Origin of the sequence: Dactylosporangium maewongense, from assembly GCF_039531485.1 — a bacterium.
GTDB classification, from domain to species: domain Bacteria; phylum Actinomycetota; class Actinomycetes; order Mycobacteriales; family Micromonosporaceae; genus Dactylosporangium; species Dactylosporangium maewongense.
Map to the genome: position 1 here is coordinate 171,004 of NZ_BAAAQD010000021.1, position 52,593 is coordinate 223,596.

Sequence of the window (52,593 nt, forward strand, 5' to 3'; positions counted from 1 at the left end):
CCCGACGACATGGAGCCCGCCACGGACGGGCCGGAGCGGGCGAAGAAGGACCCGCGGGACTTCGCGCTGTGGAAGGGCACCAAGCCCGAGGAGCCGGCCGAGGCCAACTGGCCGTCGCCGTGGGGGACCGGCCGGCCGGGCTGGCACATCGAGTGCTCGGCCATGTGCTGGCGGTACCTCGGCATCGAGTTCGACATCCACGGCGGCGGGCTGGACCTGAAGTTCCCCCACCACGAGAACGAGGTCGCCCAGTCGCACGCCGCCGGGCACCCGTTCGCCCGGTACTGGGTGCATCACGCGCTGCTGAACCTCGGCGGGTCGAAGATGGCCAAGTCGCTCGGCAACGTGATCAACCTCGAAGCGCTGGTCGAGGCCGGCCTGCGCCCGGTCGAGGTGCGGTACTACCTGCTGGCGCCGCACTACCGGTCGGTGATCGACTACTCGCAGGAGGCGCTCGAGGAGGCCGCCGCCGCGTTCCGCCGGGTCGAGAACTTCGTGACCCGCGCGGTGGAGCTGGTCGGCCCCGGCGAACTGTCGGAACTGCCCGACGCGTTCGTCGAGGCGATGGACGACGACCTGAACACGTCGCGCGCGCTCGCCGTCCTTCACGATGTCGTACGGGACGCGAACACCGCTCTGGCGGCCGGCGACCCGGCGGCCGTGTCGGCGGCCCTCGCCACGGTGCGGGGCATGCTGGACGTGCTCGGGCTCGACCCGCTGGACGCCCAGTGGAGCGACACGCAGGCCGGGGACCTGACGCGGGTGGTCGACGCGCTGGTGGCGCTCGCACTGGAGCAGCGCACCGCGGCCCGCGGCCGCAAGGACTGGGCCGCCGCCGACGCGGTGCGGGACCAGTTGAAGCACGCCGGTATCGCGGTGGAGGACACCCCGGCCGGTCCACGATGGACGTTGGAGAGCTGAGAACAATGCCAGGCAATTCTGAACGCCGCGGCAAGCGGGTCGTCTCGAAGAAGGGCGCCGTCAAGGGCTCCGGTGGGAAGAACCGGCAGTCCCTGACGGGCCGCGGTCGCACCCTGCCCGCGGACGAGCGCCCCTGGCACAAGGGGTACAGCGGCGACGAGGAGCTTCCCCAGAAGACCGCCCGCAAGCAGGCCAACGAGCTGCGCGCGGCGGCCGCCCAGGGCCGGGCCCCGAAGATCGGCCAGCCCGGCACGAAGCGCACCGCCGGCAAGGGGCCGTTCGGTGCCTCGAAGCCGACCTCGGCAGGGGCACGGTCCACGCCGCGCGTCTCGCCCGGGCGGAAGTCGTCGCAGCCGAAGGACGGGCCGGAGCTGCTCGTCGGCCGCAACCCGGTCGTCGAGGCCCTGCGCACCCACGTGCCGGCCACCGCGCTGTACGTCGCCCTCGGCATCGACATGGACGAGCGCGTCAAGGAGGCGGTCCGCACCGCCGCCGAGCGCGGTATCGCGATCCTCGAGGTCACCCGCGCCGAGCTCGACCGGATGACCGGTGGCGTGCTGCACCAGGGCCTCGGCCTGCAGGTGCCGCCGTTCGCGTACGAGCCGTTCGACGACCTGCTCGCCGCCGCCAAGGAGCACACGGCGCCGCTGCTGATCGCCCTCGACGGCATCACCGACCCCCGCAACCTCGGCGCGATCATCCGCTCCGCCGCGGCGTTCGGCGCCCAGGGCGTGTTCCTCACCGAGCGCCGGTCGGCGGCGATCACGGCCACCGCGTGGCGCACCAGCGCCGGCGCCGCCGCCAGGGTCAAGGTCTCCCAGGTGACGAACCTGACCAGGTCCCTGAAGGCCTGTCAGGACGAGGGCTTCATGGTCGCCGGCCTCGACGCCGACGGCGCCACCTCCCTGTACGACCTGGAGGCCGCCGTCGGCCCGCTGGTCGTGGTGGTCGGCTCGGAGGGCCGCGGCCTGTCCCGCCTCGTGGGCCAGACCTGCGACCTGAAGGTCTCCATTCCCATGATCTCCGACATCGAGTCGCTGAACGCGTCGGTAGCCGCCGCGGTCACCCTCGCCGAGGTCAACCGCCGCCGCACCCAGTAGCGCCACTTACGCTGGACGAGGAAGGTCAGGAGGTGCGGCTGAGATGAGTGTGGCGACGGCGGATCACGTAGGGCCGTGGACCGAAGACGACTATTTCGCGCTGGGCGAGACCACCAACCGGATCGAGCTGTTCGACGGGAGCTTGCTTGTGAGCCCGGCACCGAGCAAGCGGCACCAGCAGCTGTCCCTGCTGCTGGCGTATGAGCTGCACCGCGCGGCGAAGCCGCGCGGTCTGCTGGTCTTCGAAGCCGTCAACGTCCGCCTGCACGCTGGGCGGATCGTCATTCCGGACCTCGTCGTCGCCGACACCGACAACGAGGGCGCCGTCATCGAGGCCGGCGAGGTGGCGCTCGTCGGTGAGATCGTCTCCCCGGGCAACGCCGGCAACGACCGGGTGCTGAAGATGCAGCTGTACGCCGCCGCCCGCATTGGCTGGTATCTGCTGGTCGAGCCGGAATCGTCGCACTCGGTCAGCCTGCGCCTGCTGCGCTTGGACGGCGGGCACTACGTCGAGCACGCGGTCGCCAAGCACGGCGAAACCCTGATCGCCGAGGAGCCGTTCGGATTCCAGCTCGACACCGTCGAGCTGGGCTCCTGACGATCTACAAGCGTCACGGGTGCAGGAGCCGCTCGGCGAACTCCTGCACCCGGTCGCGCGTGATGCCGTCGCGCTGCTCGACGGCGAGGGGGTGGTCGGTCGCCTCGAGCTCGACCCGCGGGCGGCTGCCGACCGGCTGGGTGTGCACGTGGGTCTTCAGGCTCAGCGTCGTCGGCTCGTACACGGGGATCTCGGTGGACAGCCAGCCGAAGTACGGCGGCTCCTGCTCCCGACCCGGCGTCGTCCACAGCTCCAGCGACCGCTCGAAGTTGGCCCTGCTGAGCGACACCCAGACGCCCCAGTCGAAGTCGGTGTCGGCGTCGAGCACGGGGATGACGATGCGGGCCCGGACGAAGAAGTGCTCGGCCTGGATGATGCACAGCTCGTCCTCGAGCGTGCTGCTCTCGTCGCCGGCGTAGTCGTCGCTCCACACCTGCGGGGCGACCGCCCCGTAGGAGAACGGCATCCCGCCGTGGCGTTGGCCGCAGCCCCGGCACACGAACCCCTGCTCACTCATCGAGCGACCCTACAGCGCCGGGCGCTAATGTTCGCGCCATGGCCGACATGCAGGCGGCGTTGGCGGATGTACTGGCGAGCATCGATGACATCACCGTCAGGCTCCGGCCGGGTGCCGTCCAGGAACTCGCGGCCAGCGGGGACCGCAGCCTCGTCCCGCGGGTGCAGGCGGCGCTGGAGCGTTGTCTGGACGACGAGGACCACGAAGGGGTCGAGCTTCTCGCCGGGATCCTGGCCGGAATCCGCGGCACGCGGGCGTTTCCGCTGCTGCTGCGGGCGGTCGCGCGGCCGGTAAAGCACGAGTGGGAGGGGCTCCAGGCGACCCTCGCGGGGCTCATGGCGGCCGACCCGGCGGGGTGCCGGCCGGCGGTGCTGGCGTTCGCCGCCGAGCGGCACCGCGACCTGCGGTGTGCGGGACTGTGGGCCCTCGGCCATGTGGTCACGCCCGCAGACGTCGAGCTCCTCGAAGCGGCCCTTCGCGACGCCGACCGGCGGGTGCGGGGGACGGCCCTCGGCGCGCTGTCCGAGCTGCACGGCGACGAGCGCGTGGTGCCGGCGATGGTCGGCATGCTGCGGGACCCGGAGCTGGGCCTGCGCAGCGGCGCGCTGATGAGCCTCGGGTACTACGGCGACCTCGCGGCGCTGGACAGCATGGTCGCGCTCCGGACGGACCCGTCGGTGCTGGTCCGCGAGGTGCTGAGCGTTGCCGTCGCGCAGCTGCTCGCCCCCACCTGGCGACCGTCTACGAAGGCCGCCACCGCCGCTCAGGCGGAGACGGCGCGGGCGGCCCTGCGCGAGCTGCTCGGCGACGAGAACCGCAGCGTGCGCGGCTGTGCGGAGCGGGCGCTGGCCCGCTTATGAAAGCGACGCCCGCACGTGGCGGCGCGCGTCGTGGATCCGGGACTTGATGGTGCCGACCGGAATGTCGAGGTGGGCGGCGATCTCCTCGTACGACAGCTGACACAGATCACGGAGCACCAGCGGGCCGACCAGCTCGGACCGGTGCGCCTCCAGCTGCTCGAGGGCGTCCAGCAGATCCAGCCGGGACCCGGCGATGACGCTCGTCGTGCGGGGGTCGGCGGTGTCGAGGGGCAGCTGCGGGGTCGACTGCTCGCTCGCCCGGCGCTTCAGGCTGCGGTACGTCTGCCGGGCGCAGTTCGCGGTCACCACGTACAGCCACGTGGAGAAGCGGGAACGGGCGTCGAACGTGGTGATTTTCATCGCCACCTGGAGCAGCGCGTCCTGGCACGCCTCCTCGGCGTCCTGGCGGCAGGGCAGGATGCGCTGGCACTGGCGCATGACCTGCGGGGCGACGCCGGCCAGCAGCGCGTCACGCGCGGCCGTGTCGCCGGTCGCGGCGCGCGCCGCGAGCTGTTCGATGTCGGTCAACGAAGCCCTCCATGGCCGATAATTGCGGCGTGCCAGTGCCTGACAATATCGGTCGATACCGCGTGCTGCGGCGCATCGGGTCCGGGGCGTTCGCCACCGTGTGGCTCGGGGCCGACGACGCGCTCGACGCATCCGTGGCGATCAAAGTGCTGGCGGACAACTGGACGTACCACTCGGACCTGCGGGCGCGGTTCGAGGAGGAGGGGCGGATCATGCGGCGGGCCGACTCGCCGCTGCTGGTCCGGGTCCTCGACGTCGGCGAGCTACCGGACGGCCGCCCGTATCTCGTGATGCCGTTCGCCGCCGGCGGCACCCTCGCCGACCGGCTCGCCGGCGGGCCGCTGCCGGTCGAGGAGGCGCTGCTGGTCGCGGCCGACATCGCCGACGCCGTGGCGGAGCTGCACGCGGCCGGGGTGCTGCACCGTGACCTGAAGCCGTCCAATGTGCTGTTCCAGCCCGCGCCCGGCCGGGACCGGGTCCTGGTCGCGGACCTCGGCCTGGCCAAGGCCCTTGCGACCGCATCCGGTTTCACGATCGCCGCCGGTACGCCGGGCTACGCGGCACCCGAGCAGGCGCGGCTCGGCGGCGGGCTGGACGTGCGGGCCGACGTCTACGGGGTCGGCGCGACGCTGTTCCACATGCTCACCGGCCGACCGCCCACCGCGGGCGAGAGGATCGCCGGAAAGAGTCCGGTCAACGACATCGTGCGCCGGGCGCTGCACCCCGATCCGCGCAAGCGTTTCGCGTCGGCGGCCGAGCTCTCCGCTGAGCTGCGGTCGGCCGTCGACTCGATCGGGCGGACCACCCGGCGGCACAAGGTGTGGCGGTCGGTGACGCTGGTTGCCGCCGTGGCAGCTGTACTGGCGGGCAGCGCGGGCTCCGCTGCCGCGGGCGGGCCGCCGCCGGGCTGGGTGCGGGTCCACGACGCCGACGGCGTGCTGTCGATCGCGGTGCCGCCGGCCTGGGCGGGCCAGCTGCGCGACGCGGGCTGGGACCCGGCGGTGCTCGGGCTGCGCGGCGGCCGCGCCCCGGGTCTCGTGGTGACGACCGACGTCGTCGCCTGGGCGGACCCGGCGAGCGCGCTGCCAGGCGTCTTCGCGGGCGCCTTCACCACCAGCGGCCCGGCACCCACGCTGCCCGAGCACGCCGCCCCCTGCGTCCGGCAGCCGGACCGCACCGTGGCCGTCGCCGGCGGACAGGCGCAGGTCCGGCGCTGGACGTCCTGCGCCGGACCTGTCTCCTACAGCGAGGTGCTGCTCTCCGCCCGTGGCTACGGGGTGTACGTGCAGGTCAGGCAGGTGGGCGCCGCGGACCGTACCGACGAGGTCCTGGCCGGCCTGCGGCTGTCCGCCTACTCGTAGCAGTTCTGGTTGCCCAGCTGGAGGGTCAGCTCGTCGACCTTGTCGTTGTACACCGTGATCCGGTAGGAGGCCTTGTCGTTGCCGGGCACCTTCACGTATCCGCGGCCGTTGCCGTTGGCGCCGTCGACGATCGTCCAGTTGGGGTAGATGCGGCGCATCTCGTCGCCGGACATGCCGATGTGGACGCCTTCCTTCGTCCGCAGCGTGCTCCAGGCGTCGATGGCGGTCAGCCCCAGCGTCGGCGAGAACATGACCCAGCCGCCCTTCGGGGCGCCCCGCACCTCTGTCGTGGTGCAGCCGGTGCCGGTCTCGAACGGGGCCACCACCCCGGTCGCGAGCGCCTGCTCCCTGGTCATGCCGAGCCGGAGCGCGCCGTACCCCTGCGGGCCGAGCACCAGCGTCGTGGTGGTGGCGCTGGTCTTCGTGGCGGCCGGCGTCGACGAAGGGGCCTGAGTGGTGGGCGAGGCGGCGGGCGACGTGGTGGGCGAAGCGCTGAGCGTCGGGGCGCCGGCCGGGGCGGCGTCGCCGCTGCGGTGCTCGGGCGACGGGGCGCAGGCGGTCAGCAGCAGCGCGGCGACGACGGCGGTGGCGGCGGTGAAGGTCTTGGTGCGCATGGGGAACTCCTTGGCTGGTTGTTGTGGTGTCGCAAGGTTCGATGCGCCCTCTGGCGGGTTTGTTCGCCGCATGCGGTGTCATGGATCCGTCACGGATCGACGCCGGGCGATCGGGGCGATGGCCGGACATGCGAAAAGTCCGGCGCGGGATCTCCTGCGCCGGACCTGTCTTCGTGCAGTGTATGGGTGCGGTGCCGCGAGCAGCGGCTGTGCGGTTACTCGTAGCAGTTCTGGTTCGCCAGCTGCAGGGTCACGTCCGCGACCTTGTTGTCGGCCGTCGCGATCCGGAAGACGGCCTTGTCGTTGCTGGGCACCTTGGCGAAGTGCCGGCCCTGGGTGAGGGTGCCGTCGACGATGGTCCAGTTCGAGTACAGGCCGCGCGCCTCGGTGACGGACATGCCGGCCCGCAGCCCTTCGGCCGTCAACAGCGTGGGCCACGCCTGGATCGCGGCGATGCCCCGGTCCGGGGACAGGAAGACCCTGCCCTGGCCCGCCGGTCGGCCCTTGATGAACGCCTGGGCGCAACCGGAGTCGTCGAACGCGGTCAGCAGCCCGGTGGCGACGGCCTGCTCCCGGGTCATGCCGAGCCGGAGCGCGCCGTACCCCTGCGGGCCGAGCACCAGCGTCGTGCTGGTGGCGCTGGTCTTCGTGGCGGCCGGCGCGGCCTCCGAGGTGGTGGCCGACGTCGGCGCGGCGGGGGCGGACGAGGTGGGGGTGGTAGCACCGGCCGGGGCGGCGGCGCCGTCCTTGCGCTCGGGCGACGTGCTGCAGGCGGTCAGCAGGAGGGCGGCGGCGACGATCGCGGTGATGGCCTTGGTACGCATGATGGGCTCCCTGAACGGTTGTTGTTTCGGTGTCGCAGGGTTCGATGCGCCCCTCGGGGAGTTTGTTCGCCGGATCGAAGTCAGGAATCCGTCACCGCCACTGATCTTGCGCGAGAGCGGGCCGGACTGCTAGCCGTACGCTGGATTCGTGATCCGCGTGGCCGTCGCCGCCGAGCATGCCGAGAGTCGTGCCCTGTTCGCGGCGCTGCCCGGCATCGACGTGGTCGCTTCGGTGGCGACCGGCCGGGAGGCGGCCGAGGCCGTGGCCGCCGCCCGCCCGGATGTGCTCGTCATGGATCTGCGCCTGCCTGGCCTCGACGCCGTGGTTGCCGGCACCGCCGTGCTGGTGCTGAGCATGTCCGACGGTGCGGCGCAGGTCTTCGACGCGATGCTGGCCGGCGCCCGCGGGTACCTCGTCAAGGGCGTCACGCAGGACGAGATCTGCCACGGGATCGCAGCGGTCGCGGCCGGCCGGGCCTTCTTCGGGCCCGGCGTCGCCCGCCGGATGCTGGACCACTTCGCCGCGACTGATCTGAGCGCGAAGGGGTTGAGCGCGAAGGAGCGGCAGGTGCTGGAGCTCGTCGCCGCCGGCCTGCCCGCCGCGACCGTCGCCACCCGCCTCGGCCTGGCCGCGGGCACCGTCGCCGGCTACATGTCGGCGATCGTCACGAAGCTGCACGGAAGTAGTGGCTGGCCGCCAGGTCCTCGAGCAGGCCGGGGTGGGTCGGCTGCCAGCCCAGCAACTCCCGGGTGACGGTGCTGGACGCGGGGATGTCGGCGGCGAAGAACCGGCCGATCCAGCCGAGCTCCTCGGCGGCGGCGGGTGCGACCGGCAGTCCGAGGCCGTCGCCGATCGCCGTGGCGATGTCGCGGGCCGGCACGCCCTCCTCGTCGACCGCGTGCACGATGGCGCCGGCGGGTGCGGTGAGCGCCAGTCGTACCAGGGCGGCGGCGTCGAAACGGTGCACCGCCGGCCAACGGTTGGTGCCGTCGCCGACGTACGACGAGACGCCCCGCTCGCGCGCGACGCGCACCAGCTCGGCGACGAACCCGTGGTCGCCGGCGCCGTGGACGGTCGGGGCGAAGCGGAGCGAGACGCTGCGGACGCCCTTTGCGGCGAACTCGAACGCGAGCTGCTCGGCGCCGCCGCGTGGGGCGTCGGGGCCGCTGGAGGGGTTCTGGTCGTGCTCGGTGGCGACCCGGCCGGGCGTGATGAGCGCGACGCCGGACGCGAAGAGGAACGGCTGACCGTCGGTCAGGGTCTCGCAGAGGGCGGTGATGGCGGCCCGCTCGGTCCGCCCGGCGCCGACGTAGTCGGTGAAGTCGTGCTTGAACGCGAGGTGCACGACGGCGTCGGCGTTCGCGGCGCCGGCCCGGAGGCTGTCGAGGTCGTCGAGGCTGCCGTTGAGCACCTCGGCGCCCGCTTCCTTGAGGGTGGCCGCCTTGGCCGGGTCCCGGGCGAGGCCTACGACGTCGTGACCTGCGGCGATGAGCTCCGGGACGACGGCCGAGCCGATCCAGCCGGTGGCTCCGGTGACGAAGATGCGCATGATGGTGCCTTCCTGTGGACGATGTCAGTCGCTGACATCACCGACCATAGCGCGTGATGTCAGGAGCTGTCATCACTAGACTCGTGAGCTATGGCACGCTGGGAGCCGGACGCGCGGGGACGCCTCATGTTGGCGGCGCTCGCGCTGTACACCGAACGCGGCTACGAACAGACCACCGTCGCCGACATCGCCCAGCGCGCCGGCGTGACGGAGCGCACGTTCTTCCGCCACTTCGCCGACAAGCGCGAGGTCCTCTTCGACGGCTCCGGGATGTTGCAGGACACCGTGGTCGCCGCGATCGCTGACGCGCGGTTGGGTGCCCCGCCGCTCGACGTCGTCGGCGCCGCCATGGAACGCGCGGCTGTGTCGATGCAGGACCGCCGCGACTTCGCCCGCCAGCGCGCCGCCATCATCGCCGCCACTCCCAGCCTGCACGAGCGTGAGCTGCTGAAGCTCGCCACCCTCGGTACCGCGGCGGCCACCGCACTGCAAGAACGCGGCGTGCCCCCGGTTGCCGCCGCCCTCGCCGCCGAGCTCGGTGTGGCGGTGTTCAAGGTGGCGTTCGAGCAGTGGATCACCTGCCAGTTGGATTTCCCGGCGTGCATCCGCGCCACCCTCGACGAGCTCAGCGCACTGCACAGCCCATCGCCCGCGCCGCGACCGTGACGAACGCCCGCGCCTCCTCGAAGCCGTCCGGCCGGCACGCGATGTCGAGCTGGTGCGTGGACCCGTCCTGGTACGTGACCAGCCAGTCCCGCCCGACCGCCTTGAAGCGCACCGCCCAGTCGCTGTAGACGTGGCGGTACTCCGTCGGCGCGAGCAGCTCACGCAGGATCCGCAGCCGCTCCTCGAACGGCAGGCCGGCCTCGCCGAACCGCACGGTGACGGTCCGGCGGGCCACCCACGACTCGAACCACGGCACCGGCGGCGCCTCCAGGAGCGGCTCGAACTCGCGCTCGCCGCTGAAGTACGCGTGGAGCAGGCCGGTGAGGTCGAGGTCGTAGCGGTAGGCCTCGCCGTCCTCGCTCACCAGCGCCATGGTCCAGCCGTTCGCGGTGTCCCAGCACAACTGGTGCCCGGCGGGGTGCGAACCCCACTCCAGCAGGCCGCCCGGCTCCGGGTACAGCAGGTGCGGGTAGTACTCCGGGAACCGCTCCCGGGACGGCCCGAACGCCGGTAGCAGCTCCCGAGCCCGCGCGATGAGGTTCGCCGGCGTCAGCAGCCCGATCTCGTGGAATTCCCCGTGGCCGTACCGCCCGACGAGCGCCTTGTAGTCCGCGGGAAGCGGCAGCCCCAGCTCCGCCTCGACCGCCGCCCAGTCCGCGTCCGCGTCGACCGGCTCGGCCGGCGGCAGCACCAGCCGCACCAGGTCCTCGATGGTCGCCACGATGTGAGGCTAAACGAACGATTTGGCGGCGCACCTAGGATGGGCCGGTGAATGAGCCTCAGCAGGGCTTCGCGATCGGCGTCGACCTCGGCACGTCCAACACGGTGGCCGTGGTGCGCTGGCCCGACGGCCGCACGCGGCCGCTGCTGGTCGACGGCGCGCCGATCATGCCGTCCGGGGTGTACGTCGACGAGCACGGCAGGCTGCACGTCGGCCGTGACGCGGCCCGGCTCGCGGGGCTCGACCCGTCGCGCTTCGAGCCCAACCCGAAGCGCCGCATCGACGAGCCGACCGTCCTGCTCGGCGACCGCGAGATCCCGACCGTCGACCTGCTCGCCGCCATCCTCGCCGCGGTCGCCCGCGCGGCCGTGGAGGCGGTCGGGTTCCTGCCCACGGCGGTCCTGACCTACCCGGCGGCGTGGGGTGCCCGCCGCCGCGACACCCTCGCCACCGCCGCCCGGCGCGCGGGCTGGCCGCCGGTCATGCTGGTCCCGGAGCCGGTGGCCGCCGCCCGCTATTTCGCCGATGTACTGCGCCGCCCGGTTCCTGTTGGCTCCGCCCTCGCCGTGTTCGACTTCGGCGGCGGCACGCTCGACATCGCCGTCGTCCGCAACGACAACGGCCGCTTCACGGTCATCGGCTCCGGCGGCGTCGAGGACCTCGGCGGCCTCGACATCGACGCGGCGCTGGTCGAGCACCTCGGGCAGGTCATCGCCGGGTTCGCGCCCGCGACCTGGGACGCGCTGCGCAACCCGATGACGACGACGCAGCGCCGGGACCGCCGGCTCTTCTGGGACGACATCCGCGGCGCGAAGGAGATGCTGTCCCGCTCCACCGTCGCGCCGATCACCGTGCCCGGCGCGGACCAGGCGATCCACCTCACGCGCGAGGAGCTGGACCGGGTCGTCGGGCCGCTGATCCACCGCGCTGTCTGGGAGACCGGATCGGTGATCGCGTCCGCGGGCCTGCGGGGCGACCAGCTCGCCGGGCTGTTCCTGGTCGGGGGGTCGTCCCGGCTGCCGCTGGCGGCGAGGCAGTTGCATGCTCAGTTGGGGATTGCGCCGACTGTACTGGAGCAGCCGGAGCTTCCCGTCGCCGAAGGGGCGCTGGCCGAGGTGGCGCCGCCGCCCGCGCAGGTGGGGTTCGGCGGCGCCGAGGTGACCTCCGCGACCGGCTACGGCGCCAGCCCGACCGGCTTCATGGCTGGTTCTCCTGCCGGTTCTCCTGCCGGTTCTCCTGCCGGTTCTCCGGCTGCTCCTTCGACTGGTGCATTTGGTGGCGCGCCGGCCGCTCCGGTGTCGCCGGGGTTCGGGGCGCCGACGTCCGGCGGGCCCGCGCCGACCGGCAGGCCCGCGCCGGCCGGCTTTCCGATGTCGGCGGCGCAGGTCATCCCGCCCGGTCAGTACGGTGCGACCGCTCCGCCGACCGAGGCCATCTCCATTCCTTCTGGTGATCCTCCGCGCCGTTCCCGCCGGGGCCTGCTCGTCGCCGGTATCGCCACGGTTGTCGTGCTCGCCCTCGTGGCCGCCGGCGGCTGGTTCTGGTTCTTCCGCGACGGCAACACCGCCGTCGACTTCGCCACCCTGAAGGCCGAGAAGTCGTTCGAGATGGACGACCCCTCGAAGATCGACGCCACCCTGTCGGTCACGCTCAACGAGCGCGCCGTCATCGGCTGGCAGGTCGACAAGCAGTTCTTCGTCCAGGCCATCGACCTCGACGGCATGAAGGCCGCCTGGTCGAAGGTCACCCTCGACGGCAACTACAGCAAGTGGAGCCTCGCGGCGTACCAGGGCGGCATCGTCGTCACCGCCACCGGCTCGGACCCCGGCAAGATGTTCCTGCTGGACTGGAAGAGCGGCAAGAAGCTCTGGGACGCCCCGTTCAACTCCTACGACGTGCTCTATGGTCTCGGCCCGGTGCTGGCGATCCACCGGTACGAGGGGAAGAAGATCGAGACGGTCACCTGGGCCGGCAAGGACAGCTGGAGCCGGCCCGACCACGCCAAGGGCTCCGCCATCTACAGCCAGACCAGGAACACGGACCTCCGCGGCCCGAGCAACTTCGCCGGCGCGCCCGCCGTCCGCGACATGAAGGCCCGCGACGACCTCGTCAGCGTCGACGGCGACGACACGATCCGCCTCATCAAGGCCTCCGACGGCTCTGACATCCGCAGCTGGAACAACATCGGCGAGTACGGCGCCAAGTACCTCGCCCACGAGGACAAGCTGTTCGTCGCGGGCGGCAGCACCAAGTACAAGGTCAGCGTCTACGACCTGACCACATCTGGTCAGCCGGCGCAGATCTACAGCTTCTCCAACGACAAGGTCCAGGTCGTCGACATGGCCCCGTGCGCCGATGACCGGCTGTGCCTCATCGACGGCCCGTCCGGTGGCAAGGAGAACAAGGTCCGCGCCATCTCCGTCGCCGAGAAGAAGCAGGTCTGGGAGGCTTCGGCGCCCGGCTCGACGGTCCTCGTCCCCGCCGGCCGCCAGGTGTTCGCCACCGACGGGGACAAGCCCGCCAGCGTGCTGCTCTCCTACGACGGCAAGCAGCTGCTGCGCAACGAGGACAAGACGTCCTACGGCGTCCGCGTCACCGGCGGCAGCCTGATGTTCTTCACCGGCACCCTGAGCGCTTCCTCCGCCTACGACATCTCGCTCGTCGGCGTCACGTCGTCCTCCGGCGAGCGGATCGCCCTGGGCCCGCTGTCGTCGAAAGCGATCGGCCTGAGCTGCTCGTGGAACGCGTCGGTGATCCTGTGCGCCTCGGAGGGCAAGTTCCAGGTCTGGCGGTTCGCCGCTTCCTGACCCTTCAAGGGAAAGGGCCGACTCTCCTTTGGAGAACCGGCCCTTTTGCTTGCTATGTGCTAGTTCAGATGCGCAGGCCCGTCGCGGCGTTGAACGCGTGGTGCGTGTTGACGTGCGGGCGGACGTACACGATCTCCGTCAGGCGCGGCGTGCGGCGCGGGTCGGCCCGGACGACGAAGCGCTCGTCCTGGCCGTCGAGCGCGACGGTGCCGTGCACGTACGCGTCCGAGCCCAGCTCCTCGACCAGGTCGACGGTGATCGGGATGCCACCGTCGTTCGGCCCGACCAGGTCCGTGTCCTCGGGGCGGAACCCGACCGTGACGCGGTTGCCGCCACCGTCGGCCTGCGCCGCGGAGATCTGCTGCGGGGTCAGCGGCAGCGTGACGTCGCCGAAGCGGCCGCCCTTCTCCGTCAGCGGCACCGTCTTGATGTTCATCGCCGGCGAGCCCATGAAGCCCGCGACGAAGACGTTGGCCGGACGGTCGTACAGCGCACGCGGGCTGTCGACCTGCTGCAGCACGCCATCCAGCAGCACGGCGACCCGGTGACCCATGGTCATGGCCTCGACCTGGTCGTGCGTGACGTACACGGTGGTGATGCCGAGCTTCGCCTGCAGCGTGGCGATCTGCGAACGCGTCTGCACACGCAGCTTCGCGTCGAGGTTCGACAGCGGCTCATCCATGAGGAAGACCTGCGGCTCACGCACGATCGCGCGACCCATGGCGACACGCTGCCGCTGACCACCGGACAGCGCCTTCGGCTTACGGCCGAGGTAGTCCTCCAGCTGCAGCATCGCCGCGGCTTCCTTCACCCGCCGGTCGATCTCGTGCTTCGGCGTCTTGCGCAGCTTCAGCGCGAACGCCATGTTCTCGTACACCGTCATGTGCGGGTACAGCGCGTAGTTCTGGAACACCATCGCGATGTCACGAGCCTTGGGCGGCAGGTGCGTGACGTTGCGGTCGTTGATCAGGATGTCCCCGGCGTCGACATCTTCGAGGCCGGCGAGCATGCGGAGCGAGGTCGACTTCCCGCAGCCCGACGGGCCGACGAGGACGAGGAACTCCCCGTCACCGATCTCGAGGTTCAGCTGGTCAACAGCGGGACGCGGCGTCCCCGGGTAGATCCGGGACGCTTTCGCGTACGTGACCGTAGCCATGACAGAGTGCCACCTTCCACCGGCAGGAACGTGCCGGACGATCCGAGTAGAAGCCCCAGGCAGCGTCACTGCACACCCAGAGTTCCCGTAACACTAGGCGCCGTTCACCGCTCTGCCAAGGTCGCCAGCCCCTTTTGCCCACTTTGATGCCAACCCGCCCGACCCGTATGTCGGAGGCAAGCCCCCCGCCCGGCCCGGTAGGATCAGCCCACCAGCCGACGTGGCGCAATTGGTAGCGCACCCGACTTGTAATCGGAAGGTTGCGGGTTCAAGTCCCGCCGTCGGCTCTTGCAAGACATGCTCTGACCTGGCGTTTCTGTTTCCGCTCGATCCATGGCATCGATCAGGCGCCCGAATCGGAGACCAAACGGAGACCACCGGGACCACCGTGACCGCCCGCCGCAGCCTTCCGCGGAACGATCGCGGCCGTCGCTTCCGCCGCTTCGCGAGCCACCTCGGCGAAAACGTGACCGTAGGTGTCATCCGTGATCTTGCGTGACGAGTGGCCGAGCATCTCGGAGATGACCTTGGTGTCGATGCCCGCTGCCTTCGCCAGCGTCGCCGCCCCATGTCGTAGGTCGTGCAGTCGGATCGGCGGCAGGCCAGCCACGGCCACGAGGTCACCGAAGAGATCCGTCAGCCACGGCGGGTTCAGCTCCGACCCATCCTCCCGCGTGAACACCCGCCCCGAGTCGACCCACGCGGCACCCCACTTGAGGCGGTCCTCGCGCTGCTGCTTCCGGTGCGCCTTCAGCACCAGGCACGTCGCCTTGTCGAGCGCCACGTCGCGGTCGCCGGCATCAGACTTCGGGCGACCCACACCGACCTTGCCCGCGGCGGAGAACAACTGCTCGGCGATCGTCGCGACACCGTCGTCGAGGTCGAGGTCGACCCAGCGCAGGCCGCAGGCTTCACCACGGCGTAGACCGACGAACGTGACGAGGTGGAAGAGGGCATAGAGGCGGTGCTCGGTGATGCTGTCGAGGAACGCGCCAGTGTGCGCCGCAGTCCAGACCATGACCGGGCTCGGTCGCTCCCGTTCCTCGAGCGCCGCGATCTCGTCGGCGAGCTGGACGACTGCGGCCCGGTCGCGGTTAGCGATGGCCTCCGCGCGCTCGGCCTCCTTGGCGGCAATCAGGGCTCGGATCTCCCGCCAGCGAGCGACCCTCTCCCGGGTCCAGATCAGACCCTTGGGCCGCTTGCCCGACGCAAGCTTCACGAACTTCGCCACGTTCGCGGTGATGAGCTGTTCGTTCATAGCGTCGGTCAGTGCCGACCGGAGCGTGGCCCGGATGCGCTGCTTCGTCGCCGGCCCGACGGGCTTCCGGTAGCGCAGTGCCCGGCGTTCCTCTGCGGTGCCGTTCGCGCGGACCTCGGCTAGCCGGTCGTTAAAGTCGTCAATGTCGTCGAACATCGCCGACACGTGCTGGACGCGAAGCTTGTCCATCTCGATCGGACCGAGCGCCGGCTTCAGGTAGATCCGGATGTTGCTCTCGTATCCGGCCCACGTGGTCGGCCGGATGTCCTTCTTGCCAGCGAGCCATCCGTCCAGGAACTCGGCGACCGTGACGCGGCTCGCGATCGGCTGCCCGGTGCGGACGCGCCGGCGGATGTCCTCGGCGGCGGGCAGGGGTGCGCGCCGCTTCAGCGCCTCGTCGACAAGGGTCATGATCTGGGCGCGGTCCTGGGCGCCGAGATCGCCGGGTGCGGGGATCGCCAGTAGCTCGACAACAGCCTTCCCCTGGGCCAGGGCCTCACCCTCGGTGCGGTGCGCACCGCGCTTGATGACCCGACGCTTCTCCGTGGTGGAGTCGGTCGGCATCTCGATCCGCCAGGACCACGAGCCGTGCCGCGGGTTCAGCGAGCCGTCCGCGCGGTGCATCTGCGGGCACCGCTTACCCAGTTCGCGGCCGGCATCGTCACGGCACCTGCAGCGCTTGAACGTCGACACCTTCACTCGTCGTCGTCTCCAGCGTCGGGCACGTCGTCGGCAACGTAGTCACGCTCGAAGTTCCGGGTGAACTCCTGCGCCTTGCGGATCCGGTCGCCGTCACCGGGCCGGTATTCCCTGGTGGCCGTGAGCGCGGCCCAGTCAACGAACTTCAGGTCACCGGGGTTCGCGGACGCGTAGGCGTCGGCCTGCTCGGGACTGAGGAAGACGTGCCGCTTCTCGTCGATGTGCCGCTCATCCTCGGCAAGCTCTGGCGGCGTCAGTCCGTGCCGGCGCATCTCGCCGCGGAGTTCCCGCAACCTGAACAGCAGGGCTGTCGCTCGGGCAAGTTCCTTCTCCCGCTCGGGGTCGTCCTGGCCCGGCGGGAACAGCCTGCCGATCAGGACTTCGTGGTAGTCGCTCATAAGGCGATCGTGGGAGCGAAAGAGGGAGACAGGAGTCGCGGCGGCGTTCCAGGTGGTGTCGTCGGTGATCAGTAGCTGTGCGCTGTCTTCCGGTTCAAGGGACTTGCGGCGACTGTCCGCGAAGACCTCGCCTGTGAACCATCGGGCCGCGGCCCATGTGTCTACCGATCGACGTGGCACGACAGGCGACGTGGCGTCGGTGCCGATCGGGAACGTCAGCACGAGCGGCGGCACGTCGAGCGCGGCGGCAAGGACGGTGAGCTCGTCGATGGTGATGTCGCGGCGGCGCTCCCCACTGGGGCCGCGGCGACCGGTCTCAATGTTGGCGACAGCCGGCCCGGTGAGGCTGGGATAGCCGAGATCGGCGCACCGTTTTGCCAACTGCTCGCGGGTCATGCTGCGACTTTTGCGGATCTGGACGACTCTGCGGGCGACGACGTCGCTGAGGTTCTCAGTACTAGTGCTCATGATATCGACACGTTACGCCTGATGTTGCTTCGTGTCGATCACTGCCGTAGGATGAGGTTGGGGCGAACCGGCGATACCCCATTTTTTTGACCCACTTGCCGTGTCGTTCTAGTTCAGAACGTGTCGTTTTCATGAATTGGGGAGCAGGATGACCAGGAAGGTCCGATGGACCCGTGAGCGGCTACTCGCGCTCGGCGTCCGCACCGATTTGGTGACGGCGGGCGCGGCGCTGGGGATCGGTCGCACGACGGCCTATGCGCTCGTCCGGCGCGGGGAGTTCCCCGTGCCGGTGCTGAAGCTCGGCGAGAAATACGTGGTACCGACCGCCCCGCTGTTCGAACTCCTCGCTGTCGAGAGGCCGGAAAGCGTCGCCGCCCAAGAAGTGGCGTGACCCCCGAAAGCAGCGAGCCGAGCCCCCGACGGACTCGGCCACGCACCAACAACTCCCGGCAGGAGCCATCACCTGTGCCAAGCCTAGACACAACGGCCCGCGCGGCAAAGGGCAACGACCCAACGCGGCGCCTGCCCGCCGTCACTGGGCCGGTCTATCCACCCGCCGCGGCCCGGGGCCGCTACCTCGCGATCGTGACGAACTGCCCGTTCTGCGAGGGCCGGCACGCGCACTACCTCGGGACGGCCGTCGACACGAGTCGAATGGCTGGCTGCCGTCGGGGTCGGTACCTGCTGAACGTCAGTCGTTCGCGGCGGCACGCGGCAGGTAGCTCGACCCAGAAAGGCTCGCCATCGTGACGGCCGGGTACGGGGAGACCCTTCACCAGGCATGGGCCCGCGTCTACTCCAACGCGGAAGAGAAGATCTTCCCGCTCTGGCCCATCGTCGACAGCATCTGCAGCTGCCCTAACGGCAACCGCCCGCTCGACGACCCGCGACGTTGCCAGTCTCCCGGCAAGCACCCGCTCTATGCCCCGGCGCACGCCGACAAGAACGACCCGCTGCGCGGTGTCTGTAAGTACGGCGGATGCGGCCGGGTCGGACACGGGCTCTACGACGCCACCGCGGACCCAGAGATCAACGCCGAACGCTGGCGGCGCCACCCCACCGCGGGAATCGGTCTACCTGCGCAGGGCAACGGCTACGCCATCATCGACGTCGACCCACGACACGGCGGCGACGAGTCGTTCTGGCAGCTCAACGCCCAGTGCCTCGCCCGGGGAGTGGACCTCTCTTCCACCGTGGCGCAGTTCAGCGGCGAGTACGGCAACAGCCGTGGTGTGCACTACTTGTTCCGCGCGCCAGAGGGCGGTGTGAAGGGCAGAGCGAACGCGTTCGGTCCCGACCTGCCCGGCCTCGACCTTCGGGGCCGGGGGCACTACATCGTTGTTGCGCCGACAGTCCACGTGAGCGGCGTCGAATACGAGTGGGTCGACTGGCTCGCCGACGCGGCACCGTGGCCCGAGATCCTCAACCGGATCATCGACCCGCCGAAAGCGCCGCCCGCCCCGCCGATGTTCAGGACGGGCACGCCTGGTGGCCTCGGCTACGCCAACGTGGCACTCGCCCGGGAGGTCGCAGCAGTCCGCAGCACCGGCGAGGGCAACCGGAACAACGCCCTGAACAAGTCGGCCTACTACCTCGGCCAACTCGTCGCCGGCGGTGAACTCGACCGGGAGACCGTACGCGCCGAGCTCAAGGCTGCGGCCGAGTCCATCGGGCTGACCGCTGCCGCCGCTGAGAACACCATCGAATCCGGCTTCACGGCAGGCGCCGGCAAGCCTCGCACCAGGCCGGAGGCGTAATGCCGGACTTCTTTCCCGAGGAGCCACCCGAGCTGACATCCGAGCACCGGTGGATGCTCGCTGACCTCGGCGTCAACGGGGACTACGAACCGCCGACGGTCAACTGCCCCTACCCGGCAGGCTCGCCCGCCGCCGAGAAGTGGTGGCGGCACGAGTGGCAGGTTGCAACCGCGTGGGCAATCGTCCGCGGCGAGCTGGCGAAGGTCGACGAGTCGTCGGAGAACACACCACACCTGCCGCCGTTCCCGCTTGACGCCCTGCCGCCGGTCATGCGCAACCTGGCGGTCTCGATCGCCGCGAACAAGTGCGTCCCTCCGGACCTCGCCGCCGTGCTGCTCCTGTCCGCCGTCGCGCTCGTCGCCGGGCCGCGGCTCGTCATCAGCCGCGGCAAGGACTGGACCGAGGCCCTTGCAGAGTGGTCGCTCGTCATCCTCGAAAGCGGCAACCGCAAGAGCCCCGCGTTCCGGGTCATCGAGAAGATCCTCCTCCGTCTGGAGAGAGTCCTCGCCGATCAGCACACCGCCCGGGTCGCTGCGAGGGTCGGCGACCTGGAGCAGCAGATCAGCACCTTGACCGGGAAGGGTAAGGCTGACAGTCAGGCCGAGGGGACCACCCCGACCGAGAAGGCCGAGAACGCCACCCGGTTGCAGAAGGACGTCGCCGAGCAGGTCAAGGCACTCGCCGCCGAACTGAAGCAGTTGAACGACGATCCGGGCGCACCGCCGCGCCTCCTCGTTGGCGGCACGACCACGCCAGAAGCGCTCGAGCGGGCGTTGTCCAGTAACGGGGGACAGATCGGCGTCATCGACGACGAGGGCGGCGCGTTCAATGCGGTCGCCGGACCGTACAACAACGGCACGCCAACCGGTATCGAGACAATCCTCAAGAGCCGCGACGGCTCCCGGGTCGCCGCGAACGAGCGGATCGGGCGGGCGGTCCAGGCAATCCCGCGGGCGGTGCTGAGCTACGGCATCACCTGCCAGAGCCACCCGCTCATGAAGTCGTTCGGGAAGATGCAGCTGCGCGAGATCGGGTTCTTCGCCCGATGGTTCTTCTCCGTACCCGTGCCGGTCACCACGGAGGACATCGACCCGCCGGACCTGGACTACGGGGCGGTGCGGCTGTTCGGGGACCTGCTCGAAGAGATCCTGACCGCGCATCCGATCATCGATCCGACCGCGCTGCCGGACGAACGGGAGTGGCCGACGATCGAGTTGTCCCCGGCCGCCCGCAAGCTGCACCAGGAGCTCCAGGTCTCCTTCGCCGAGCGGAAACAGGACGGCGGCGACCTCGCATTCATGCAGGACTGGGCCAACAAGTACCTCGGTCGGGTCCTGCGCCACGCGGGTCTGTTGCACCTCGCCGCCGGCTACGGCGTCAACGAGCCGGTCAGCGAACAGACGATGCGGGACGCCATCGCGATCGGTGACTACGCCATCGCCCACGCGGCCGAGGTGTACCGGCGGGCGCCGAAGCTGGCCCGTGGCTGGAACGGCGCAGAGGAAGAAGCGGCGGCAATCGGACGGCTGAAGGTGGAGAACTGGATCCGTGCCAAGGGCAAGACACACTTCATCGCCCGGGACGTGTACCAGAACACCAAGCGGCAGGTCTGGTGCCGCAACTCCAAGGACGTCGACGCCGTGCTCGTCGAGTTGGGCCGGGACTGGGTTCTACGGCAGGTCCCCCGGACGGACCGAGCAGGCCGGAGCCTCAGCGGCTCGCCATGGTGGGTGCCGAACCCGGACCTCATCTTTGGTGCGGACGAGGAGGCGGCGTGATGACCGCCCACGGCCACGTTGAGGACATCGCCAGAGACGTTGGGGACAACATTGGGGACATAGCCCTACGTCCCGTGAGCTGCGGAAAGACCCACGTTGGGGACATTGAGGACGTTGAGGACCTGACACAGCCCAGGCGGGTTCAGGCGGCAGCGCTTCACGGAGGTCCCCAACGTCGCGACCCATGTCCCCAACATGGGTCCCAATGTCCCCAACGTCTCCGCCAGGCACCCACGTTGGGGACATCCGAACAGGGACCGTATACAGCCGTTTCTAGATCAACTACTACTACTAGTAACCGTAGTCCGGTGTATTGCCACACCCACAGTGACATCGTCTCGGTTCGTGGAGGTGCCCCGGTCTTACGGGTCCCCAACGTCCTCAATGTCCCCAACGTCGATGCACGACCCAACCGAATGGAGAGCCTCATGCCACGTCTCGACAACGCGCCGGGCAGGCTGCCGTGAGCCTCACCGTCACCGGAAGGGCCCGGCTCGTCACCGACCCGAAACACGGCCGGACCGGCGCCGGCAAGCCGTGGGCAAACGCGGTCCTGCGGGTCGTGAACTACAAGAAGACCGACGCCGGTTGGGAGGAGCACTCAAGCTTCGTCTGTACGGCTGTCGCGTTCGAAGACCTGGCGTTCAAGCTCGCCGAGTTCGTCAAGGGCGACGAGGTCGAGTTCGCCGGCCGTGTCCGCGAGCTCAAGGTCTGGACCCCGGAACGCGGCGAGCCCCGCGCCCAACTCGGGCTTTCCCTCGACGAGGTGACCGCCGTGCCTCGCCGCGGGAACGCCAGTCGCAACCAAACCAACGCATCCGCCCAACGCATCCGGGCAATGACCTACACCCGATCTCAGCTCGACGACATCCCGGCGGAGAACACCCAGAACCGCGCCGAGCAGGGTTCTTCGCGGCGTCCCGAAAAAGCCCAGGGTTCTTCCCGGACCCGGGATAAAGCCGCCTCCGACCCGTGGCCGCGGCCCGCCCTCGCCACTGACGAGGGCAAGCCGCGTGGTGCTCAGCACCATTCAGCACCACACGCACCACGCGGACAGTCCGCGGTCGTCACCAACCTGCACGAGCACGTGGCCCGCCGCCGGAACGCCTCGTGACCCACCCCGACCAGCCAGCGAACCGGAGACCAGCATGACCCGCACACCGAAAGCCGCCGACCTCTTCGGCGAGTTCACCACCCGCGAGAGCCGCATCGTCGTCGCGTTCGAACGCGCCGCCGGCCCGCTGTACGACAGCCTCGACTGCGCCGACACCAACGAGGCATACGCCGTCATGTCCCAGCAGTACGGCGTCGTGCAGACCCTCGACGCGTGCCGCCGCAACCGGTTCTACCTCGCCGAGCTCGGCGACTGTGTCGAGTCCCTCGGTGAGCAGCTCCGCGAGGGCGCCGCCGAGCTGAGCATCGCCGCGGCGATGTTCCTCGACGCGCAGACCAGCCAGTACCAGACGAAGAAGGCCGGGATCGAGCGCTGCCTACTCGACGCCCTGCTCGGACCTGTCAAGCAGTAACCCGCCCACCGCCTGGGAGTCCAGCACCACGGACACCCTCGCCTCGAGAAGGGACAACGAGGTGACCAGAACCACGGACACCTCTAGCCAGGGACACAGTGGTCCACGTCGCCGCCGAACTGAGGCGTGGCCCATGTCGCTGCGCGTGGACCATCAGTCGCCCAGACCTCATGGACCACAGCCAGCGTGGTCCATGACCACGCCTCACATGCGCGTGTTCCATGACGCCTGGCGAGCCGCAACCGGCGACGGTTGCCACCGATCCCGGCCGACGCCCGAGATACCGGCCGCCTCGATTCGGCGGGCAAGGTCTGCCGGCGGGTCAAGCTCGGCGAGCAGCAGCGCGACGAAGCGGGTCGACGGGGAACGCACGCCCCGTTCGAGGGCACCGAGGTACCCGAAGTCGCTGTTGATGCGGCGGGCGAGCTGGCGCAGCGACAGCCTCCGGGCGTGTCGGGCTGCGCGTAGGGCCGGTCCGAAGTCGGCGGCCGGGATGTGTCGCGTGGTGATTTCGGCGGTCATGCGCTGATGATCCGCTACAACTCCAGGAAGCCGGAAGGCGCCGAGGCGGCACGTCTCGCCGAGGCGGTCGGTTCGCTGTTGTGTGCTGCCCGCGAGCGGTGGGGCTGGTCGCGGACGCACCTTGCCCGTCTGGCGGGTATGAGTCCTTCGTCTGTGGCGGCGATCGAGACCGGGCGTTCGCGGCCGGCGTGGCGTTCGCTGGTGCGTCTTGCCGCCGCGCTACACCCCGATGACCCGGTGCGCGCTGCCGCGTTCGCGCATGACCTGGCGGATGCCGCCGGTCCGTCGCTGGGGTCTGATCCGTCGCTGCCGCCGACGGTGGTCCGTGAGCTGTTCGTTGAGGTGCTGTCCCGGTCGATGGTGAGGCTTGGCCTCGACCTGGACGACGACGCAATCCGTCATGTGGTGATGGCTGAGATCCGCGGGGTCCTCGGTTCCGCCGACGGGGTAACAGACGAGGCCAGGCTGGCGGTTGGGTCGTGACGGGTAACCGTGGCGGGCGGCGCCGCGACCATCTCGGTAGGTTCACGCGTCGTCCTGCGGAGCCGGTCGGCCCGGCGACGATGGCCGCACTCATGCGCGCGTACGCGCTCCGCGACGCCGATGGGGTGCGGGTCATCGTCAACACCTGCGACGCCGGCCTGCTCGTCGACCGGCTTCTTGAGGCTGCGCTGTACATGGGTCAGGCCCGCTACGGCACCCGCGAGGGGTTCGCCTCGGCGATGGGGGACCTGCTCGGCTGGCTGGCCGCGGCCGAGGCGTCCCGGGGGTCGTTGTGAACCGGCCGCTTGGCGCCCACGTCTCGGGCTTCTCGGCGTTCATCATCGCCTACGTCCTCGACGCGCACTTGCCGGCGGAGCTGGTGAAGGTGTCGCGGATGGCCGAGCGGGGACACGTCGACCCTGCCCGGCTTGTGGAGGTCCGCGACACGTGGGCGCAGATCAAGGCGGCCCGCTCCGGGTGGGTGGAGTGGAGAGCTTCCGTTGACGGAAGGACGGAAGCCCTGCCTGCGGAAATGCCCGCAGTCTCGACGCAGGAGATCGACACGGCCACGGCCGCGGATCTGCTGCGGGTCACGTCCTCTCGTGTCCGTCAGATGGTCCGCTCCGGTGACCTCCTCGCGCGTAAGCAGGGAGGTGTCTGGCTGCTCGATCGGTCCGAGATCGAGATGCGGAGGACCGCAGCATGAGTTCGTTCGACAACATGGTGGCGACGTACCGGGCCGCCGGCCTGACCGAGGAAGCGGCCCGGGTTGCCGCCGTCGGCCGCGACTACCGCAGCGAGGCCGAGGCCCGCGCCGCCTGGGACCGCCACGACCAGCTCGTCGAGGCCGAGCGCTCCGCCGCCCTCGCGATGCTCAACCCGCAGGTGCCGGCGCCAGCCCTGGCCTCGGAGACGCTGGCGGTCATCGAGGCAGCGCAGACCAAGCTCGGCATGACCCGCACGGCCGCGCGGGAGTACGCGCTCGGCCTACAGAACCGGGAGACCCGCCGCAACGGTGCCGGGCACGCCAAGACGTTCATGCGCGAGTTCGCGTCGTCGCTGAACCGGAGCGCTGCAGCATGACCGCGACGATCGACGAAACCCGCTGGACCCGGAAGCCCGTCCCGGCGCCGCCGACCGTCGACGAGGCCACGCAGGCGCTCGCCGCCGCTGAGGCGAAGCTGGCGGCGTGGACCGCCGACGCAGCCGACCGTGAACACGCCGCCGAGGTCGCCGCGGCGGAACTCGCCGAGGCCGAGGCAGTCGCCGGCGACGAGGCGTTCGAGACACCGACCAACCTTGCCGAGCTCGGCGAGGACCTGATCCGCCGCAGGACCCACCTCGAGGTCAGCCACCGGGCGGTCACCGCCGCCCGCGCCCGCGTCGCCGACGCTCAGCGTGGACTGTTGCTCGCCCGCGCCGAGGACGCCCGCGCCAGGGCCCGCCAGCTGCGGGACATCGCCTCCGTCCGTGCGGCGAGGACCGCGGCGCTGCTCGACGAACTCAACGGGTTCGAGCGCACGACCTACACGGTTGCGCCGTGGAGCCCGATGGTCGGTGGAGCGCCGGGCGCCCCGATGCCGCTGACGCAGCAGACCCGCAACCGGGCCGACTGGCTCGACGGCCAGGCCGACGAGCTGGACCGGTTCGCTGAGGACGGCAGCGCCGAGCAGGTTGCCGCCGCCGTGGCGCGGCCCGCGGTCCCGGCCGACGCGGTCGAGGCCGACGCGTTCGGCGCCAGCACCACCTCTTCCTGAACCCGCGCCCGGCGCGCCTCTGGGTTGGGTGGGCTGCGCCGGGCGCGCATCGTGCGCACACACATGAACGGGCGGTCTGACCGTGGCAGCATCTGGCGGCTCCGCGAGCGGCGGCGTCTCCGCAGGCTCGGTATACGTCGACGTACACCCTCGGACTACCGGCTTCTGGGCCGCGTTCGTCGCACAGACCACGCCCGGCGCCACTGCGGCCGGCAACACCCTCGGCGCGGCGTTCGGCGCTGCGATGGCGGCTCGGATCCGCGCCGCCGTCAACGGCAGCCTGAGCGGTCTTACGTCGAACGCTGCCCGGCACGGCGCCGCGCTCGGCAACCGGTTCGGCGGAACGTTCGCGACGACCGCAGAGCAGCGGATTCGGGCCGCGCTGCGGGCGCTGCCTGAGTACCGGGTCAACATCTACGCGCGGGCCACCGACGCCGAACGGAAGATGCGGGAGCTTCGCGACCAGCTGGAGCGGCTGTCGACGAAGCGCATCGGCATCGACATCACCGAGACGCAGGCACGCGAGGAAGTCGCCCGCCTCAGGGCCGAACTCGACCGGCTCGCCGCGACCGCGTCCTCGCCGAGGGTCCGCGTCGACACGGGCCGCGCCTCCATCGAACTCGCCCTGCTCGAACAGCAGCTTGAACGCCTGGATGGGCGCAGGGCCGGCGCCGAGGTCGACGTCGACACCGACCGGGCCAGGATCGGGGTGAACCGTCTCACTGACGCGATCCTGACCATTGGCCCGGCCGCTGTCCCCGCCGCCGCGGCGGCAGCCGCAGCCATCGGCGGTATCGGCGCAGCGGCCGTCATCGCAGCCCCGTCCGTCGGTGTGCTCGCGCTCGCGTTCGGCGGTATCGGTGGTGCGGTCACCGCGCTGGCGAACGCCCAGCGGGAGCAGCAGAAGACCGGGAACACCGCGGTCCAGCAGCAGAAGTCCCTCGCGTCCAGCAGCGATCAAGTCCGCTCCGCCGTGGCGTCTCTCGCCAACACCCGGGCGAACGCCGCCGACCAGCAGCGCCGCTCCCTGCAGCAGATCGCCGACGCGGAACGGGCCGTCACCCGCGCGCAGGAGGCAGCGACCCGCGCCCAGGAGTCGCTGAACGACGCCCGCGAGGAGGAACGCCGCAGCCAGGAAGACACCGCCCAGGCACTGAAGCGCAACGCCGTCGACCAGGCGAAAGCCGCGACGCAGGTCGCGGACCTGCAACGGCAGCTGGCGTCGTTCGGCGGGGAGAACACCGCGAACGCCCTCGCCGAAGCGCAGGAACAGGCCGAGGAACTCGCGATCACCGGGCGCCGGCTCACCGCCGACCAGGAGCGCGACCGGAAGACCGGCATCGACGGGTCCAAGCGGGTCCTCGAGGCGCAACGACAGCTGGCCGAGGCGCAGCAGAAGGTCACCGACGCGGTCCGCGCCGAAGGTGAAGCCCGCCTGCAGGCAGCGTCGCAGGCCCGGCAGGCAGCATTCCAGATCGCGCAGGGCCAGGCCGCGATCGCAGCCGCACAGCGGGCCGCCGGCGCCGCCCTGTCGGCGACCGCTTCGACGGCCGGGTCCGCCCTCGACAAGCTCGACGAGGAACTGCAGACCCTGCCGCTCAGCGGTCAGAGGTTCGCCCGGTTCATCTTCAGCTTGAAACCCGACCTGGACCGGCTCCGCGAGTCGGCCTCCGACGGGCTCCTGCCCGGCGCTGAGGCGGGCATCCGGCGGCTCCTGCCGTACATGGACGACCTGACGGACTACGTCGGTGAACTCGGCGCCGAACTCGGACGCACCGCGGATCGTGCCGGTCGCGCGCTCACGTCGCCGTTCTGGTCGCGGTTCTTCACGCTCGTCGGCAACGAGGGCGTGCCGACCCTGCGCGGCCTGGTCACCGTGACCGGGAACGTGGCCGTTGGTGTCGCCGGCATGGTGCAGGCGTTCATCCCGTTCGAGCGGTCGATGGGCCGCGGGCTGATCGGCCTCACCGAGCGGTTCGCGAACTTCTCGCAGGGCATGTCGACGAACAAGGGCTTCCAGGAGTTCATCCGTTACGCCAGCGTCGAGGGACCGCGAGTCGTCGCCACGATCGGCGAGCTCATCCGGGTCGGTGTCCGGGTCGGGCAGGCATACGCGCCGGTCGGGTCCATTGTCCTCGGCGTCCTCCGGGGTGTCGCGTCGGCTCTGAACGCCATCCCCCTCCCGGTGCTGACCGGGCTTGTCGTCGGTATCACCGCCTACCGCTCGGCCGCCCTGCTTGCCGCGGGTGCGCAGGCCGTCTTGAACTCCGGCCTGGTGACCGGCATTGCCCGGATGATCACCTTCGGGTCGGTGACCACGACCACGATGACGACGGCAGGCGCCATCCCGAACACGGTCACAGGGGCGACTCGCGCGATCAACGCGATGAGCGGCGCTATCGGCGGCCCGTTCGTTCTCGCCCTCACCGGGGCGATTGCCGCCATCGGTTACTTCGTCTCCGCGAACCAGCAGGCGAAGAACGCGATCGACACGAATGCGAGAGCGCTCGGCGACATCGGCGACGAGTACAAGCGGACCGGGAAGGTGTCGGCTGAGTCGATCGCGTCGATGGTGCAGCAGAACCCGAAGCTGCGGGACCTGACGAACATCCTGAAGGAGCAGAACCTCACCGTCGAGGACCTCGGCAAGTCGTACGAGAACAACGCCGCCCTGCAGAACCGGATCGCCGAAGCAGCCCGCGCGCGGGCCGCTGCGGACCGCGCGGCGTTCGAGGCCACGGTCGGCACGAAGCAGGGCGGCAAGTTCGGCGACCAGGAGCTTCTCAAGCGGTCGGAGCGCTCGAAGGAACTTGCCGAGTCGCTGGCCAAGTCGTACGAGGACGCGAGGCTCAAGGCCGACGTGTACACGGCGGCAGTCGAGCGCGGAGCCGAGGCAACCAAGAGCTCCAACAACACCTTCGAGGACGCGACGCCCGCCGTGCGGAAGCTCGGCGACGCGTACAAGATCCTCGCCGACAGCACCTCCTCCGCCGCCGACAAGGCCCGCGCGCTGAAGGACGCCGAGGACCTCCTGTTCGGGTCTGCGCGTGCGGCTGACGAGGCTGCCGAGGCGCAGGCGAAGGCGCTGATCAACACGAACAAGGTGCTTGAGGTCCGGGACAACCTCACCGGGAAAGGCGCCAAGACTCTCGACCTGAACACCGAGGCAGGGCAGCGGCTCCGCGACAGCCTCAAGGACCAGCTCGCGGCGATCAACGCGACGTTCCGGGCGCGTGTCGCGGACGGCGAGTCGATCGAGTCGGCGACAAAGAAGCATGACGAAGAGGTCGAGGCGCTCAAGAAGAACGCAACCCAGCACGGCATCAACAAGGCCGCAGTCCAGAACCTGATCGACATCTACGGCAAGGTCCCGCCGTCGAAGTCGACCGACGTCACGATCAGCGGCATCGACGCGACAAAAGCCCAGCTCGACGAGTTGCTCGTCTACCAGACGGCGCTCCGTGAAGGCATCAGCCTCGCCACCGCCCGTGGGCGGCTGCACCCCGACGTTGCCTCGCCGGGCGGCAGGGGCGGCTCGCGCGGGTCGCTGCTCGCTGAGGGCGGCCCGGTTGTCGGCCCTGGCACTGGCACCTCGGACAGTGTCCCGGCGATGGAGCGCCGCACCGGGGCGCCGTTCATGCTCAGCAACGGGGAGTTCGTACAGCCCACCGCCAGCGTCGACTACTACGGCCAGGGCTTCATGGAGGCTTTGCGCCGGCGGCAGGTCCCCCGCAACGCAGTCCGCGGGTACGCCGCCGGTGGCCTGGTGCAGCAGTTCCTTACGGAGCACTACCCCTTCCCGACGACGACCAATATGACCCGCATTCCCACCCGGGCGGAGGTCGCGGCCGTCGTTCAGCCGCCGTGGCCGTCGAGTCCCGGGGCGCAGCGCGGCGACTCCGGCGTGTGGAGGTCCGTCCTCGCGCTGATCAAGAGCGGTCCCGGCGGCGGCACGTTCGGCAACGCGTACCGTCCCGGCGACCCGCTCTGGCATGGCTGCGTACCGATGGACACCGTCGTACTCACCCGCCGCGGCTGGGTGCCGTTCGAGGACGTCCAGGTCGGCGAGGACGAGACGGTCGGCTACAACCCGGCGACAGGCCGGTCCGAATGGACGCGGATCGTCGGCATGCACCACTACCAGGACGCCGAACTGTGGACGATCACGGCCGGCGACTGGACCGCCGAGGTCACCCCCGGCCACAGGTGGCTGACCGACACTGGCCTCGTCGAGACCCGGGACTTCACGAACGGCACACGGGTCCGGCTGGCTACGCCGCTCGCCGACGACGTGACCGGTGTCGGCCTCGTCGACGGGGACGTCCGCGTCGACGGCGTCCAGCGGGCGGGCGCACGGCAGGCTGAGGTGTTCTGCCCGACAACGACGCTTGGCACGTGGACCGCGAGGCAGGGCAGCCGGGTGTTCCTCACCGGCAACAGTGGCAGGGCCGTCGACTGGATGGGCTTCAACCAGGATGCCCTCGCGCAGTACCTCGCGGCCCATCGCCCTCTCGAGCTGATCCACCGCACCAAGACCCGCGACTACGCGTACACGCGCGGCGTCAACAAGGGCAGCTTCAACAACGCGCTGATGGAGGCGCACCGCAACCACATCCACATCGCCCTAGCCAAGGGCGGCTTGGTGGATTCGCTGCCGTTCGGCGTGTTCGATAGCGGCGGCACCCTCGCGCCCGGCCTGAACTTGGCCTACAACGGGCTCGGCCGACCCGAGGTGCTGCGCCGGGAGGACCAGCCGACCGGTCCGGTCCACGTTGACGCCGAGGTCCGGGTATTCCTCGGCACCCGCGAGATCACCGACGTGGTCCGGGTCGAAGTTGACTCGTCCCTGCGCCGGGTCGCCCGCGACATCCAGACCGGCACACGGGTCTAGGAGTGACTGTGAGCAGGCCAGCCAGCACGCACACCCGGCACTACCGGATCGCCGCCGCCGACACGTACACCCGCGGCCCACGCAACCGGCCCGCGCGAGAGGGACACCTCCACGCCGAGCGGGCCGAGCGGGAACTCCGGACCCGGCTCGCCGCCGGCGAACGACCCTCCGTCGTCCTCGTCGCACCCGAACGCGCCACCCGGGCGAAGATCGGCCAGGACGGGCACGTCTCCAAGGTGTTCGCGTGGGCGCCACCCGCCGCCGGTGACATCGGCCTCCGCGACTTCTGGACGCACGTCCCGCACGTGACCGCCGACCTCGACGTCCACGCCGCCCGGCCAGACTTCGCCAGCGACCTGTACGCCGCAAACGGCTCCGTGTGGGTCACGTCCGGCCGCATCCGCAGGCTCGCCGTCTCCCAGTGGCTCGCCCCCGTCGCCGGCCAGCTCGTCGAGCGGTACGGCATCCCCGTTGACGTCGACCTGACACCCGAACTACCGCCCTGCCCGCCCATCGGCGTCGGTGCGGTCCTCGGCCGCAGCATGCTGCCCGACGCGCTCATCGCCCGGCTCCTCGCCCTGCCGCGGCCCACGCGGCGGCTGATCGAACCGCACGAGGGGTACCGGCCGCCGATCCTCGCCGCCGAACCGCCATGGGGCGAATGGGGCGACCTGATCAGCAACACGCTCGTGCAGGCCGGCAAAGCCCTCGGCGCGCCGATCAACTACTGCGGCGAGTTCGGCGTCCTCGAGTACCCGCCGGGCTACCAGTTCAACGAGCACACGGACTACGTCGACGAGAACGCCGACACGTGGGACCGGACGGTGTCGCTCTCGCTGCTGCTGAACGAGCCGGGCCGGGACTTCCGCGGCGGACAGTTCGAGCTCGGCGGCAAGGACATGGACCTGCACCGCGGCGACCTGGTCGCGTTCACAGCCCGCACACCGCACGCCGTCCGGAAGGTCACCGCCGGGCGCCGGCTCGTGCTCGTCGCGTTCGGCGAGTACCGGCGGGACCTCGGTGACGTCGACTCGTAGGAAGGGCCACCGCTGATGGGTGCACCGCTGTACCGCCGGAACGCCTCAGGGATCGCCGCCATGCGGTCGACGCCGGACATGCAGAGCGCGCTCGAAGAGATCGGCGACAAGGTCAAGGCGCAGGCGGAGCGGCTGTCCCCGGTCGTCACCGGTCGCTACCGGGCCAGCTGGTACCGGACGACGTCCGCCACTTCGACGGGTCTCCGACTGCGCATCGGGAACCGGGCGCCGTACGCGCGCTATCTGGAGTTTGGGACGTCCGAGATTCAGGCTCAGCGGGTGCTCGGCCGGTCCCTCGACGCGATCAACCTCGCCTGAACTGCAGGTGGGCGCCAGGCTGCCGGGAACCTACCCTGCATACCAGAAGAACAGGGCGGTCCAGGTCGGGCCGTCCTTCGGCAGGCCGTTTGATGGCGGCCTCAACCTCGCCGGGCAGCGCCGGCCGCACCCCCCTTGCGCTTGGGGCGTAGCCAGCTCATCCCTGCCGCTCCTTGCCTTTGAGGCACCACTTCATGCCGCCCATGCCCAGTGTCACGTGGTCAGATGTCGCGGCGGATCGGCCGGGAGTCACCCATCGCGCTTGCGACGCGCGCGATGATGTCGGCCGGTGTCACGCGGGCCGCCTCGTCGAGGGTGTCGAAGTCGTCGAGGCGGGCGGGCCAACGCTCGTTGCAGTGGGCAGTGTAGACCGCGAAGCGGCCCCGCCCGGTCCGCGCGACGCCCCAGTAGGCGCCGGCGTCGTAGCCCTCCTCGGCGGTGCGGGTCTCGTCGCAGTCCGGCTCGACCAGCCATGCCCCGTCGAACTCGATGGTGACCGCCGGGTCGCCGATCTCGACCTGGATGGCGGCCCCGTTAGCGTTCCCGCCGATGGAGTTGAGCCACGCCTGGGCCGCATCCACGGGCGGCTTCGCGGCGTCGCCGGAGCCGATGAAGCGCAGCTCGACCTGATTGGTCGTGGTCCCCGGAGCGAGGTAGTACAACAGCCAACCGCGCCCGAATCGGCCGTGGTCCCCGTAGTCGAGGACCGGCCGCGTGTCGACGTCGAACTTGACGGAGGCGCCGATGGTGCCGTTCACCATCACCCTGAAGGGGTCCTCGAGGTGCTTCCGCAGGGCGTCGACCACGACCTTGGAGACGCTGGTACGGGCGTTCTTCGCGGTCCGCTCGGCCGCCTCCCAGATCGAAAGGTCGGCGTCCGCGATGTACAGGTTCTTGCTGGGTGACATGGCACTCCCTCAGTCGTGCGCTGCACTGCGCATGCGCACAACATAAGCATGCGCATAGTGTGCGCATATGTCAAGGCCGTAGAGCGGAGGGATGGACCCTGCTCCGTGTGAGATCCCACCGCTTGGCCCTGCGCCAGGTGCTCCAGATGGAACACCTGGCGAGCGCGACCGAGGTGCTACCGCAGCAGCCGGTCGATGCGGGCCTGCTCGGCGGCGAAGTATTCGCGCGCCTCCGGGCTGGCGTCGTCGGCGAGGTAGTCACGGACCTCGTCGAGCAGGTCCTGCCACTCGGTGAGCTGCTTCGCCTTGAACGCCGGGTCCACCTCGTTGACCGGACCGGTGGTGCCGTCGATCGTCTCGGGCAGCCCGGTCGTGATCACGCGGTAGCTCTGCAGGGCCTGGGCCTCAGTCAGGCCGCTCATTCCGTTCACATACAGCGGTGCCATGGTGCTCTCCTGTTCCGGCCCGCAGGCCGCTCGGTGTGGGGATTGCGTGTTTGCGTGCGTGCATCGATCCGGGCCGTCGGGCGCCGATTTTGGCGGTCCGCGCCCAGGAGTCCGCGTTCACATGTGGGTGTGCGCGTCCGTGTCACGCGCGCGATACCAGCCGCTGGGGGCGCCGGCAACGGTCACCAGAACCCCAGCCGCTTCGGTCTCGCCGGCAGAACCTGCTGACGCTCCCGCCGCTCGATCTGGTGCTGCTCCACCCGGTCCTCAAGGCGGAGGCACAGCTGCTGCAGGTCGTCGATGATCTCCTGCCACAGCTCGTCGGCGAGTCCCTGCGGCATCGCCCCGCGGACGACGGCGCGGAGCCGGTCGTACCAGACCTGCATGCGCTTGCGGGGCGTGTCGGCGACGGCGAGGCGAGCGGCCCAGAACGCCTCTCGGCGGTCGCGGGATGCGTTCTGCCGGGCGGTCCGCCGCTGCGCGGTGTCGGCGTGGATGGGTGTTGGTGCCATCGAGAGAGCGCCTTCCTAGGATGCGATGTTTGCGTTGCGTAGCGGCGGCCAACTGCGTAGCCTCGCGCGCGTGCGTGTCACGGGGGCGCGTTGGACCGCCCCCGTCGATGGATTGGACTGCCGGAACGCTCTGCCGCTTCCGGACTTCCGGACACGGGCAGTAGTCGCCGACCTCGTCTCGCCGGCCTCTTCCGGCAGGTCTTCCGACCCCTCTTCCCGGCGTCTTCCAGCGGTCTTCCGGCGGGTCTTCCAGACCCCTTCCCTCGGGTCGGGATCACGAGGCTCATCAGGATCAGTCCGCACGCTGGCCTGCGGTTTGATCCATTAGCCGGGTGCGCCCGACCCGAGTAGGGGAGAAGACCCGCCGGACGACCTCACAGCCGGCCGTCCCTGATCGCCGCCTGCGCCGCGCTGATAGCCCGGCGCATCGCCGCCCGCTGCCCGGCCTGCTCGTCGGTGAGCACGTGACCGGGCGGCCAGTCCGACCTCAGCCAGTCCGCGGCGGCGGACAGCGCCCGGTGGGCCGCGCCGAGCTCGGCGTCAGCGCGGGCCAGCATCTCCGCTGGCGTCGGGAGCGCGGTCACTGCCCGGCTCCGTGGTCGTGGCCGTTGACCGGCTCCGTGGCCGAGCGCATCGCGGCCACATGACGCCGGATGGTGCGCTCGGGGGTGGCGAACTTCGCGGCCAGTTGAGCGACCGTCAGGTTTGGGTTTTTGGCCAGCGCCGCGGCCACCTTGTTGGCCGCGGCAGACCGGCTGCTGCTCGACCGAGTTGGCCGCGGCCGGCGCTGCTCAGTGGCCGCGCTCGGCGCTTCGCTCTGGCCGGGCGCGGCGGGGGGTTCCCGCTGGTCGCCGCCCGGTTCCTCGGCCACCTCCGCGGCCACCTCGCCGGTCACGTCTGCGGCCATCTCGTCGGCCACTTGGCCGCCTTCCTGGCCGCCCGGATCGGCCACGGCCGCGGTCAGTTCCAGGTGACGGCTGGCCGCCGAAGTGGCCGCCACCTCCAGCCTCTCCGTGGCCGCCGAAGTGGCCGCTTCGATGGCCGCCAACTGGCCGGACAGCGTGGCCGCGACCGCCTCCTGCACGACGTCCATGACCTGCTCCCGGACGATCTTCCGCCCGGCCGGGTTGCCGACGATCGCCTCGACCTTGACCGGCGCCTGATTCGCGGCGATCCGCGACGGCACCAGGTCCGCGGCGATGAGGTCCGTCAGCCCGACGTAGTCCGCCCGCCGCTCCAACTCCTGGGCGACCCTGTCGAGGTCGTAGACGTTCACCGCGATTCCCGCCGTCACCGGGTCGACCGCCTTACGGATCTTCCGCTTCAACACACGCGAGATCCCCCGGAGGCGGCGGTCCCGCCGCATCGCCTGATCCGCGACGATCAGCGACCGGACCAGGCCGAGACGCGGGTCCGCCTTCGCCATCGACCGCGCCCGCAACGTCACGAACGGGCGGCGCATCCAGTGCGTGAACAGCTCGTACCGGGGCGGCAGGTCCGACATCTGCCCGGTCGCGCGGAGCCGGTCCCGCCGGCGGTGCTCCGTCGACAGCGCCCACACCAGGAAGCCGACCAGCGACATGAAGGCGAAGAACGCGCCGGCCGCGGTGCCCTCGTGGGCGACCCAGTTGAACCCGGTCGCGAACGCGGCGATCCCGACGGCGAGCAGGTACACGAAGACGGCGCTCTCGCCGAGCCGCCGCCGCACCTCCGCGGTCCGCATGATGACGACCCCGCCGAGCTCCAGCACGGACACGGCCGGGAGTGCCACCCACCACGGCACGCCGAGGACCTCGACCGCGCCGGTCACCTGCCCGCCGAGCGCGGTCAGCAGGACCAGCACGTAGAAGACGGCCTTGAGCTTGTTCGTCGTCTCGTTCGTCGCCTCGAGCTCGGCGTCGTACTCGTCGGCCTTGCCCCGTCGCCGGTATGACGCGGTGCCGTCGATTGCGGCGCCGGTGCCGTCCGGTCCCACGCGCGCGGGCGTCACACGGCCGGGCTGTCCCGGCGCCCACGCCCCGGGTTCGACGCCGTCCGGAAGAACGTCGGTGCCGTGGTCGCTCACAGCTTCTCCTTGGGGCCGTAGATGAAGAGGAACAGGGCGTCTTGCAGGTTGACGAGGTCGCCGCCGCGGGCGACCGCCGGGTTCGTCAGGTCGGGATAGCCGTGGCTGGCGAGCACCCGGGCCACGTCCAGCGCGAGGCCGTACGTGAACCGGGGATCTTCGCCGTCGCTGGACCGCTGGACCGGGAAGACGCTCACGCCGTCGCTCCGACCGGGACTCGGCTTGCGCGCCAGTCGTAAGCGGCACGCAGCTCGTCGGCGGACATCCGGGTTACCGACCCTTCGGCGAATCGGCTCAGCCGGTCACGCCCCAGGTCGAGACCCTCCTGCAGGTCCAGCGCAGCGAGGCCAGACAGCGGCAGGTGCACCTCACGGCCGTACTGCCGCAGGATCAGCGACAGCCGCAGCTCCCCGCCGCCGACGTCGGTGATGGCGACGGTGACGACGGTGCCGTCCTCGGCCACGATCGGGTCGCCCTCGGCGGGGAGGCCGACCGGCCAGCCGGGGACGTGCTTGTCGCCGCCGCCGCAGAACATGCCACCGTCCGGGGTGGCGTCGCAGTACGGCGGGCACGGCGCCTTCGACGCGTTCGTCACGACGCGGCCTCCATCTGCACTAGGTCGCCGGCCTCGCAGGTCACGGCGGGGTCCGACTCGTCGACCGCCTCGCTGAGGTCGGTGTGGATCTGCACGGTGCCTTCGCAGCAGCGAACGTCGACGTCGTGATAGCAGGCGTCGATCATCAGGAACACGACCTCGTGAACCTGACCGTCGAGAACGATCCGGTCCCCGATGCGAAGGTCATCGGCGCGTTTGAAGCCGGTCGCCTCCGCTGCGGCGGCGAGCAAGGCCACGGCGAGTTCCCGTGCGGAGGTGGGCGCGAGGCCGTCGCCGGCGACGAGCAGGGACATGCTGAACGCGTGCGAGGTGATGCACACGAGCGGCTCGCCGGCGACCCCGCGGCTGTCGTGCCGGGCAACGGTCACGGCGATCGGCTCGTCGACGGGCTTGCCGTTCAGCGTGTCCCGGTCGAGTCGCTGGACCCGGTCGGCGCCGAGGTGCGACGTGACCTGCTCGGTGGCGTCGTCGACGTGGTCGACGCACCACGCGACACCTGACGGGCACGGCCGCGGCTGTGTGTCGAGCTTCGGCGCGAGGTGGTCGACGGCGAGCGTCACGACGTCACCTCCACCGCGGCACCGGCCTCGGTCGCCGCGGTGATCAGCGCCTGCCCGAGCCGGGCGGCGAACGCCGGGTCGGTCAGTGCGCGGCCGAGCTGCAGGGCCGCGGTCGGGGAGATGCTCGCCGTCCAGTCGTAGTCGACCGGCCCGATCGGGCCGTCGCCGCACAGGTAGACGTATGCGGTGCCCTGCTCGCCGTGGAGGTCGTCGCGGCACGCGAGGGTCGCGGCCGAGACGTTCGGGACGTCCAGCTTCACGACGGTCTCGCGGCCCTCGTGGTACACGAACCCGTCGGTGCTGCCGTGCCCGATGTCGCGGGTGCACCACGGGGGGCATGCGGTCACGGACGCCCGATCGATCGTGGCGAGACCCCAGAGCCCGCTCACCGGATCTCACCGCCCCGGAGCATCGCGACCCGGTCGAGCAGGAACCGCGCCAGCTGTTCGGCCTCGTCGAGGGTCATCGTTGCGGCGTCGGCCTCGCCGAGGTCGTCGATGGCGTAGGTGACGTTCAGCGCGATCGTCGGCTCCCTGTCGCGGGTCTCCTCCAGTAGGACACTCACGAAGTGAGTGCCCCCGCCGAGCCGCCCGTCGCGGAGGCGTCCGCCCGTCGCGGGCAGGTACTGCTCACCGGACCAGCACGTGGCGTGGTCCTCCTCGCTTGCCGCCGCGGCGTCGTTGCACCACGGCACGCCCTTGGGGCACGGGTAGCAGCCGACCGCGTAGCGCGGAATCGACCACACAGCGGCGGCGGGACGTTCGATCGTGACGGTCATCGGGAGGTACCTGCCTTCATCTGCGCGGCGAGTTCGACGAGGCGCCGGCCGAGTTGCTCGGCCTCGTCGGCGGTCAGGGTGGCGACGTCACGGGGCAGCGCCGCTTCGGTGCGCACCACCCCCAGGTCGAGGCACGCCGTCTCGGTCTCGTACTGGCTGACCGAGACGCACACCAGGCGGGCCGTGCCGGGGCGGTCCGCAAGGGCGGACGCCGGGAGGTACTCGTCGGCGCCGATGTGCAGCGCCTTGCCCGGCTCGTGCCACGAGTCGTCGCTGTCGCACCAAGCCGGGCAGTCCGGCGTGAACCGCGGGAGCGCCTGCCCCTCGGTGATCGCGGAGGTCATCGGGCCACGCTCCCGTCGAGGTGGTCGGCGAGCTGGACGAGCAGGGCGGCGAACTCGCGGGCGCGGGCCGGGCTGATCCCCATACCCTCGGCGAGACACACGTCGGGCCTCGTGTACTGCTCCGAGATCCAGATGACCGGGTCCGGGGTGCCGTCGTCGTTGTTGACGAGGACCGCCCGAACGTCGAGCGTCTCGATGTCGCGTTCCACCAGGAACCCGTTCCGGTCGGCGCTGATGACCTCGGTGTGGGTGCGGTGCCAGGAGTAGCCGTCCTCGTCGACGTTGTGGTCTACACACCACGGCAGGCCATCAGGGCAGGGCGTCGGCGTCGGCCGAGCCTCGGTCGCTGGACGTTCGAGGGTCACGGTCATGACGAACCTCCGGCGTGGCTGAGCGCCAGGAACGCGGCATTGATGGTCTTGCATTCCCGCTGCACGGTGTAAACCGAAAACCCGAGCTGCTCGGCGATCAACGCCTGCTCCAGGCAGTCGATGTAACGCAGCTGCGCGACCTGCACCGTCCGGGCGGGCAAGTGGTTCAGCCGGCCCTCGCGCACCGCTCTCGCCACCGCGCCGTCCCGAGTCGGAGGGACTCCAGCCGACAGCCCACGGAGCTCCGTCCGGCCATGGCGCAAGCGGCTCTTGACCGAATCTGCCGTGATGCTGAGCTGTTCGGCGATAGCCCGAGGAGCGAGGCCTTCGACGTACCGGAGAACCAGCGCCTGACGGAACATGGGCGTGAGGCTGTCGGCGAGCTCGGGCCGCGCCAGTAGTGACCGCATCTCGGCCTGGTGGGCGGCAACGCTTTCACGCTCAGCGGTCGACGTGCCTTGACGGATCGCGATGAGGGTCGGGTAGATCAGATCGCTAGCGGTCCCGCGCGACACCTGTAGGTGTGCGGCCACTTCGGCGATTGTCAGCCCGCGCAGGCACCACATCTCGATCGCGAGCCGGCGGCGTGGCGGCAAGGTTGCGAGAACGGCGTCGACTGCGGCAACGGTGGACTCGTCGGCCATGCAGTAGACGTCGTGGGTGTCCTCGGGCAGGAAGCCGCAGTCCTCGACGAACTCATCGAGGACGTCGCACGCGATCGGCCCACAGAACCGACTGTGGCGAATGTTCATCGCCTTGTGGCGGGTCATGACAGTAAGTACTGCCGCCAGATTCTGGGGGACCCCTCGGCGACTGACGGTTTCGAGCAGCCTCAGGAACGCCTCTTGGACGGCATCCTCTGCGTCGTGCCAGTCGCCGAGGAGGGACTTCGCGTAGCGGAGTAGGCCGAGTCGCTCGCGCCGGCAGATCTCGGCGAAGTCGAGGTCGACCTGCTCCTGACTGAGCGCGAGCGTCATACCGCACCGCCGAACGCGGGTGCAGCATCGAGCGCTCCCCACTCGCGGAGCTGCGCCTTGGCGCGCCTGACGTACGTCTTGACCTTGTCCGACGACACGCCCATGATCCGGGCGGTGTCGCCGAGGGTGCGGCCGTCGACGTACCGCAGGTGCATCGCGATCCGCTGGCACGCCGACAGCCGGCAGAGCGCGGCGACCGCGGCCGGTCCGAGGTGCTCGGTGTTCTGCTGGCGTTCCTGGCCCCGGAGCGGGACCATCTCGCTCGCCTTGAACTGGGCGGCCGGTTCGGCGCCCGACTGCCGGGTGAAGATGTTCAGCGCGCCGGACTCGGCGTCGAGCATGACACCAGCCACGACGTGTGCCGTGCGGTCGATCGACACCAGGTCACCGACGCGGACAGCGCTCGCGCGCTTCATCCCGCGGACGGTGGTGACGTGCTCGGCGATCTCACGGGCGATCCGGTCAGCCTCGTCGAGGGTGGCGTATCCACCGCCCTGCCCGTCGAGCGTCCCGCCCCGGGTGGTCGCGAGGTAGATCCGGGTCCTTCCCGGCGTGCCGTCGAGGGCGTCCTGCCGCTCGATACTGATCGTGAAACCGTCGCTGCCGCGGTCGTCGCCGCCGGACATCGGAAGGTCCGTCCAGGGCGAGTCGTGGTAGATCGTCTCGTCCTCGCGGAGGGTCTCGAGGTCGTGGTTGCCGGGCTCGCCGGTGCACCACGACAGGCCCTGCGGGCAGCTGGCGGTCGATGCCGCCTCGGTGGGCGCCGGGCTGGCGGGACGGTCGAGGGTGATGGTCATGACTGGGCACCGCCGTTCACGGGGTCGAGGGTGGGCAGTTCGGTAGCCGCCGGGTCAGCGGCGGTGAGCACGTGCAGGACGGCGCCGAACGCGGCGTGGAGGTGGCGGAGTTGGGGCGCGTCGACCTCGACGACCGGGGGCGGCTTCAGCCCGGCGCCGGCCACGATGCCCAGTTCGAGCAGCGGCCGGCTGTCCGCGTCGCCGAAGACGACGCAGATGAACCGGGCGCTGTCCGGGTTGCCGTCGATGGCCGGGACGTTGATCGGTCGGCTGTAGTGCAGGTGGCCCGGCTCGGCGGTGCACTCGGCGACGTCGCACCACGCCGGGTGCTTCACGGCCGTCATGACTGCACCTGCCGGGTCCAGTGCTGCTCGTCGCCGACAACGTCCGCGTGCCGGTGCAGAGCCGCCGCGAGGGCGTGGGCCTGCTCGCCGCGGAGCTCGAACCCCTCGATGGAGGTGGACTGCCCGGGGCGCGTCAGCAGGAGCTCGACGCTCGGGCGCTCGTCGACCGGCTCGCCGGCGTCGGAGAACAGCCGGACGTAGACGGCGGCCTCGCCGCTGTGCCCGGGGTAGACGATCTCCCACGCGGACAGGTGGTGCGGGAAGTTCGCGTCACCGGCGGTGCACTCGTCGGCGGAGCACCACGCCGGGTGCTGCGGGTCGCCGTCGTTGTGGCCGGTGCGGAGGCTGCCTGCGGCGATCCCGAACGGCTCGGTCGGCATCCTCAGGTCCGTGATGTAGGCGGCCTCACGAGCGCGGCGGGCCTGGTCGTCATGCGGCGACACGGGACACCTCCGCGACGTCGGCGCGGACACGGTCGGCGGCGATGGACCTGGACGGTTTCGCCGGCCGCTCGTCGGAGCAGACCGTCGCGCGGCGGCCGTGCCACCACAGCACCCGGTGGTTGTGGATCTCGATGTATCCGGTGCCGAGCGCGGTCAGCTCGACCTCGCCCATCCCGAACCACTCCAGCCACTCGAGCCCGGCCGCGATGGTGGCGGTGTGGATGGTGGCCACGTCGTGGTGCGTCAGGACGATCCGGGTCGGGCACGGCATGCCTTCGGCGACGGCGGCGGCGATCTGCAGCAGCGCCTCGCGGCGGGGAATGCTCATCGGGTCACCTCGCCCCGGACGGTGGTGACGCTGTCGGCGGCGTCGAGCAGGGCGGCGGCGAACGCGCGGGCCTGCTCGGGCGTGAATCCGACCGCGTCGGCGAACAGCGAGTCGAAGCCGTCGGGCAGCAGCCACACCACGGGCAGCGTCTGCCCGTCGGTCGTGTCGAGCCGGGCGGCCGTGACCTCGATCGTCTTCGGCTGTTCGGCGCCGACGAGGCTCGCGGGACCGCCGGTCTTGATCGGCGTGTACGCGCCGTGGTGGTACTCGGCGCCGTCCGGGTCGGTCTCGTGCGTGAAGCACCACGGGAGCGAGTCGGGGCAGGGGACGAAGCGGAGCCCGGTCGTCTGGGCCGGGGCCCCGCCGGTGACGGCGGGGCGCTCGACGGTGATCGTCACTGGGTCTCCTCGATCTGGTCCGCGAGGTTCAGGGCGGCGGCGGCGAGCTGGCGCAGTTCGGCGGCGTTCATGTCGACGCCGATGGGGTGCGAGTCGACGCTGACCGCCACGACGCCGACAAGCCCGGCAAGGTCGTACCGGTTGAGGCGCAGCGACACGCTGCCGACGATCAGGGACTTGCCGCCGGCGGTCTCGATGAACTCCGGTGCCGACTCGTGCAGCACAGCGCCGTCGTCGTCGACCAGGTCCTTCGCGCACCACGGCGGACACGTGATGGTCGGGGTGAGGGTCGCGGCGCTCATGCCGACACCGCGGCTGGGGGCTGGTCGCTGGCGGGCGTCTGGCGGGCGGCGGCGACCGCGGCGAGCATCGCGTTCGCGATCCGCTCGGCGCTGTCCGCGTCGGTGACCATGCCGTGGGGCATGTCGATGTTGACGAACGCCCCGTCCATGAACCCCTGGTCGGGGTCCTCGACCGCCTCGACCTCGATGCGGACGTCCACGGCGGTGCCGTCGATGTCGCAGACCTGCTCGGCGAGGATGACGCCGTGGTGGTGGCGGCTGGTGAGCCGCACCGGGTGGCCGTCGCCGAAGTCGAGGAACTCGCCGCCGTAGCAGTTGTCGCCCTGGCTGCACCACGGCGGGCAGTGGTGCCACGGGGTGGTGGGGACGATCAGGGGGTGCGCGGGCGGGAGCGGGGGGACGAGGGAGAGGTGACGGCTCTTAAGCTTGGTTCCCATGAGTGCAGGGCCTCCAGTGTCTGGTGCTCTAGGGCCCCGGGCTGCGGTTGCGTCGCATGCTTGGGGCCCGCTTGGTGTTGCCTGGCCGGGTGGCCATCGACGCGTCCGGTCAGGCCGGACGCGCGGGAAAGACACCCGGGTCAGTCGGTCGTCTGTCCGTTGAGCCACGCTTGCCCGCTGGGCGTGAGCGCGACGATGTTGGTGTTGTCCCAGCGGCGCGTTTCGAGGCGACCGTCGGCGAGCATCGCGTCTCGGGCGGCGATCTCGTTGTCGCTGGACGAGTTGAAGTAGCCGGCGGTGATCCAGCCGTTGAGGCCGGCGATCCGGCGGGCCAGCGTCAGCTCACGGTCGATGGGCATGCGGAAGCTCCTCGGTGAGGTGTGGGGTTTGGCGGGGCGGGACCGGGGGGTCAGCGCGGTCCCGCCCCGCGGCGGGGGGAGGGTCAGGCTGCGGGGTGCGCGGCGACGAGTTCGGCGTACCGGCGGAGGGCGTCGCTGTCGAAGTCGTGGCGGGAGCAGAGGTCCGGGGCGTGCTGGCCGTTGCGGCGGCCCTGGACGAGGATTCCGGCCTGCGCCGTCTGGAAGATCCGGATGGTGACGTCCCCGGCGATGTGCTCGCGGATCTCGCCCTGGGCGAGCGGCGCGGCCGGGTTGGCGGTCTCGGCGGCGATCTGCTCGGCACGGGCCAGCTGCAGGTAGGCGCTGGCGGTGAGGGCGGCGGCAACCTCGTCGGAGAAGCTCGCGCACTGGTCCTCGATGCGGAGCGTGCCCTGGTAGACCGTCACGGTCCAGGCGGCGGCGGTCACGCGCTGGAGGGTGACGACGACCCTGCCGGCCTGCTCCTGCATCTGCTGGCCGATGGCCAGGACGGGCTTGCGGGTGGCGGCGGGAGCCTTGGTAAGTTCCATGTAGATCGGTCTCCTGTTAGCGCAGGTGTCCGGTTCAGGGCTCCGGTTGGTGTTAGCGCACCGTCCGGGGCCCGTTCTCTCTTGCCCCCAAAACGTACCGTGATTTGGGGTAGCCCACAAGAGGTTAGCCCCAAAGAGTTCCCCCAATTTTGGGCCAATCTTGCGGCGAACCTTGCCCAAGTGGCATGGTTGCTTTGGGGTGGTCCGCGTGGGATCATCACCACCATGACCGACCGCCTTGACGAGGTGGCTCGCGACTTCAACGCGGCCCGCGACGAGGCGGCGGAGTTGCGCAAGCGCCTGACCGCTGTGCAAGCGACCCTCGCTGACCTGCGCCCGAAGGTGACCGCCGCGATCGTCGATGCCGTCCGCAACGGCACCAAGACCCAGATCGAGATCAGTCGCGCCACCGGGTACACGGCTGAGCGCATCCGTCAGATCTGCCGCGAGGCGGGCATCCCGCCGCCGGAAAGCCCGAGAGCGGCCGGCGTCCGTCGACCTTCGGCTGAGTAGCTCGACCTGCACCGCGCACCTCCCGTGGTTGGGAGGGCCCGACGACGGCCGTAGTCGCCGCCGAACCCGTGCCAACCACGCTCCACCCGGAAGGAGACCGGCGGGAGATGGAGCACCTTGCGCACCCCAGCGCATCCATGCCCGCCATTGCGCGACCTTGCGCAGCCATGTCCCGCCAGACGCCGAACACCTACGCTCGAAACGCCCCAGCATTCACCGCCTCGCGCACCGGATCAGGGTGACCCCGCCATGCCGAAGCCAGTCACAAACCACGAGCTCGACGCCCTACTCGCCGACGCCGGATACAGCCAGACCCGGGGAGCGTTCGCCCGCCAGGTCAACGCACACAGCCGGCAGGCCCGCGGGATCGAGCTGCAATACGACAGCGCCTCCGTCTACTGGTGGCTACGAGGACGCACCCCCGACGACCCGGCACCAGCCGTCATCGCGGAGGTACTGTCCCGGCGCCTCAAGCGGACCATCAACCCCGAAGACCTCGGGTTCCGCCGCGGCGGCGCAGACCTGACACGGCTCGGCCTGGCGTACGACTCGTCCCTCGAGGACAGCCGTACCACCGTCGCCGACCTGTGGAGGTACCTGTTGCTGCGCCGTGACGTCCTGACCGCCGCCCCGCTCGTGGTGGGCGCAACCATGACCGCCGGATGGCGGTGGCTGTTCGACCCCCGCGACCCCGACGTGTCCCGTACCGGCGGCCAGCGCGTCAGCCTCGGCGACGTCGCGGCCCTGCGCGCCAGTCAACAGCAGTTGCTCGACCTCGACCGGCGGCACGGCGGCGGCCACGCCCGCGCGCTCATGGTCGGATGGCTGCACCGCGAGGTGACCCCGATGCTGCACGGCGGCTACACCGACAAGGTCGGCCGCGCGCTGCACGCCGCCGTCGCCGAACTGACCGGGCAGGTCGGGTTCATGTCGTACGACGTCGGCGACCATGGGGTGGCGCAGCGGTACTTCATCCAGGCGCTCCGCATGGCGCGGGCCGGCGATGACACCGCGTACGGGTCACACATCCTCGCGAACATGGCGACGCAGGCCGTGTTCCTGCGCCAGCCCGCCGAGGCCGTCCGGCTCGCCCGCGCCGCCGTCGAAGGTGCCCGGCGCGCCCACCCCTCAGTGATGGCCCGGCTCTACACCGCTGAGGCGTGCGCGCACGCGATCTCCCGCGACGAGGCCAGCTGCTCGACGGCGCTCCGCAACGCGGAACGCGCCATGGGCAAGACCACCACTGACGGCCCGGCGTGGGCCGGCTACTTCACGCCGGCGCACTTCGCAGGGACGGCGATGCGGTGCTGGCGAGACCTCGGCCGCCCCGACCGTGCCCTGCAGCACGCGGCGGACGCGATGCTCGTCGACGAGGGCGGCAACCGGACCCGGGCGCTGCACACGGCGCTGACCGCCACCGTCCACGCGACCGGGCCGAGGCCGGACGTCGAGCAGGCCGCAGCCCTCGGCGTCGAGGCATTGGCGCTCTCCGGTGAGGTCCGGTCCCGGCGGGTGGTCGAGCGCGTCGACGAGCTCGCGCAGCTGCTGCGCCCCCACCGCAGGAACCAGGCTGCCGCGCGCTTCCTGCGCCAGGTCGAACGCACACCGCTGGCGGCGTGATGCCCGAGTGGCTCCCACCGCAGGAGTGGTTCGCGCAGCTCGCCGCGTTCCACGCCGTGGTGTCAGTGCTCATCACCGACCCCGACGGTCGGGTGCTGCTGGTCAAGCCGAACTACAACGACACCTGGACACTGCCCGGCGGGTACGTCGACGAGGGTGAGGCGCCGCACGAGGCCGCCGCGCGTGAGGTCCGGGAGGAACTTGGGCTAGACCTCCAGGTGGGCGCTCTGCTCGTCGTCGACTGGGCGCCGCCAGCTGGCGCGCGGACCCGGGCGCTGATGAGCTTCACGTTCGACGGCGGGCTGCTCGACGACCCGGGCCGGATCGCGCTCCGACGTGAGGAGCTGGACGGGTTCGCGTTCTGCACGGCGGCGGAGGTCGCCGAGCGGCTTCCGGTCGCGGTGGCGCCCCGGGTGCCTGCCGCTTTGTTATGCCGCCTTGCAGGCCGCACGGTCTATCTGGCCGCACCTCAACCGGCTGAGGGTCTCTAGACACGGTGGTGTAATCGTTGATGCCGCCGGCATCAGGGCAGGACATGCTGTTCGAGACGTAAAGACCCGGGCCAGGCTGACGCCGGACCCGGGCTTGGTGTTGCGTGTTCTGCTCGGCTACCTCTTCTGCCGCCGGACCACCCATGCGCCAGCACCGGCGGCGAGCGCGAGGACGGTCCCGCCGGCGCCGATGGCCGCCGCGGCGTTGGGGTTGAAGTAGGAGACCACCGTTGCGGCGACTACCACCAGGCATGCGAGCAGCCAGAAGGCGACGAGCATCGTTGTACGGTTGGACTCGTTGGGTGGGACCGGCTGGGCTGGATCCCCTTCGGGGGTTACAGTGGCCACGTTCGTCTTTCTGGTGATGCGTCACTGGGACGCGGACAGCGTTGTGACAGACGCATCTGAGCGGCGCAGGCGGGAACCTGTGCCGCTCTTGCTGTCCGGGGTCTCCGGTGGCAGGCCCGCCGTGGGGTTGGCGGGCGCGAGGGCGGCGTCGCGCTCGATGCGATTGGCACGCTAGCAGTCGCGCGTCGCCGTGGCGAATGCCGATTTGGTGATCATCACGCAGGTTGCATGAATGCAACCAAATTGATCAGATCTGATAAAGCCGCGAGCTGCAATGATCGCCTTTTGCCTGCCGCCTCGAACGTAGTTACCGACAGGTAGGTGTGGTGGTCATCACTCTAGCCGTGGCGGCGGCCGGCCCTGGCAAACCTTCGTGACCAGCGGTAACAGCGGTAATTGGAATACGTTGTGTCAAGTAGCCACTCGGGCGGCTTCCCGCAGATCGTGTCGCAGGGTCGACAGTCCAGCGAACGGTAGTCGTTTCGTAGAAACACCACAACTACAGTCAACGACGGTCGGGAACGGGCATCCACAGGTCGATTCGAGTTCGAATCTATGGGATTCATCGAATGCCTTTCAACGGTTGATTCGGCACCGAAGCAGTGGACTCGCTCAGTGATCGCCAGCGAGAGCCGGAACGGCAACCTTCAGATCCGAAGGCGCCTCCACCAGATCGCTGAGATCCACACCAACGCCAGCGAGAGCGTGGAGCAACGCGTCGAGACCTGGCAGATTGCGCACCGAATCAGGGCCGACAAGCCGGTACCAGACGACGGAGCCGACACCGCCGACCTCGACAAGCCGACGCCTTGAGTCGGCGTCCCACGCCATGTAGGCAAGGAGCTCGACATGTCCAACCGGTCACATGGTCGAGTCGTCCTCCTCACGTCGCCGTCTACCACGTCCTCGTGTGAGCCGCCGGAATCTCTCGGCAAGGATCTGGTCCTCGATGTCCGCCATCCCCGCCGGGACAGACATGTCCATCGCCGGGATGTCCGACGCGGATGCCAGAAGCGCGACGAGGCGCGCGGCAACGCTGGCACCTTCGCCGCTTCGATCGCAAGGCGGACCTGGGTGGCCGTCATGCGGTAGCCCTTGCCGGCCTTCGTGTACTCGACCTCCCGATTGGCGCAGGCGCGTCGCAGCCACCAATAATTCAGGCCGGTCTGGGATGCCACCTCCTGCAGCGTCCACAGCCGAGGGAGCGCCTTGTCAGACTCCGGTGTGCCGTCGGGAGCAGCCTCCAATCAGCCCACCATCCGCAGCTTGGCGGGTTCGGCCGCGAGCTGCTTCTTCCAGTACTCGTCAGCGATCGACTCCGGGATGCGGGTCTTCGCCCGGCCAGCGCCGAGGTTGACGGACTGGAGCCGGCCGCGGCTGATCTCGTCGTAGATGAAGTTCTTCGAGCAGCGCCACAGGGCGGCGAGCTCGGACACCGTGTACAGGATCTCGGCGGCCATCAGGCGGTCCCGCTTGCACCGCGCCTCGCTGCGCGGGCACGGCTGGACTTGAGCTGCATGGACCGGTAGAAGGCTTTGCGTGCCGACTCGGCCCGCCGTGCCCGCTCTGCCGGAGGGAGGACACCGTCGGGGTCGACTTGCCGTTCGAAGCGGGCGAGGAGTCCGTCGCGGGCGGGCTGCAGCGCCTTCTCCCGGTCGGGTTCCACTGCCCACCGGGTGTGGGCGGCGAGCGATGCGCGCATGGTCCGCTGCGCCGGGGTCATCTCGTCGAGCCTGTTGAGGCCTCGCCAGCGGCGCGTTCCCGGCGGCGGCGGAGGACCCGCGGTTCGACGATGGCGAGGAACGCCGTCAGCGCTTCGGTGGCGGCCCGGCCGGCGTCGCTGTTGGGGTCAAGCGGCTGCGTCTGCGGGCTCATCGGCCGGCCGCCCCCTCTGGTCTCGCCGCGTCCGTCAATGCCGCCGCAGCCCGCCGGTGGGCCAGGTTGCGCTGGGCCCGGACGAAGGCCACGGCTGCAGCGTCGATGGCCTGCGTTTTGAGGATGCGCTGTTCTGGCGTGAGGTGAGCGTCACGGTCTGACACCTGACCGTCGTCTACGCCTGGCGGCTCGAGCGGATTGCTTGGCAGGTCTGCCTGCTTGCGAGTCATGTCCGTTTCAAAGCTTTCGTATCGCTTTGGGTTGCGCACCGAACGCTGTCGGTCGAAGACCCGATGCGACTCCACACGTCCGGGCGTCCTCGTCCGTGTTTCTGCCGATCAAGCCGTCGAAGACCTAGCCTCAACCAGGTGACCGACGATGAGCGCCCTCCGTCCGGCCCGTGGCTGCCCGAGCATCTGCGTGGGCTCACGCAGGAGACCGCGACTGACGAGCAGCGGGCGGAAATCCGGGCGGCGTTCCATCGGCGGATGGAGGAGCTGGACGCGTACTGGACGCCGGAGCGGAAGGCGGCGCTTCGACCAGATGTTGCGAAAACCCTCGCAGGGAAACAGGCGCTGGTCGACGCGCGGAACGCCGCAGAGGCCGCGGACCCGTCGCTGTTCTGGCGCCGTGCCGGGGCAGAGGCGGCGCGCAGCGCGGTGCTGGCGGAACGCATGGTGCCGGCGGAGGGTGTGGCGGCGTTCCGTGCCGCGTTCGACGAGGCGCTGCCCCGCGTGCGGGCGGAGAACCCGCTGGGGCGCACCGAACGATAGACCTCTCACCTGCGGCGAAAGTACGCTCAGACCATGGCTGAGCAGCAGAGCAACCAGCGCGGCGACTACGTCGACGAACGCGGCGTCCTGATCACCGCCGAGGGCCGCCGACGGATGCGCGCGAAGCTGGACGAGCTCGCGAACCGCTGGACGCCGGCACAGCGCGCTGAACGTCGTGCCGCGCTCGGTGCGCAAATCGACGGGGCCATCGACGCGCGACGTGCGGAACGCGAGGCGGACCCGGTCGCGTTCTGGCGCGCTCGTGGCGAGGAAGCCGCCCGAGAGGTGGTGCAGCAGGAACGCTATCTGCCGGCAGAGGCGCTGGAGCCATACCGGGCGGCGTTCGACGATGCCCTGCGTGAGGAGCGAGTCCAAGGTGGCCGGGCAGGGCAGTGAAGGCCGCTGGCGATAAACGCTTGTGAGTTCACCGCCGAGCTGCAGCGGCGGTTCCCCGGCGAGCAGGCCGCCGCCGACAACGCCGACGAGCTTCGGACAGTGCTCGCAACATGGATCAATGGATCATGAAGACGAGCGCAACGGGGTGAAACCCTCGGAGCGCTAATGCTTGCTCAACGACAGATGACGCATCAGCACTGAACCCTGAGCACGGCGACGCCCCGTCTCTGCGTGAGACGGGGCGTGCGTGTTTATGGCGTCAGTCGCGGTGGTCGAGCGGGTTCTCCGCCAGCCACTCCGCACGGGCCTCGCGGTCGTCGCCGTAGTAGATCATCGGGGACCAGTCGTCGCCCGGCAGCTCGCTCGCCGACTCGTTGTCGAGCGCGGACCTCAGGCGTTCGAACGCGTCCAACGCCGCCTGGGCGGCCCTTGCCGGCGCGGAGTTCCTCGGGTAGTGCGTGTCCGTCAGCCTGCACGCGTCGAGGAGCGCCCAGCGGGCGTTCAGAAGGTCGGCGCCGAGCTCGACATGCTCGCGACGAGACGGGGGCTGCTTCGTCATCCGGTCGTCCTTCCGGTTCAGGGTGGCGCGAGCCTAACCGAGATCCGGCGGCGCTGGGCGCACCCAAGCCGACTGATTACCGCAGCTCTTCCGGCACCTCGGACGCTGACGCGACGAACGTCATCACGACATGCCCCTGTCCGAACTCGCGCACCTGCAGGTCGTACTCGTGTAGGTCCCGGACCTTCCCGCCGGAGCGTTTCACGGCGTCAACCATGAGCCGGACGAGGAGCCCGTCGACGGTCGACACCTGCGCCCGGTCGTCGAAGTCGATGACCCGCGTGAACGTGTCGAGGCGAGTGTCGTACTGGTTCTGCCTCAGCTTGAACTCGTACCGTTTCGCGGTCACGGTCACCATCCGGGGTCGAGTGCAGTCGATAGGGTGACGTCAGGGTAGCCGACTGACCCGCCGCGCTGGCCATCCTTCAACGTGCTGAGGCCGCCCGCCCGATCAGCGTGTCGCCCGTCGCTCCCTGAGGATCCCCCGATGGGCATCTTCAACCGACTCACCCCCGAAGAGCAGGCCGCAGTCGACGCCGAGAAGGCGCACGCCATAGCGGTGATGAAGGCGGAAGAGGAACGGCAGGCGTTCCTCGCCTCCCCGCAAGGTATGGCCCGTACCGCATATGAGCGCGGTGACCTCATCTACCAGGTCGCCTTGGACCTCGGCTCGCAGCAGGCGCTCACCGTACCGACGATGTCGGCGTTCGTTGCCGAGAAGACCGCCGACCCGAATGCCATCCTGAACGGGATCGCCGGCGCAGGCTGGGAACTGGTGAACGGGTCAGTGGTGTTCCGCCCGACGGGGGAGCAGTCGATCGACAGGTTGACGGTGTCCGGCCAGCGGGTGTCGATCGCGGGGACGACGATCGGGTACTACCTGTGGCGGCGGCGAGCCTGACCGGTACCAAGATGCCTGCGTGCTCAGGGACACAGTTCATCGGACCGGGGTCAGAGGACGATGATCGGCACGATCCCTGGGGTGTACAGGCTGGCGTCGCGGGTGACGAGCGGGCAGTTCAGCGCCTGCGCCTCCCACATCGACTGCCGGGCTGCGAGCGACACCCCCGACCATGCGGAGATCTCGACGGCGGCGCGTTCCATCAGCGGCAGGACGGTGACCCCGGTCGACTGCAGGATGAACTCCCACGCGGACACGGAGGCCTCCACCATCTGCCCCGCTTCGATGATCGCGGCAACGGGGAGGCCGAGTTGGGTGTGGCCGTGGTCTGCCCGATGCCACAGTGCCCAGATGGGCGGGTAGGCATCGAAGAGGGCGGCGAGGGCGGTCGCATCGAAGACGAGCACGGCGACGACGCTAGCGCACGGCTCCGACAAAGAGTCCGGGCGCGCATTTCGGGCTGTGGATAACCCGCGCCCTGTGGATAACCGGGCCGGTCAGGCGGCCTGTCGGCCTTCGCCACGGTCACGGCCGGCACCGTAGGCGGCGATCAGCTCGTCGGCTTTGCGCAGGTCCTCGTCGGTGAGGTCGGGGGCGAGGTCTGGCATCTCCCGCTTGATCCGGGCCCAGCCGGCGCCGGGCGTCCACTGCGGCGGGCCAGCCGGTTCGGGAGTTCGGTCCATAGGTCCGACGGTAGGAGATGACAGCGGCGTTGTCACCTCCATCACGGGTAAGAGCCAGTCCGAGCTGCCGCGTTTTCATCTGCGCCGCACGCGCAAGACCAAGCGTCAGCGGGGCGCGTCAGGTTTGCGGGTCAGGGCGGCTCCGCTGATCGTCGACGACGTTGGATGCGCTTCGCGGTGCTAAGGCGCCACAAGGCCGGAAGCCGATAGGCCACCCCAGCGGTCAGGCCAGGGGCTCGGACTCCCAGCCTGGCAGTTCCCGTTCCGACGGCGGCCAGCCGGGCACCGGCAGACGTCGCGCAAGCGCCGCGATGAGCCAGCTCCCCGACTCGACGTAGCGGGTGATGAAGCAGTGGCTCGGGATGGCCTGAGGCGCCTCGAGCAGGCCGATGTACTGCGGCGGTGTAAGGAACACCATCTCCATCCCAGGCGCCACAAGGTTGTGCTTATTCCACACGCCGGACTCGTGCAGCACTGCCGCATACACCGACCGCCAAAACTGGTGCAGGTCGGTGATCATCTGCACAAAGAGCGGATGGCTCGCGTCGACGGGCGTCAAGGCGTGCGCAAGGTCGACTCGATCACGACGGGCAACCTCCGAATCTTGCTCCGCCCGGTGCATGATCCAGCCCTGCGCCAGCGCCAGGCGTAGCGGGTCGTCGAGCAGCGCCCACAAAGGGCGGCTGGGCTGCTCCGCCCGGACAGCCACAATCCAGGCGCCAACCACAGGAAGGCCACCAGGGCGCTTACTGGGGTCGACCTCGCCAGCCGCCTTCCGGACACTCTCGATCTTCGCTACCAGTCTGCATGGATTGCCTCGGACCAACTTGAAGCCCTTTGACGCGTAGAAGGCAGCGGCCGAGTCGTCGATCGCATCGACCACGACGATGCGTCCACCGGCGGAGTCGGCCGCGTAAAGGATCGTGGTCATCGCGTCGGCGAGCAGGTCGGCGCCGTAGCCCTTGCCCTGCAGTGTGCCGTCGAGCGCGAGCTTCGCCAGCAGGTACGCCGGCACCACGGACACACCGCCAGCCTGACCGGAGGTCAGCTCGTCGCGCCCGATCCTGGTGGGGCACACGGCGAAATAGGCGACGACTCTGCCCTCGTCCGCCCACACGTAGGTGCGGGCGGTGCCGGACCGTTGCGCCCGGAGGGCCTCGCGTTGCAGCCAGTCGTTCAGCTGGGGTTTCCCGCAGTCGAACTGGCTGATGTCGTGGTGATCGTCGAGCAGCTCGGGTTCGCGGAAGTCGGTCATGCCCCCTGCGACCGCCACCGACGGTCGAACGCGCGTGCGAGTCCTGGCATGTCGTCGGGCTCGTCCAGGGACGCCATCAGCTCGTCGAACTGGTCGGCGGGCATGAGGGTGATGTCCGTCCGGGCAATCACCTGGTCAGCTGCCGACGTTGCGGCCTGCACCACGAACGCCGAAACCGAGAGGTGTTGGACTTGGGCGGCGAGTTCGATTCGCTCGGCCTCGTCGGTTGTGGCGCGTACCTCGATCCGCTCGGTCTTACGCGCGGCGGCGGTGGTGTCCATGCCTTGCCTCCTTCCCTCAGGATTCGAGGTTACGGCACTTGTACGGCGTGGAGCTACAGCTTGGCCGTGATCCCGTACATCGGACCGCGGCTCTAGGGCAGACGACGCAGCCCGCCACCTCCGGAGCGAAGTGGCGGGCTGCGTCGTTCCTGCCTGAAGGTGACTCTGCCTGTCGCGTCCTACGAAGGCGCCTTCTCGTCCACGCCCCCCGCCGGGGCCGTGTCGATGATCGCTTTGGCGATCACGGAGG

At 70.2% G+C, this 52,593-nt stretch carries 70 protein-coding genes and 1 tRNA gene (2 of these 71 cut by a window edge); 29 read left to right on the forward strand and 42 right to left on the reverse strand.

Annotated features, from left to right (window positions below; translation table 11 throughout):
* The 3 genes in view from cysS to ABD332_RS41495 are tightly spaced (at most 43 nt apart) and all read left to right on the forward strand, a layout consistent with a single transcriptional unit that may run on beyond the window.
* On the forward strand, nt 1-921 hold the 3' portion of the coding sequence (gene cysS / locus ABD332_RS41485; RefSeq protein WP_344509215.1) for a cysteine--tRNA ligase. It extends 486 nt beyond the left edge of the window; 921 of the gene's 1,407 nt are visible here — the last part of the coding sequence; its start codon lies off the left edge, out of view; its stop codon occupies nt 919-921.
* 5 nt (nt 922-926) lie between these two features.
* Nucleotides 927-2,021, forward strand: coding sequence for a 23S rRNA (guanosine(2251)-2'-O)-methyltransferase RlmB (gene rlmB, locus ABD332_RS41490; RefSeq protein ID WP_344509217.1), 1,095 nt, complete (start codon nt 927-929; stop codon nt 2,019-2,021).
* Between the two features lie 43 nt (nt 2,022-2,064).
* Nucleotides 2,065-2,619 carry a Uma2 family endonuclease gene (locus ABD332_RS41495; protein WP_344509219.1) on the forward strand — a complete coding sequence of 185 codons (555 nt, stop codon included), beginning with the start codon at nt 2,065-2,067 and terminating at the stop codon, nt 2,617-2,619.
* A 13-nt stretch (nt 2,620-2,632) separates the two neighbouring features.
* Here ABD332_RS41495 and ABD332_RS41500 read toward each other — a convergent pair whose 3' ends face one another.
* Entirely contained in the window at nt 2,633-3,136 is a 504-nt protein-coding gene (locus tag ABD332_RS41500) for a DUF2199 domain-containing protein (RefSeq protein WP_344509221.1), read from the reverse strand.
* A gap of 38 nt (nt 3,137-3,174) precedes the next feature.
* On the opposite strand from ABD332_RS41500, the gene ABD332_RS41505 reads away from it, so the two are divergent.
* Nucleotides 3,175-3,996 (forward strand): HEAT repeat domain-containing protein, encoded by an 822-nt coding sequence (locus ABD332_RS41505; protein WP_344509223.1) that lies wholly within the window; start codon nt 3,175-3,177, stop codon nt 3,994-3,996.
* Here ABD332_RS41505 and ABD332_RS41510 read toward each other — a convergent pair.
* Nucleotides 3,991-4,524 carry an RNA polymerase sigma factor gene (locus ABD332_RS41510; RefSeq protein WP_344509225.1) on the reverse strand — a complete coding sequence of 178 codons (534 nt, stop codon included), beginning with the start codon at nt 4,522-4,524 and terminating at the stop codon, nt 3,991-3,993. The genes ABD332_RS41505 and ABD332_RS41510 overlap by 6 nt on opposite strands.
* A gap of 29 nt (nt 4,525-4,553) precedes the next feature.
* On the opposite strand from ABD332_RS41510, the gene ABD332_RS41515 reads away from it, so the two are divergent.
* The gene (locus ABD332_RS41515) at nt 4,554-5,885 is read left to right on the forward strand and encodes a serine/threonine-protein kinase (RefSeq protein ID WP_344509227.1); all 1,332 of its coding nucleotides are present in this window, start codon (nt 4,554-4,556) and stop codon (nt 5,883-5,885) included.
* On the opposite strand, the gene ABD332_RS41520 is transcribed toward ABD332_RS41515, so the two are convergent.
* Nucleotides 5,876-6,499, reverse strand: coding sequence for a hypothetical protein (locus tag ABD332_RS41520; RefSeq protein ID WP_344509229.1), 624 nt, complete (start codon nt 6,497-6,499; stop codon nt 5,876-5,878). The genes ABD332_RS41515 and ABD332_RS41520 overlap by 10 nt on opposite strands.
* A 215-nt stretch (nt 6,500-6,714) precedes the next feature.
* Complete coding sequence (locus ABD332_RS41525; RefSeq protein WP_344509231.1) at nt 6,715-7,323, reverse strand: hypothetical protein; 609 nt, start codon at nt 7,321-7,323, stop codon at nt 6,715-6,717.
* 148 nt (nt 7,324-7,471) lie between these two features.
* On the opposite strand from ABD332_RS41525, the gene ABD332_RS41530 reads away from it, so the two are divergent.
* Complete coding sequence (locus tag ABD332_RS41530) at nt 7,472-8,077, forward strand: response regulator transcription factor (RefSeq protein WP_344509233.1); 606 nt, start codon at nt 7,472-7,474, stop codon at nt 8,075-8,077.
* On the opposite strand, the gene ABD332_RS41535 is transcribed toward ABD332_RS41530, so the two are convergent.
* Complete coding sequence (locus ABD332_RS41535) at nt 7,989-8,873, reverse strand: SDR family oxidoreductase (RefSeq protein ID WP_344509235.1); 885 nt, start codon at nt 8,871-8,873, stop codon at nt 7,989-7,991. The genes ABD332_RS41530 and ABD332_RS41535 overlap by 89 nt on opposite strands.
* Before the next feature lie 90 nt (nt 8,874-8,963).
* Here ABD332_RS41535 and ABD332_RS41540 point away from each other — a divergent pair, with 90 nt between their 5' ends.
* Nucleotides 8,964-9,539 carry a TetR/AcrR family transcriptional regulator gene (locus ABD332_RS41540; protein ID WP_344509237.1) on the forward strand — a complete coding sequence of 192 codons (576 nt, stop codon included), beginning with the start codon at nt 8,964-8,966 and terminating at the stop codon, nt 9,537-9,539.
* Here the strand turns inward: ABD332_RS41540 and ABD332_RS41545 are convergent.
* A complete protein-coding gene (locus ABD332_RS41545; protein ID WP_344509239.1) occupies nt 9,499-10,260 on the reverse strand; it encodes an SMI1/KNR4 family protein in 762 nt (253 codons plus the stop codon). The genes ABD332_RS41540 and ABD332_RS41545 overlap by 41 nt on opposite strands.
* A gap of 47 nt (nt 10,261-10,307) precedes the next feature.
* Here ABD332_RS41545 and ABD332_RS41550 point away from each other — a divergent pair, with 47 nt between their 5' ends.
* Nucleotides 10,308-13,067 (forward strand): Hsp70 family protein, encoded by a 2,760-nt coding sequence (locus ABD332_RS41550; RefSeq protein ID WP_344509241.1) that lies wholly within the window; start codon nt 10,308-10,310, stop codon nt 13,065-13,067.
* Between the two features lie 64 nt (nt 13,068-13,131).
* Here the strand turns inward: ABD332_RS41550 and ABD332_RS41555 are convergent, their stop codons facing one another.
* Nucleotides 13,132-14,223 (reverse strand): ABC transporter ATP-binding protein, encoded by a 1,092-nt coding sequence (locus ABD332_RS41555; RefSeq protein ID WP_344509242.1) that lies wholly within the window; start codon nt 14,221-14,223, stop codon nt 13,132-13,134.
* Between the two features lie 214 nt (nt 14,224-14,437).
* Between ABD332_RS41555 and ABD332_RS41560 the strand changes: the two genes are divergently transcribed.
* A tRNA-Thr gene (locus ABD332_RS41560) sits at nt 14,438-14,510 on the forward strand.
* A 56-nt stretch (nt 14,511-14,566) separates the two neighbouring features.
* Here ABD332_RS41560 and ABD332_RS41565 read toward each other — a convergent pair.
* Entirely contained in the window at nt 14,567-16,174 is a 1,608-nt protein-coding gene (locus tag ABD332_RS41565) for a tyrosine-type recombinase/integrase (protein ID WP_344509244.1), read from the reverse strand.
* Nucleotides 16,175-16,176: 2 nt separating this feature from the next.
* Nucleotides 16,177-17,046: a helix-turn-helix domain-containing protein gene (locus tag ABD332_RS41570; RefSeq protein ID WP_344509246.1), complete on the reverse strand. Its 870-nt coding sequence runs from the start codon at nt 17,044-17,046 to the stop codon at nt 16,177-16,179.
* A 148-nt stretch (nt 17,047-17,194) separates the two neighbouring features.
* On the opposite strand from ABD332_RS41570, the gene ABD332_RS41575 reads away from it, so the two are divergent.
* The 5 genes from ABD332_RS41575 to ABD332_RS41595 all read left to right on the forward strand — a co-directional run bounded on the left by ABD332_RS41575 (nt 17,195) and on the right by ABD332_RS41595 (nt 22,107).
* Nucleotides 17,195-17,437 carry a helix-turn-helix transcriptional regulator gene (locus tag ABD332_RS41575; RefSeq protein WP_344509247.1) on the forward strand — a complete coding sequence of 81 codons (243 nt, stop codon included), beginning with the start codon at nt 17,195-17,197 and terminating at the stop codon, nt 17,435-17,437.
* Between the two features lie 355 nt (nt 17,438-17,792).
* Complete coding sequence (locus ABD332_RS41580; protein ID WP_344509249.1) at nt 17,793-18,803, forward strand: bifunctional DNA primase/polymerase; 1,011 nt, start codon at nt 17,793-17,795, stop codon at nt 18,801-18,803.
* Nucleotides 18,803-20,581 carry a DUF3987 domain-containing protein gene (locus ABD332_RS41585; protein WP_344509251.1) on the forward strand — a complete coding sequence of 593 codons (1,779 nt, stop codon included), beginning with the start codon at nt 18,803-18,805 and terminating at the stop codon, nt 20,579-20,581. Before ABD332_RS41580 ends, ABD332_RS41585 begins: the two co-directional genes overlap by 1 nt.
* Nucleotides 20,582-21,143: 562 nt before the next feature.
* Nucleotides 21,144-21,695, forward strand: coding sequence for a hypothetical protein (locus tag ABD332_RS41590; RefSeq protein WP_344509253.1), 552 nt, complete (start codon nt 21,144-21,146; stop codon nt 21,693-21,695).
* Nucleotides 21,696-21,729: 34 nt separating this feature from the next.
* Entirely contained in the window at nt 21,730-22,107 is a 378-nt protein-coding gene (locus ABD332_RS41595; protein ID WP_344509255.1) for a hypothetical protein, read from the forward strand.
* Between the two features lie 204 nt (nt 22,108-22,311).
* On the opposite strand, the gene ABD332_RS41600 is transcribed toward ABD332_RS41595, so the two are convergent.
* A complete protein-coding gene (locus ABD332_RS41600; protein ID WP_344509257.1) occupies nt 22,312-22,629 on the reverse strand; it encodes a helix-turn-helix domain-containing protein in 318 nt (105 codons plus the stop codon).
* Between the two features lie 6 nt (nt 22,630-22,635).
* On the opposite strand from ABD332_RS41600, the gene ABD332_RS41605 reads away from it, so the two are divergent.
* The 8 genes from ABD332_RS41605 (at nt 22,636) to ABD332_RS41640 (ending at nt 31,115) form a co-directional block, all read left to right on the forward strand.
* Nucleotides 22,636-23,112 (forward strand): helix-turn-helix domain-containing protein, encoded by a 477-nt coding sequence (locus ABD332_RS41605; protein WP_344509259.1) that lies wholly within the window; start codon nt 22,636-22,638, stop codon nt 23,110-23,112.
* Nucleotides 23,113-23,204: 92 nt separating this feature from the next.
* The gene (locus tag ABD332_RS41610; protein WP_344509260.1) at nt 23,205-23,408 is read left to right on the forward strand and encodes a hypothetical protein; all 204 of its coding nucleotides are present in this window, start codon (nt 23,205-23,207) and stop codon (nt 23,406-23,408) included.
* On the forward strand, nt 23,405-23,818 hold the full coding sequence (locus ABD332_RS41615; RefSeq protein ID WP_344509262.1) for a helix-turn-helix domain-containing protein: 414 nt from the start codon (nt 23,405-23,407) through the stop codon (nt 23,816-23,818). Before ABD332_RS41610 ends, ABD332_RS41615 begins: the two co-directional genes overlap by 4 nt.
* Entirely contained in the window at nt 23,815-24,195 is a 381-nt protein-coding gene (locus tag ABD332_RS41620; protein ID WP_344509264.1) for a hypothetical protein, read from the forward strand. The genes ABD332_RS41615 and ABD332_RS41620 overlap by 4 nt, the downstream gene beginning before the upstream one ends.
* Nucleotides 24,192-24,869 carry a hypothetical protein gene (locus tag ABD332_RS41625; protein ID WP_344509265.1) on the forward strand — a complete coding sequence of 226 codons (678 nt, stop codon included), beginning with the start codon at nt 24,192-24,194 and terminating at the stop codon, nt 24,867-24,869. Before ABD332_RS41620 ends, ABD332_RS41625 begins: the two co-directional genes overlap by 4 nt.
* 82 nt (nt 24,870-24,951) lie before the next feature.
* On the forward strand, nt 24,952-29,760 hold the full coding sequence (locus ABD332_RS41630) for a hypothetical protein (protein WP_344509267.1): 4,809 nt from the start codon (nt 24,952-24,954) through the stop codon (nt 29,758-29,760).
* 8 nt (nt 29,761-29,768) lie between these two features.
* Nucleotides 29,769-30,797 (forward strand): 2OG-Fe(II) oxygenase, encoded by a 1,029-nt coding sequence (locus ABD332_RS41635; RefSeq protein WP_344509269.1) that lies wholly within the window; start codon nt 29,769-29,771, stop codon nt 30,795-30,797.
* Between the two features lie 60 nt (nt 30,798-30,857).
* Nucleotides 30,858-31,115 carry an HK97-gp10 family putative phage morphogenesis protein gene (locus tag ABD332_RS41640; RefSeq protein ID WP_344509271.1) on the forward strand — a complete coding sequence of 86 codons (258 nt, stop codon included), beginning with the start codon at nt 30,858-30,860 and terminating at the stop codon, nt 31,113-31,115.
* Between the two features lie 221 nt (nt 31,116-31,336).
* Here the strand turns inward: ABD332_RS41640 and ABD332_RS41645 are convergent, their stop codons facing one another.
* The 22 genes from ABD332_RS41645 to ABD332_RS41750 form a co-directional block, all read right to left on the reverse strand.
* A complete protein-coding gene (locus tag ABD332_RS41645) occupies nt 31,337-32,023 on the reverse strand; it encodes a hypothetical protein (protein WP_344509273.1) in 687 nt (228 codons plus the stop codon).
* A 176-nt stretch (nt 32,024-32,199) separates the two neighbouring features.
* Nucleotides 32,200-32,445 carry a hypothetical protein gene (locus tag ABD332_RS41650; RefSeq protein ID WP_344509275.1) on the reverse strand — a complete coding sequence of 82 codons (246 nt, stop codon included), beginning with the start codon at nt 32,443-32,445 and terminating at the stop codon, nt 32,200-32,202.
* A 206-nt stretch (nt 32,446-32,651) separates the two neighbouring features.
* Complete coding sequence (locus tag ABD332_RS41655) at nt 32,652-32,981, reverse strand: hypothetical protein (protein ID WP_344509277.1); 330 nt, start codon at nt 32,979-32,981, stop codon at nt 32,652-32,654.
* Between the two features lie 374 nt (nt 32,982-33,355).
* Nucleotides 33,356-33,565, reverse strand: a complete 210-nt coding sequence (locus ABD332_RS41660) for a hypothetical protein (RefSeq protein ID WP_344509278.1) — start codon at nt 33,563-33,565, stop codon at nt 33,356-33,358.
* Nucleotides 33,562-35,046, reverse strand: a complete 1,485-nt coding sequence (locus tag ABD332_RS41665) for a DUF2637 domain-containing protein (RefSeq protein ID WP_344509279.1) — start codon at nt 35,044-35,046, stop codon at nt 33,562-33,564. Before ABD332_RS41665 ends, ABD332_RS41660 begins: the two co-directional genes overlap by 4 nt.
* Nucleotides 35,043-35,243, reverse strand: a complete 201-nt coding sequence (locus tag ABD332_RS41670; protein ID WP_344509281.1) for a hypothetical protein — start codon at nt 35,241-35,243, stop codon at nt 35,043-35,045. Before ABD332_RS41670 ends, ABD332_RS41665 begins: the two co-directional genes overlap by 4 nt.
* Nucleotides 35,240-35,641 (reverse strand): hypothetical protein, encoded by a 402-nt coding sequence (locus tag ABD332_RS41675; RefSeq protein ID WP_344509283.1) that lies wholly within the window; start codon nt 35,639-35,641, stop codon nt 35,240-35,242. The genes ABD332_RS41670 and ABD332_RS41675 overlap by 4 nt, the downstream gene beginning before the upstream one ends.
* Nucleotides 35,638-36,222: a hypothetical protein gene (locus tag ABD332_RS41680; protein WP_344509285.1), complete on the reverse strand. Its 585-nt coding sequence runs from the start codon at nt 36,220-36,222 to the stop codon at nt 35,638-35,640. Before ABD332_RS41680 ends, ABD332_RS41675 begins: the two co-directional genes overlap by 4 nt.
* Nucleotides 36,219-36,611, reverse strand: coding sequence for a DUF6907 domain-containing protein (locus tag ABD332_RS41685; protein ID WP_344509287.1), 393 nt, complete (start codon nt 36,609-36,611; stop codon nt 36,219-36,221). Before ABD332_RS41685 ends, ABD332_RS41680 begins: the two co-directional genes overlap by 4 nt.
* Nucleotides 36,608-37,000: a hypothetical protein gene (locus ABD332_RS41690; RefSeq protein ID WP_344509289.1), complete on the reverse strand. Its 393-nt coding sequence runs from the start codon at nt 36,998-37,000 to the stop codon at nt 36,608-36,610. The genes ABD332_RS41685 and ABD332_RS41690 overlap by 4 nt, the downstream gene beginning before the upstream one ends.
* Nucleotides 36,997-37,344: a DUF6907 domain-containing protein gene (locus tag ABD332_RS41695; protein ID WP_344509291.1), complete on the reverse strand. Its 348-nt coding sequence runs from the start codon at nt 37,342-37,344 to the stop codon at nt 36,997-36,999. The genes ABD332_RS41690 and ABD332_RS41695 overlap by 4 nt, the downstream gene beginning before the upstream one ends.
* Entirely contained in the window at nt 37,341-37,715 is a 375-nt protein-coding gene (locus ABD332_RS41700) for a DUF6907 domain-containing protein (RefSeq protein WP_344509293.1), read from the reverse strand. Before ABD332_RS41700 ends, ABD332_RS41695 begins: the two co-directional genes overlap by 4 nt.
* A complete protein-coding gene (locus ABD332_RS41705) occupies nt 37,712-38,692 on the reverse strand; it encodes a sigma-70 family RNA polymerase sigma factor (RefSeq protein WP_344509295.1) in 981 nt (326 codons plus the stop codon). The genes ABD332_RS41700 and ABD332_RS41705 overlap by 4 nt, the downstream gene beginning before the upstream one ends.
* A complete protein-coding gene (locus ABD332_RS41710; RefSeq protein ID WP_344509297.1) occupies nt 38,689-39,489 on the reverse strand; it encodes an RNA polymerase sigma factor in 801 nt (266 codons plus the stop codon). The genes ABD332_RS41705 and ABD332_RS41710 overlap by 4 nt, the downstream gene beginning before the upstream one ends.
* Nucleotides 39,486-39,833 (reverse strand): hypothetical protein, encoded by a 348-nt coding sequence (locus ABD332_RS41715; protein ID WP_344509299.1) that lies wholly within the window; start codon nt 39,831-39,833, stop codon nt 39,486-39,488. The genes ABD332_RS41710 and ABD332_RS41715 overlap by 4 nt, the downstream gene beginning before the upstream one ends.
* Nucleotides 39,830-40,276, reverse strand: a complete 447-nt coding sequence (locus tag ABD332_RS41720) for a hypothetical protein (RefSeq protein WP_344509301.1) — start codon at nt 40,274-40,276, stop codon at nt 39,830-39,832. Before ABD332_RS41720 ends, ABD332_RS41715 begins: the two co-directional genes overlap by 4 nt.
* Entirely contained in the window at nt 40,263-40,604 is a 342-nt protein-coding gene (locus tag ABD332_RS41725) for a hypothetical protein (RefSeq protein WP_344509303.1), read from the reverse strand. Before ABD332_RS41725 ends, ABD332_RS41720 begins: the two co-directional genes overlap by 14 nt.
* Entirely contained in the window at nt 40,601-41,002 is a 402-nt protein-coding gene (locus ABD332_RS41730) for a DUF6907 domain-containing protein (protein WP_344509305.1), read from the reverse strand. The genes ABD332_RS41725 and ABD332_RS41730 overlap by 4 nt, the downstream gene beginning before the upstream one ends.
* Entirely contained in the window at nt 40,999-41,304 is a 306-nt protein-coding gene (locus ABD332_RS41735) for a DUF6907 domain-containing protein (protein ID WP_344509307.1), read from the reverse strand. Before ABD332_RS41735 ends, ABD332_RS41730 begins: the two co-directional genes overlap by 4 nt.
* Complete coding sequence (locus tag ABD332_RS41740; RefSeq protein WP_344509309.1) at nt 41,301-41,741, reverse strand: DUF6907 domain-containing protein; 441 nt, start codon at nt 41,739-41,741, stop codon at nt 41,301-41,303. The genes ABD332_RS41735 and ABD332_RS41740 overlap by 4 nt, the downstream gene beginning before the upstream one ends.
* A gap of 140 nt (nt 41,742-41,881) precedes the next feature.
* Nucleotides 41,882-42,100: a hypothetical protein gene (locus ABD332_RS41745; protein WP_344509310.1), complete on the reverse strand. Its 219-nt coding sequence runs from the start codon at nt 42,098-42,100 to the stop codon at nt 41,882-41,884.
* Between the two features lie 83 nt (nt 42,101-42,183).
* The gene (locus ABD332_RS41750; protein ID WP_344509312.1) at nt 42,184-42,648 is read right to left on the reverse strand and encodes a hypothetical protein; all 465 of its coding nucleotides are present in this window, start codon (nt 42,646-42,648) and stop codon (nt 42,184-42,186) included.
* Nucleotides 42,649-42,873: 225 nt separating this feature from the next.
* Here ABD332_RS41750 and ABD332_RS41755 point away from each other — a divergent pair, with 225 nt between their 5' ends.
* The 3 genes from ABD332_RS41755 (at nt 42,874) to ABD332_RS41765 (ending at nt 45,272) form a co-directional block, all read left to right on the forward strand.
* Nucleotides 42,874-43,161: a hypothetical protein gene (locus ABD332_RS41755; protein ID WP_344509313.1), complete on the forward strand. Its 288-nt coding sequence runs from the start codon at nt 42,874-42,876 to the stop codon at nt 43,159-43,161.
* 249 nt (nt 43,162-43,410) lie between these two features.
* Nucleotides 43,411-44,781, forward strand: coding sequence for an NsdA family TPR-like regulatory protein (locus ABD332_RS41760; protein WP_344509315.1), 1,371 nt, complete (start codon nt 43,411-43,413; stop codon nt 44,779-44,781).
* Nucleotides 44,781-45,272: an NUDIX domain-containing protein gene (locus ABD332_RS41765; RefSeq protein WP_344509317.1), complete on the forward strand. Its 492-nt coding sequence runs from the start codon at nt 44,781-44,783 to the stop codon at nt 45,270-45,272. Before ABD332_RS41760 ends, ABD332_RS41765 begins: the two co-directional genes overlap by 1 nt.
* Nucleotides 45,273-45,389: 117 nt before the next feature.
* On the opposite strand, the gene ABD332_RS41770 is transcribed toward ABD332_RS41765, so the two are convergent.
* A complete protein-coding gene (locus ABD332_RS41770) occupies nt 45,390-45,551 on the reverse strand; it encodes a hypothetical protein (protein ID WP_344509319.1) in 162 nt (53 codons plus the stop codon).
* Between the two features lie 684 nt (nt 45,552-46,235).
* Here ABD332_RS41770 and ABD332_RS41775 point away from each other — a divergent pair.
* On the forward strand, nt 46,236-46,433 hold the full coding sequence (locus tag ABD332_RS41775; RefSeq protein WP_344509321.1) for a hypothetical protein: 198 nt from the start codon (nt 46,236-46,238) through the stop codon (nt 46,431-46,433).
* 434 nt (nt 46,434-46,867) lie between these two features.
* Here ABD332_RS41775 and ABD332_RS41780 read toward each other — a convergent pair whose 3' ends face one another.
* Both ABD332_RS41780 and ABD332_RS41785 read right to left on the reverse strand, forming a co-directional pair.
* Nucleotides 46,868-47,080, reverse strand: a complete 213-nt coding sequence (locus tag ABD332_RS41780) for a helix-turn-helix domain-containing protein (protein ID WP_344509323.1) — start codon at nt 47,078-47,080, stop codon at nt 46,868-46,870.
* Nucleotides 47,081-47,491: 411 nt separating this feature from the next.
* Complete coding sequence (locus ABD332_RS41785; RefSeq protein ID WP_344509325.1) at nt 47,492-47,800, reverse strand: hypothetical protein; 309 nt, start codon at nt 47,798-47,800, stop codon at nt 47,492-47,494.
* A 63-nt stretch (nt 47,801-47,863) separates the two neighbouring features.
* On the opposite strand from ABD332_RS41785, the gene ABD332_RS41790 reads away from it, so the two are divergent.
* Both ABD332_RS41790 and ABD332_RS41795 read left to right on the forward strand, forming a co-directional pair.
* Nucleotides 47,864-48,268 (forward strand): hypothetical protein, encoded by a 405-nt coding sequence (locus ABD332_RS41790; protein WP_344509327.1) that lies wholly within the window; start codon nt 47,864-47,866, stop codon nt 48,266-48,268.
* Nucleotides 48,269-48,301: 33 nt separating this feature from the next.
* Nucleotides 48,302-48,664 (forward strand): hypothetical protein, encoded by a 363-nt coding sequence (locus tag ABD332_RS41795; protein ID WP_344509329.1) that lies wholly within the window; start codon nt 48,302-48,304, stop codon nt 48,662-48,664.
* A gap of 259 nt (nt 48,665-48,923) precedes the next feature.
* Here the strand turns inward: ABD332_RS41795 and ABD332_RS41800 are convergent, their stop codons facing one another.
* Complete coding sequence (locus tag ABD332_RS41800; RefSeq protein ID WP_344509331.1) at nt 48,924-49,223, reverse strand: hypothetical protein; 300 nt, start codon at nt 49,221-49,223, stop codon at nt 48,924-48,926.
* A 76-nt stretch (nt 49,224-49,299) separates the two neighbouring features.
* Nucleotides 49,300-49,572 carry a hypothetical protein gene (locus ABD332_RS41805; protein WP_344509333.1) on the reverse strand — a complete coding sequence of 91 codons (273 nt, stop codon included), beginning with the start codon at nt 49,570-49,572 and terminating at the stop codon, nt 49,300-49,302.
* 138 nt (nt 49,573-49,710) lie between these two features.
* On the opposite strand from ABD332_RS41805, the gene ABD332_RS41810 reads away from it, so the two are divergent.
* On the forward strand, nt 49,711-50,124 hold the full coding sequence (locus tag ABD332_RS41810; protein WP_344509335.1) for a hypothetical protein: 414 nt from the start codon (nt 49,711-49,713) through the stop codon (nt 50,122-50,124).
* A 50-nt stretch (nt 50,125-50,174) separates the two neighbouring features.
* Here the strand turns inward: ABD332_RS41810 and ABD332_RS41815 are convergent, their stop codons facing one another.
* The 5 genes from ABD332_RS41815 to ABD332_RS41835 all read right to left on the reverse strand — a co-directional run.
* Entirely contained in the window at nt 50,175-50,531 is a 357-nt protein-coding gene (locus ABD332_RS41815; protein WP_344509337.1) for a hypothetical protein, read from the reverse strand.
* Nucleotides 50,532-50,621: 90 nt separating this feature from the next.
* A complete protein-coding gene (locus ABD332_RS41820) occupies nt 50,622-50,807 on the reverse strand; it encodes a hypothetical protein (RefSeq protein ID WP_344509339.1) in 186 nt (61 codons plus the stop codon).
* Nucleotides 50,808-51,030: 223 nt separating this feature from the next.
* A complete protein-coding gene (locus ABD332_RS41825; protein ID WP_344509341.1) occupies nt 51,031-52,062 on the reverse strand; it encodes a GNAT family N-acetyltransferase in 1,032 nt (343 codons plus the stop codon).
* Nucleotides 52,059-52,343 carry a type II toxin-antitoxin system TacA family antitoxin gene (locus ABD332_RS41830; protein WP_344509343.1) on the reverse strand — a complete coding sequence of 95 codons (285 nt, stop codon included), beginning with the start codon at nt 52,341-52,343 and terminating at the stop codon, nt 52,059-52,061. The genes ABD332_RS41825 and ABD332_RS41830 overlap by 4 nt, the downstream gene beginning before the upstream one ends.
* 179 nt (nt 52,344-52,522) lie before the next feature.
* Nucleotides 52,523-52,593 carry the final stretch of a hypothetical protein gene (locus tag ABD332_RS41835; RefSeq protein ID WP_344509344.1) on the reverse strand. The gene runs 199 nt beyond the window's last position, so 71 of the gene's 270 nt are visible here — the last part of the coding sequence; its start codon lies off the right edge, out of view; its stop codon occupies nt 52,523-52,525.

Coding starts and splice junctions, on each gene's coding strand:
- ABD332_RS41795 (WP_344509329.1), top strand. CDS start 48,302: ATGGCTGAGCAGCAGAGCAACCAGCGCGGCGACTACGTCGACGAACGC.
- ABD332_RS41535 (WP_344509235.1), bottom strand. CDS start 8,873: ATGCGCATCTTCGTCACCGGAGCCACCGGCTGGATCGGCTCGGCCGTC.
- ABD332_RS41625 (WP_344509265.1), top strand. CDS start 24,192: ATGACCGCGACGATCGACGAAACCCGCTGGACCCGGAAGCCCGTCCCG.
- ABD332_RS41540 (WP_344509237.1), top strand. CDS start 8,964: ATGGCACGCTGGGAGCCGGACGCGCGGGGACGCCTCATGTTGGCGGCG.
- rlmB (WP_344509217.1), top strand. CDS start 927: ATGCCAGGCAATTCTGAACGCCGCGGCAAGCGGGTCGTCTCGAAGAAG.
- ABD332_RS41640 (WP_344509271.1), top strand. CDS start 30,858: ATGCGGTCGACGCCGGACATGCAGAGCGCGCTCGAAGAGATCGGCGAC.
- ABD332_RS41800 (WP_344509331.1), bottom strand. CDS start 49,223: ATGACGAAGCAGCCCCCGTCTCGTCGCGAGCATGTCGAGCTCGGCGCC.
- ABD332_RS41525 (WP_344509231.1), bottom strand. CDS start 7,323: ATGCGTACCAAGGCCATCACCGCGATCGTCGCCGCCGCCCTCCTGCTG.
- ABD332_RS41555 (WP_344509242.1), bottom strand. CDS start 14,223: ATGGCTACGGTCACGTACGCGAAAGCGTCCCGGATCTACCCGGGGACG.
- ABD332_RS41780 (WP_344509323.1), bottom strand. CDS start 47,080: ATGGCCGCCGAGATCCTGTACACGGTGTCCGAGCTCGCCGCCCTGTGG.
- ABD332_RS41735 (WP_344509307.1), bottom strand. CDS start 41,304: ATGAGCGCCGCGACCCTCACCCCGACCATCACGTGTCCGCCGTGGTGC.
- ABD332_RS41740 (WP_344509309.1), bottom strand. CDS start 41,741: ATGGGAACCAAGCTTAAGAGCCGTCACCTCTCCCTCGTCCCCCCGCTC.
- ABD332_RS41710 (WP_344509297.1), bottom strand. CDS start 39,489: ATGACCATCACCCTCGACCGTCCCGCCAGCCCGGCGCCCACCGAGGCG.
- ABD332_RS41715 (WP_344509299.1), bottom strand. CDS start 39,833: ATGACGGCCGTGAAGCACCCGGCGTGGTGCGACGTCGCCGAGTGCACC.
- ABD332_RS41755 (WP_344509313.1), top strand. CDS start 42,874: ATGACCGACCGCCTTGACGAGGTGGCTCGCGACTTCAACGCGGCCCGC.
- ABD332_RS41830 (WP_344509343.1), bottom strand. CDS start 52,343: ATGGACACCACCGCCGCCGCGCGTAAGACCGAGCGGATCGAGGTACGC.
- ABD332_RS41645 (WP_344509273.1), bottom strand. CDS start 32,023: ATGTCACCCAGCAAGAACCTGTACATCGCGGACGCCGACCTTTCGATC.
- ABD332_RS41575 (WP_344509247.1), top strand. CDS start 17,195: ATGACCAGGAAGGTCCGATGGACCCGTGAGCGGCTACTCGCGCTCGGC.
- ABD332_RS41585 (WP_344509251.1), top strand. CDS start 18,803: ATGCCGGACTTCTTTCCCGAGGAGCCACCCGAGCTGACATCCGAGCAC.
- ABD332_RS41810 (WP_344509335.1), top strand. CDS start 49,711: ATGGGCATCTTCAACCGACTCACCCCCGAAGAGCAGGCCGCAGTCGAC.
- ABD332_RS41820 (WP_344509339.1), bottom strand. CDS start 50,807: ATGGACCGAACTCCCGAACCGGCTGGCCCGCCGCAGTGGACGCCCGGC.
- ABD332_RS41595 (WP_344509255.1), top strand. CDS start 21,730: ATGACCCGCACACCGAAAGCCGCCGACCTCTTCGGCGAGTTCACCACC.
- ABD332_RS41520 (WP_344509229.1), bottom strand. CDS start 6,499: ATGCGCACCAAGACCTTCACCGCCGCCACCGCCGTCGTCGCCGCGCTG.
- ABD332_RS41725 (WP_344509303.1), bottom strand. CDS start 40,604: ATGAGCATTCCCCGCCGCGAGGCGCTGCTGCAGATCGCCGCCGCCGTC.
- ABD332_RS41610 (WP_344509260.1), top strand. CDS start 23,205: ATGCGCGCGTACGCGCTCCGCGACGCCGATGGGGTGCGGGTCATCGTC.
- ABD332_RS41500 (WP_344509221.1), bottom strand. CDS start 3,136: ATGAGTGAGCAGGGGTTCGTGTGCCGGGGCTGCGGCCAACGCCACGGC.
- ABD332_RS41770 (WP_344509319.1), bottom strand. CDS start 45,551: ATGCTCGTCGCCTTCTGGCTGCTCGCATGCCTGGTGGTAGTCGCCGCA.
- ABD332_RS41765 (WP_344509317.1), top strand. CDS start 44,781: ATGCCCGAGTGGCTCCCACCGCAGGAGTGGTTCGCGCAGCTCGCCGCG.
- ABD332_RS41745 (WP_344509310.1), bottom strand. CDS start 42,100: ATGCCCATCGACCGTGAGCTGACGCTGGCCCGCCGGATCGCCGGCCTC.
- ABD332_RS41605 (WP_344509259.1), top strand. CDS start 22,636: ATGATCCGCTACAACTCCAGGAAGCCGGAAGGCGCCGAGGCGGCACGT.
- ABD332_RS41705 (WP_344509295.1), bottom strand. CDS start 38,692: ATGACGCTCGCGCTCAGTCAGGAGCAGGTCGACCTCGACTTCGCCGAG.
- ABD332_RS41750 (WP_344509312.1), bottom strand. CDS start 42,648: ATGGAACTTACCAAGGCTCCCGCCGCCACCCGCAAGCCCGTCCTGGCC.
- ABD332_RS41760 (WP_344509315.1), top strand. CDS start 43,411: ATGCCGAAGCCAGTCACAAACCACGAGCTCGACGCCCTACTCGCCGAC.
- ABD332_RS41650 (WP_344509275.1), bottom strand. CDS start 32,445: ATGAGCGGCCTGACTGAGGCCCAGGCCCTGCAGAGCTACCGCGTGATC.
- ABD332_RS41695 (WP_344509291.1), bottom strand. CDS start 37,344: ATGACCTCCGCGATCACCGAGGGGCAGGCGCTCCCGCGGTTCACGCCG.
- ABD332_RS41495 (WP_344509219.1), top strand. CDS start 2,065: ATGAGTGTGGCGACGGCGGATCACGTAGGGCCGTGGACCGAAGACGAC.
- ABD332_RS41600 (WP_344509257.1), bottom strand. CDS start 22,629: ATGACCGCCGAAATCACCACGCGACACATCCCGGCCGCCGACTTCGGA.
- ABD332_RS41620 (WP_344509264.1), top strand. CDS start 23,815: ATGAGTTCGTTCGACAACATGGTGGCGACGTACCGGGCCGCCGGCCTG.
- ABD332_RS41690 (WP_344509289.1), bottom strand. CDS start 37,000: ATGACCGTCACGATCGAACGTCCCGCCGCCGCTGTGTGGTCGATTCCG.
- ABD332_RS41570 (WP_344509246.1), bottom strand. CDS start 17,046: ATGAGCACTAGTACTGAGAACCTCAGCGACGTCGTCGCCCGCAGAGTC.
- ABD332_RS41655 (WP_344509277.1), bottom strand. CDS start 32,981: ATGGCACCAACACCCATCCACGCCGACACCGCGCAGCGGCGGACCGCC.
- ABD332_RS41505 (WP_344509223.1), top strand. CDS start 3,175: ATGGCCGACATGCAGGCGGCGTTGGCGGATGTACTGGCGAGCATCGAT.
- ABD332_RS41700 (WP_344509293.1), bottom strand. CDS start 37,715: ATGACCGTGACCCTCGAACGTCCAGCGACCGAGGCTCGGCCGACGCCG.
- ABD332_RS41825 (WP_344509341.1), bottom strand. CDS start 52,062: ATGACCGACTTCCGCGAACCCGAGCTGCTCGACGATCACCACGACATC.